Annotated in this window: 55 protein-coding genes and 1 tRNA gene (2 of these 56 only partly in view); 25 read left to right on the forward strand and 31 right to left on the reverse strand. The window is 70.6% G+C overall.

Translation table 11 applies throughout. The annotated features are described in order from the left end of the window. Positions 1-1,021: the 3' portion of an adenylate/guanylate cyclase domain-containing protein gene (locus ACLJQF_RS06515; RefSeq protein WP_410607279.1), read on the forward strand. 479 nt of this gene lie to the left of the window's left edge; the window shows 1,021 of its 1,500 coding nt (coding positions 480-1,500); its start codon lies beyond the left edge, outside the window; its stop codon occupies positions 1,019-1,021. Here ACLJQF_RS06515 and ACLJQF_RS06520 read toward each other — a convergent pair. Further along, complete coding sequence (locus ACLJQF_RS06520; RefSeq protein ID WP_410607280.1) at positions 1,009-1,998, reverse strand: beta-ketoacyl-ACP synthase III; 990 nt, start codon at positions 1,996-1,998, stop codon at positions 1,009-1,011. The two genes, ACLJQF_RS06515 and ACLJQF_RS06520, sit on opposite strands and share 13 nt — an antisense overlap. 201 nt (positions 1,999-2,199) lie before the next feature. Here ACLJQF_RS06520 and ACLJQF_RS06525 point away from each other — a divergent pair, with 201 nt between their 5' ends. The 3 genes from ACLJQF_RS06525 (at position 2,200) to ACLJQF_RS06535 (ending at position 4,524) form a co-directional block, all read left to right on the forward strand. Continuing rightward, on the forward strand, positions 2,200-2,673 hold the full coding sequence (locus tag ACLJQF_RS06525) for an Lrp/AsnC family transcriptional regulator (protein WP_410607281.1): 474 nt from the start codon (positions 2,200-2,202) through the stop codon (positions 2,671-2,673). 20 nt (positions 2,674-2,693) lie between these two features. Further along, positions 2,694-3,965, forward strand: coding sequence for an MFS transporter (locus ACLJQF_RS06530; RefSeq protein WP_410607282.1), 1,272 nt, complete (start codon positions 2,694-2,696; stop codon positions 3,963-3,965). A gap of 154 nt (positions 3,966-4,119) precedes the next feature. Further along, entirely contained in the window at positions 4,120-4,524 is a 405-nt protein-coding gene (locus ACLJQF_RS06535) for an SsgA family sporulation/cell division regulator (RefSeq protein ID WP_410607283.1), read from the forward strand. 97 nt (positions 4,525-4,621) lie between these two features. Here the strand turns inward: ACLJQF_RS06535 and ACLJQF_RS06540 are convergent, their stop codons facing one another. After that, entirely contained in the window at positions 4,622-5,725 is a 1,104-nt protein-coding gene (locus tag ACLJQF_RS06540; protein ID WP_410607284.1) for a S1 family peptidase, read from the reverse strand. Positions 5,726-6,230: 505 nt separating this feature from the next. On the opposite strand from ACLJQF_RS06540, the gene ACLJQF_RS06545 reads away from it, so the two are divergent. Continuing rightward, a complete protein-coding gene (locus ACLJQF_RS06545) occupies positions 6,231-9,140 on the forward strand; it encodes an ATP-binding protein (protein ID WP_410607285.1) in 2,910 nt (969 codons plus the stop codon). Between the two features lie 148 nt (positions 9,141-9,288). Next, a complete protein-coding gene (locus tag ACLJQF_RS06550) occupies positions 9,289-9,897 on the forward strand; it encodes a hypothetical protein (protein ID WP_410607462.1) in 609 nt (202 codons plus the stop codon). Position 9,898: 1 nt separating this feature from the next. Here ACLJQF_RS06550 and ACLJQF_RS06555 read toward each other — a convergent pair whose 3' ends face one another. The 4 genes from ACLJQF_RS06555 to ACLJQF_RS06570 form a co-directional block, all read right to left on the reverse strand. Beyond that, on the reverse strand, positions 9,899-10,606 hold the full coding sequence (locus ACLJQF_RS06555) for a G1 family glutamic endopeptidase (protein WP_410607286.1): 708 nt from the start codon (positions 10,604-10,606) through the stop codon (positions 9,899-9,901). Positions 10,607-10,793: 187 nt separating this feature from the next. Next, positions 10,794-11,849 carry an ABC transporter substrate-binding protein gene (locus ACLJQF_RS06560; RefSeq protein WP_410607287.1) on the reverse strand — a complete coding sequence of 352 codons (1,056 nt, stop codon included), beginning with the start codon at positions 11,847-11,849 and terminating at the stop codon, positions 10,794-10,796. Between the two features lies 1 nt (position 11,850). Further along, positions 11,851-12,738: an ABC transporter permease gene (locus ACLJQF_RS06565; RefSeq protein WP_410607288.1), complete on the reverse strand. Its 888-nt coding sequence runs from the start codon at positions 12,736-12,738 to the stop codon at positions 11,851-11,853. Next, positions 12,728-13,534 (reverse strand): ABC transporter ATP-binding protein, encoded by an 807-nt coding sequence (locus tag ACLJQF_RS06570; protein ID WP_410607289.1) that lies wholly within the window; start codon positions 13,532-13,534, stop codon positions 12,728-12,730. Before ACLJQF_RS06570 ends, ACLJQF_RS06565 begins: the two co-directional genes overlap by 11 nt. Positions 13,535-13,726: 192 nt before the next feature. Here ACLJQF_RS06570 and ACLJQF_RS06575 point away from each other — a divergent pair, with 192 nt between their 5' ends. Together ACLJQF_RS06575 and ACLJQF_RS06580 are read left to right on the forward strand one after the other, a co-directional pair. Beyond that, positions 13,727-15,304, forward strand: coding sequence for an ATP-binding protein (locus tag ACLJQF_RS06575; protein WP_410607463.1), 1,578 nt, complete (start codon positions 13,727-13,729; stop codon positions 15,302-15,304). Then, complete coding sequence (locus ACLJQF_RS06580) at positions 15,301-15,960, forward strand: response regulator (protein WP_410607290.1); 660 nt, start codon at positions 15,301-15,303, stop codon at positions 15,958-15,960. Before ACLJQF_RS06575 ends, ACLJQF_RS06580 begins: the two co-directional genes overlap by 4 nt. Positions 15,961-15,979: 19 nt before the next feature. Here the strand turns inward: ACLJQF_RS06580 and ACLJQF_RS06585 are convergent, their stop codons facing one another. Beyond that, positions 15,980-16,600 carry a hypothetical protein gene (locus tag ACLJQF_RS06585; RefSeq protein ID WP_410607291.1) on the reverse strand — a complete coding sequence of 207 codons (621 nt, stop codon included), beginning with the start codon at positions 16,598-16,600 and terminating at the stop codon, positions 15,980-15,982. Between the two features lie 120 nt (positions 16,601-16,720). Beyond that, on the reverse strand, positions 16,721-17,530 hold the full coding sequence (locus tag ACLJQF_RS06590) for an SDR family NAD(P)-dependent oxidoreductase (RefSeq protein WP_410607292.1): 810 nt from the start codon (positions 17,528-17,530) through the stop codon (positions 16,721-16,723). A 132-nt stretch (positions 17,531-17,662) separates the two neighbouring features. On the opposite strand from ACLJQF_RS06590, the gene ACLJQF_RS06595 reads away from it, so the two are divergent. Further along, the gene (locus ACLJQF_RS06595; protein ID WP_410607293.1) at positions 17,663-18,463 is read left to right on the forward strand and encodes a trypsin-like serine peptidase; all 801 of its coding nucleotides are present in this window, start codon (positions 17,663-17,665) and stop codon (positions 18,461-18,463) included. An 18-nt stretch (positions 18,464-18,481) separates the two neighbouring features. Continuing rightward, on the forward strand, positions 18,482-18,706 hold the full coding sequence (locus ACLJQF_RS06600) for an RNA-binding S4 domain-containing protein (protein WP_308671636.1): 225 nt from the start codon (positions 18,482-18,484) through the stop codon (positions 18,704-18,706). Positions 18,707-18,797: 91 nt separating this feature from the next. Here the strand turns inward: ACLJQF_RS06600 and ACLJQF_RS06605 are convergent, their stop codons facing one another. Continuing rightward, positions 18,798-19,739 (reverse strand): Ldh family oxidoreductase, encoded by a 942-nt coding sequence (locus ACLJQF_RS06605; RefSeq protein ID WP_410607294.1) that lies wholly within the window; start codon positions 19,737-19,739, stop codon positions 18,798-18,800. A gap of 101 nt (positions 19,740-19,840) precedes the next feature. On the opposite strand from ACLJQF_RS06605, the gene ACLJQF_RS06610 reads away from it, so the two are divergent. Together ACLJQF_RS06610 and ACLJQF_RS06615 are read left to right on the forward strand one after the other, a co-directional pair. Then, the gene (locus ACLJQF_RS06610) at positions 19,841-20,122 is read left to right on the forward strand and encodes a DUF2277 domain-containing protein (protein ID WP_410607295.1); all 282 of its coding nucleotides are present in this window, start codon (positions 19,841-19,843) and stop codon (positions 20,120-20,122) included. A gap of 53 nt (positions 20,123-20,175) precedes the next feature. Beyond that, on the forward strand, positions 20,176-21,015 hold the full coding sequence (locus ACLJQF_RS06615) for a patatin-like phospholipase family protein (RefSeq protein ID WP_410607296.1): 840 nt from the start codon (positions 20,176-20,178) through the stop codon (positions 21,013-21,015). Here the strand turns inward: ACLJQF_RS06615 and ACLJQF_RS06620 are convergent. Further along, positions 20,996-21,466: a hypothetical protein gene (locus tag ACLJQF_RS06620; protein WP_410607297.1), complete on the reverse strand. Its 471-nt coding sequence runs from the start codon at positions 21,464-21,466 to the stop codon at positions 20,996-20,998. The genes ACLJQF_RS06615 and ACLJQF_RS06620 overlap by 20 nt on opposite strands. Positions 21,467-21,530: 64 nt before the next feature. Between ACLJQF_RS06620 and ACLJQF_RS06625 the strand changes: the two genes are divergently transcribed. Beyond that, positions 21,531-21,617, forward strand: a tRNA-Ser gene (locus ACLJQF_RS06625). Between the two features lie 33 nt (positions 21,618-21,650). On the opposite strand, the gene ACLJQF_RS06630 is transcribed toward ACLJQF_RS06625, so the two are convergent. After that, positions 21,651-22,124 carry a MarR family winged helix-turn-helix transcriptional regulator gene (locus ACLJQF_RS06630; protein WP_410607298.1) on the reverse strand — a complete coding sequence of 158 codons (474 nt, stop codon included), beginning with the start codon at positions 22,122-22,124 and terminating at the stop codon, positions 21,651-21,653. Positions 22,125-22,630: 506 nt separating this feature from the next. Between ACLJQF_RS06630 and ACLJQF_RS06635 the strand changes: the two genes are divergently transcribed. Further along, the gene (locus ACLJQF_RS06635; protein ID WP_410607299.1) at positions 22,631-23,560 is read left to right on the forward strand and encodes a neutral zinc metallopeptidase; all 930 of its coding nucleotides are present in this window, start codon (positions 22,631-22,633) and stop codon (positions 23,558-23,560) included. Positions 23,561-23,628: 68 nt separating this feature from the next. Here the strand turns inward: ACLJQF_RS06635 and ACLJQF_RS06640 are convergent, their stop codons facing one another. Further along, complete coding sequence (locus ACLJQF_RS06640; RefSeq protein WP_410607300.1) at positions 23,629-25,170, reverse strand: M28 family metallopeptidase; 1,542 nt, start codon at positions 25,168-25,170, stop codon at positions 23,629-23,631. A gap of 81 nt (positions 25,171-25,251) precedes the next feature. Here ACLJQF_RS06640 and ACLJQF_RS06645 point away from each other — a divergent pair, with 81 nt between their 5' ends. Next, the gene (locus tag ACLJQF_RS06645; protein ID WP_410607301.1) at positions 25,252-26,229 is read left to right on the forward strand and encodes an NAD(P)H-quinone oxidoreductase; all 978 of its coding nucleotides are present in this window, start codon (positions 25,252-25,254) and stop codon (positions 26,227-26,229) included. Here ACLJQF_RS06645 and ACLJQF_RS06650 read toward each other — a convergent pair. Beyond that, the gene (locus ACLJQF_RS06650) at positions 26,226-27,425 is read right to left on the reverse strand and encodes a cysteine desulfurase-like protein (protein WP_410607302.1); all 1,200 of its coding nucleotides are present in this window, start codon (positions 27,423-27,425) and stop codon (positions 26,226-26,228) included. The two genes, ACLJQF_RS06645 and ACLJQF_RS06650, sit on opposite strands and share 4 nt — an antisense overlap. A gap of 134 nt (positions 27,426-27,559) precedes the next feature. Between ACLJQF_RS06650 and ACLJQF_RS06655 the strand changes: the two genes are divergently transcribed. Continuing rightward, a complete protein-coding gene (locus ACLJQF_RS06655) occupies positions 27,560-28,135 on the forward strand; it encodes a bacterial proteasome activator family protein (protein ID WP_410607303.1) in 576 nt (191 codons plus the stop codon). 193 nt (positions 28,136-28,328) lie between these two features. Here ACLJQF_RS06655 and ACLJQF_RS06660 read toward each other — a convergent pair whose 3' ends face one another. After that, a complete protein-coding gene (locus ACLJQF_RS06660) occupies positions 28,329-28,766 on the reverse strand; it encodes a hypothetical protein (RefSeq protein WP_410607304.1) in 438 nt (145 codons plus the stop codon). A 14-nt stretch (positions 28,767-28,780) separates the two neighbouring features. Continuing rightward, complete coding sequence (locus ACLJQF_RS06665; RefSeq protein ID WP_410607305.1) at positions 28,781-29,410, reverse strand: hypothetical protein; 630 nt, start codon at positions 29,408-29,410, stop codon at positions 28,781-28,783. A 164-nt stretch (positions 29,411-29,574) separates the two neighbouring features. Between ACLJQF_RS06665 and ACLJQF_RS06670 the strand changes: the two genes are divergently transcribed. Further along, positions 29,575-30,249, forward strand: a complete 675-nt coding sequence (locus ACLJQF_RS06670) for a cytidylyltransferase domain-containing protein (protein WP_410607306.1) — start codon at positions 29,575-29,577, stop codon at positions 30,247-30,249. On the opposite strand, the gene neuC is transcribed toward ACLJQF_RS06670, so the two are convergent. Together neuC and ACLJQF_RS06680 are read right to left on the reverse strand one after the other, a co-directional pair. Next, the gene (gene neuC / locus ACLJQF_RS06675; RefSeq protein WP_410607307.1) at positions 30,246-31,376 is read right to left on the reverse strand and encodes a UDP-N-acetylglucosamine 2-epimerase; all 1,131 of its coding nucleotides are present in this window, start codon (positions 31,374-31,376) and stop codon (positions 30,246-30,248) included. The genes ACLJQF_RS06670 and neuC overlap by 4 nt on opposite strands. Beyond that, positions 31,369-32,394, reverse strand: coding sequence for an N-acetylneuraminate synthase family protein (locus ACLJQF_RS06680; RefSeq protein ID WP_410607308.1), 1,026 nt, complete (start codon positions 32,392-32,394; stop codon positions 31,369-31,371). The genes neuC and ACLJQF_RS06680 overlap by 8 nt, the downstream gene beginning before the upstream one ends. Positions 32,395-32,522: 128 nt before the next feature. Between ACLJQF_RS06680 and ACLJQF_RS06685 the strand changes: the two genes are divergently transcribed. Genes ACLJQF_RS06685 through ACLJQF_RS06695 form a run of 3 tightly spaced genes read left to right on the forward strand, consistent with a single transcriptional unit; the run spans position 32,523 to position 35,206 of the window. Beyond that, positions 32,523-33,476 carry an ABC transporter permease gene (locus ACLJQF_RS06685; RefSeq protein ID WP_410607309.1) on the forward strand — a complete coding sequence of 318 codons (954 nt, stop codon included), beginning with the start codon at positions 32,523-32,525 and terminating at the stop codon, positions 33,474-33,476. 6 nt (positions 33,477-33,482) lie between these two features. Continuing rightward, positions 33,483-34,298: an ABC transporter ATP-binding protein gene (locus ACLJQF_RS06690; RefSeq protein ID WP_410607310.1), complete on the forward strand. Its 816-nt coding sequence runs from the start codon at positions 33,483-33,485 to the stop codon at positions 34,296-34,298. After that, entirely contained in the window at positions 34,298-35,206 is a 909-nt protein-coding gene (locus ACLJQF_RS06695; protein ID WP_410607311.1) for a glycosyltransferase, read from the forward strand. Before ACLJQF_RS06690 ends, ACLJQF_RS06695 begins: the two co-directional genes overlap by 1 nt. A gap of 37 nt (positions 35,207-35,243) precedes the next feature. On the opposite strand, the gene ACLJQF_RS06700 is transcribed toward ACLJQF_RS06695, so the two are convergent. From ACLJQF_RS06700 to ACLJQF_RS06715, 4 genes are all read right to left on the reverse strand, one after another. Continuing rightward, positions 35,244-36,734: a hypothetical protein gene (locus tag ACLJQF_RS06700; protein WP_410607312.1), complete on the reverse strand. Its 1,491-nt coding sequence runs from the start codon at positions 36,732-36,734 to the stop codon at positions 35,244-35,246. A gap of 9 nt (positions 36,735-36,743) precedes the next feature. Continuing rightward, complete coding sequence (locus tag ACLJQF_RS06705; protein WP_410607313.1) at positions 36,744-37,316, reverse strand: DUF3558 family protein; 573 nt, start codon at positions 37,314-37,316, stop codon at positions 36,744-36,746. 4 nt (positions 37,317-37,320) lie between these two features. Beyond that, positions 37,321-37,770, reverse strand: a complete 450-nt coding sequence (locus tag ACLJQF_RS06710) for a hypothetical protein (RefSeq protein ID WP_410607314.1) — start codon at positions 37,768-37,770, stop codon at positions 37,321-37,323. A 128-nt stretch (positions 37,771-37,898) separates the two neighbouring features. Then, a complete protein-coding gene (locus tag ACLJQF_RS06715) occupies positions 37,899-38,663 on the reverse strand; it encodes an ESX secretion-associated protein EspG (protein ID WP_410607315.1) in 765 nt (254 codons plus the stop codon). A 117-nt stretch (positions 38,664-38,780) separates the two neighbouring features. On the opposite strand from ACLJQF_RS06715, the gene ACLJQF_RS06720 reads away from it, so the two are divergent. Then, positions 38,781-39,026, forward strand: a complete 246-nt coding sequence (locus ACLJQF_RS06720; RefSeq protein ID WP_410607316.1) for a hypothetical protein — start codon at positions 38,781-38,783, stop codon at positions 39,024-39,026. A 51-nt stretch (positions 39,027-39,077) separates the two neighbouring features. Here ACLJQF_RS06720 and ACLJQF_RS06725 read toward each other — a convergent pair whose 3' ends face one another. Both ACLJQF_RS06725 and ACLJQF_RS06730 read right to left on the reverse strand, forming a co-directional pair. Continuing rightward, the gene (locus tag ACLJQF_RS06725; RefSeq protein ID WP_410607317.1) at positions 39,078-40,997 is read right to left on the reverse strand and encodes a glycosyltransferase; all 1,920 of its coding nucleotides are present in this window, start codon (positions 40,995-40,997) and stop codon (positions 39,078-39,080) included. Between the two features lie 6 nt (positions 40,998-41,003). Continuing rightward, a complete protein-coding gene (locus ACLJQF_RS06730; RefSeq protein WP_410607464.1) occupies positions 41,004-41,471 on the reverse strand; it encodes a GtrA family protein in 468 nt (155 codons plus the stop codon). A 160-nt stretch (positions 41,472-41,631) separates the two neighbouring features. On the opposite strand from ACLJQF_RS06730, the gene ACLJQF_RS06735 reads away from it, so the two are divergent. Then, on the forward strand, positions 41,632-42,966 hold the full coding sequence (locus tag ACLJQF_RS06735) for an FAD-binding protein (protein ID WP_410607465.1): 1,335 nt from the start codon (positions 41,632-41,634) through the stop codon (positions 42,964-42,966). Next, a complete protein-coding gene (locus ACLJQF_RS06740) occupies positions 42,963-43,718 on the forward strand; it encodes a decaprenylphospho-beta-D-erythro-pentofuranosid-2-ulose 2-reductase (protein ID WP_410607318.1) in 756 nt (251 codons plus the stop codon). Before ACLJQF_RS06735 ends, ACLJQF_RS06740 begins: the two co-directional genes overlap by 4 nt. A 7-nt stretch (positions 43,719-43,725) precedes the next feature. Here ACLJQF_RS06740 and ACLJQF_RS06745 read toward each other — a convergent pair whose 3' ends face one another. The 5 genes from ACLJQF_RS06745 to glf all read right to left on the reverse strand — a co-directional run bounded on the left by ACLJQF_RS06745 (position 43,726) and on the right by glf (position 48,813). Then, the gene (locus ACLJQF_RS06745; protein WP_410607319.1) at positions 43,726-45,246 is read right to left on the reverse strand and encodes a hypothetical protein; all 1,521 of its coding nucleotides are present in this window, start codon (positions 45,244-45,246) and stop codon (positions 43,726-43,728) included. A gap of 103 nt (positions 45,247-45,349) precedes the next feature. Then, entirely contained in the window at positions 45,350-46,012 is a 663-nt protein-coding gene (locus ACLJQF_RS06750) for a hypothetical protein (protein WP_410607320.1), read from the reverse strand. Between the two features lie 110 nt (positions 46,013-46,122). Then, positions 46,123-47,082 (reverse strand): decaprenyl-phosphate phosphoribosyltransferase, encoded by a 960-nt coding sequence (locus tag ACLJQF_RS06755; RefSeq protein WP_410607321.1) that lies wholly within the window; start codon positions 47,080-47,082, stop codon positions 46,123-46,125. Continuing rightward, positions 47,079-47,597 (reverse strand): phosphatase PAP2 family protein, encoded by a 519-nt coding sequence (locus tag ACLJQF_RS06760; protein ID WP_410607322.1) that lies wholly within the window; start codon positions 47,595-47,597, stop codon positions 47,079-47,081. Before ACLJQF_RS06760 ends, ACLJQF_RS06755 begins: the two co-directional genes overlap by 4 nt. Further along, positions 47,590-48,813: a UDP-galactopyranose mutase gene (gene glf, locus ACLJQF_RS06765; protein WP_410607323.1), complete on the reverse strand. Its 1,224-nt coding sequence runs from the start codon at positions 48,811-48,813 to the stop codon at positions 47,590-47,592. Before glf ends, ACLJQF_RS06760 begins: the two co-directional genes overlap by 8 nt. 79 nt (positions 48,814-48,892) lie before the next feature. On the opposite strand from glf, the gene ACLJQF_RS06770 reads away from it, so the two are divergent. Next, a complete protein-coding gene (locus tag ACLJQF_RS06770; RefSeq protein ID WP_410607324.1) occupies positions 48,893-50,902 on the forward strand; it encodes a DUF6541 family protein in 2,010 nt (669 codons plus the stop codon). A gap of 18 nt (positions 50,903-50,920) precedes the next feature. Here the strand turns inward: ACLJQF_RS06770 and ACLJQF_RS06775 are convergent, their stop codons facing one another. Beyond that, complete coding sequence (locus ACLJQF_RS06775) at positions 50,921-51,802, reverse strand: LLM class flavin-dependent oxidoreductase (protein WP_410607325.1); 882 nt, start codon at positions 51,800-51,802, stop codon at positions 50,921-50,923. Positions 51,803-51,898: 96 nt separating this feature from the next. Between ACLJQF_RS06775 and ACLJQF_RS06780 the strand changes: the two genes are divergently transcribed. Then, positions 51,899-52,696 (forward strand): HAD family hydrolase, encoded by a 798-nt coding sequence (locus ACLJQF_RS06780; protein WP_410607466.1) that lies wholly within the window; start codon positions 51,899-51,901, stop codon positions 52,694-52,696. Between the two features lie 14 nt (positions 52,697-52,710). Here the strand turns inward: ACLJQF_RS06780 and ACLJQF_RS06785 are convergent, their stop codons facing one another. Together ACLJQF_RS06785 and ACLJQF_RS06790 are read right to left on the reverse strand one after the other, a co-directional pair. Next, positions 52,711-53,439: a lysophospholipid acyltransferase family protein gene (locus ACLJQF_RS06785; protein ID WP_410607326.1), complete on the reverse strand. Its 729-nt coding sequence runs from the start codon at positions 53,437-53,439 to the stop codon at positions 52,711-52,713. Positions 53,440-53,448: 9 nt separating this feature from the next. Continuing rightward, positions 53,449-54,851, reverse strand: partial view of a hypothetical protein gene (locus tag ACLJQF_RS06790; protein ID WP_410607327.1) — the 3' portion only. Its footprint extends 37 nt past the window's final position; the window shows 1,403 of its 1,440 coding nt (coding positions 38-1,440); its start codon lies off the right edge, out of view — the gene reads right to left on this strand; its stop codon occupies positions 53,449-53,451.

Genomic DNA, 54,851 nt, shown 5'->3' on the forward strand with positions numbered 1-54,851 from the left:
GCCGGTGATGACGATCGCGCTGGAGGTCCTGCCGCCCCGCGGCTCATTGCCGGTCACCGTGCTGACGCGGCTGATCGTCACGTGGGCGCTGGCCAGCGGCGTCCCGTTCGTGGGTGTGCTGCTCATCGCGACGCCGCCGGACCTGGGTTCGGGCGACCACACCGCGAGCCTGATCATGCTTTCGGTGATCGGCCTCGGCGTCGGCGCGATCGGGACCGCGCTGCTGGCCAGGGCGGTCGCGGCGCCGCTGCACCGGCTGCGCGTGGCGCTCGACGAGATCGCGCGCGGCAACAACGACGTCACCGTGGACGTCGACGACGCCAGCGAGATCGGCCGGCTCCAGACGTCGGTGAACCAGCTCGCCGCCGGCCTGCGCGAGCAGGCACGGATGCGGGACCTGTTCGGCAGGCACGTCGGCGCCGACGTCGCCCGGCACGCCCTGGAGTACGGCGCGTCCCTCTCGGGCGACGTCCGCGAGGTCACGGCGTTGTTCGTCGACGTCGTCGACTCGACCGCGCTGGCCTACCGCACCCCGCCGGAAGAGCTGGTCGGGAAACTGAACCGGCTGTTCGCCGTCGTCGTTTCCGCGGTCAACGCGCGCGGCGGGCTGGTCAACAAGTTCCAGGGCGACGCCGCGCTGTGCATCTTCGGCGCGCCGACGCGGCTCGCGGACGCCCCGACGGCCGCGCTGGCCGCGGCGCGGGCGATCCGGGACGCGGTGCGCGAGGCCGGCGAGCTCGACCTCGGCATCGGCGTCTCGAGCGGCCCGGTGTTCGCCGGGCAGCTGGGCACCAGCAGCCGGCTCGAGTACACCGTGATCGGCGACGCCGTCAACGAGGCCGCGCGGCTCACCGAGCTCGCCAAGGCCGTCCCGTCTCGGGTCCTCGCCAGCGACGCCGTCGTCTCCGCGGCGCTACCCGGCGAAGCCGTGCACTGGGACAAGCACGGCGAGCTGGAGCTGCGCGGCCGCCAGGAGGCGACGCCGACCTGGACGACCGGCCCCGGACCTCAGGACGGCTGACCCAGATCCGGCCAGCGCAGCACCGTCGAACCCCAGGTCAGGCCCGCGCCGAACGCGCTGAGCAGGACGCGGTGGCCGGGGACGAGCGTGCCGTCGGCGCGGGCGTCGGCCAGCGCGAGCGGGATGGACGCGGCGCTGGTGTTGCCGACCCGGTCGATGTTGGCGACCACGGCGTCGATCGGCATGCCGAGCTGCTTCGCCGTCGCCTGGAGGATCCGGATGTTCGCCTGGTGCCCGACGAAGCGGTCGACGTCGCCGACCATCCAGCCCGCCCGCTCCAGGACGGTTCGCGACGACTCCGCCATGCGCGCGCAGGCGTGCCGGAACACGGCCGTGCCCTGCATGGCGAGGAAGCGGTCGCTCGGCCGGTCCGAAAGCCGCTTCCGGGCGCCGCCGGCTTCGACCCACAGCAGGTCGGCGTGTTCGCCCTCGCTGTGCAAGTCGAACGGGCCGAACGCGCCGGGCTCGTCGGCGTCGCCCGCCCGGAGGAGCACCGCACCGGCGCCGTCGCCGAAGATCGGCACGGTGGTGCGGTCGGCGGGGTCGATGAGCGTGGTGAAGGTGTCGGCGCCGATCACGAGGACGCGCTCGGCCAGCCCGCCCGCGATGAAGCCGGCCGCCGTGGCGAGGGCGTAGACGAAGCCGCTGCAGACGGCGTTGACGTCGAACGCCGCGGCCGTGCCGAGCCCGAGCCGGGCGGCGACCTGCGGCGCGCTGGCCGGGCAGGGCTGGTCGGGCGTGGAGGTGGCGAGGACGACGACGTCGGCGGACGCGCCCCCGAGCGCTTCGCGGCCCGCCCCGACCGCGAGATCCACAGTGGACTCACCGGGCCCGGCGACGCGGCGTTCACGGATCCCGGTACGGGTCCGGATCCACTCGTCCGAGGTGTCGAGCCGGGTCGCGATTTCGTGGTTGTCCAGGACTTTCGTCGGCAACCAGGAACCGAGACCGGTCAGCACGGCGGCAGGTGCGGGCACGGGAGAGCCTCCCCACGCCGGCGGGTTGGCGGAGCGACCGGCTGGTCTTCCACTTCTATGGGCTACCCCCTGGTAGACCGGTGAGTTGTGTTCCACCTCACTTAAAAAGTTGTTTCATCTTCGCCTCTGACGGAGTAGTGAGCGACGTCACGGAGGAGTGAACCCAGGCGGATTGTCGGGGGTGCCGGATAGCCTGCTGGGGTGCGGACACCCGACCTCGACCAGCTGGACATCGCCATCCTCGCCTGCCTTCAGGCGGACGCCCGCACGATCGCCGAAACGATCGGCGCGAAGGTCGGGCTCTCGGCCGCGGCCGTGCAGCGGCGGATCAAGCGGCTGCGCGAGGCGGGCGTCATCGAGCGCGAGGTGGCCGTGCTCTCGCCGGAGGCGCTCGGGCTGAGCATGACGTTCGTGGTGACGGTCGAGATGGAGCGGGAGAACCTCGCGGTCTTCGACGGCTTCCGCCGCCAGGTCCTTGCCGAGGACGCCGTCCAGCAGTGCTACTACGTCACCGGCACGGCGGACTACGTGCTGATCGTCACCTGCCCGGACATGGCGGGCTTCGAGGCGTTCACCCGGCGGATGTTCTTCGACAACCCGAACGTCCGGCACTTCACGACGAGCGTGGCGATGGATCGCGTGAAAGTGGGGCTCAGCCTGCCGCTCGACCCGTAAGCTGTCCCGCCGGGGGACACATGCTTCGGATCTTTCTGGCCGCGACACTGATCGACGCGCTGGGCAGCGGGCTGTGGGTCCCGTTCGCCCTGCTGTTCCTGGTGCACGGGCAGGGCATGGGCCTGGTCGACGCGGGTGCGTCGCTGACCACCGGCGCCCTGCTGGCGCTCGTGACCGGCCCGGCGACGGGGGCGGCGATGGACCGCTTCGGGCCGCGGGCGCTGCTCATCGCGGGCAACCTGGTGCGGCTCGCCGCCTTCGCGGCCTACCCGCTCGCGTACACGAGCTGGCAGGTGATCGTGGTGTCGGCGGTGGCCGGCTTCGGCGACCGGCTGTTCTGGACGTGCAACGCGCCAATGGTGGCCCGCCTCACCTCCGGCAGCGACACCGACCGGGTGCTGGCCACGCAGACCGTCGGCCGGTTCGCGGGAGCAGGCATCGGCGCGGCGGCGATGGCAGTGCTGCCGACGATCACCAGCCCGTGGGCGTTCCACCTGCTGGCGTACGCAAACGCGGCAAGCTTCGCCGTCGCCGCCCTCCTCATCCGCCTCCTCCCGCGGCCACCTGAAGGGAAGTTCGTGAAGGCCACCTTCAGGAAGTACAAGTTCCTCAAGGTGGCCTTCACGAACCGCGCGACGGAGGACGGGGCCGAAGGGGGGATTCGCCGCGGGAGCTGGCGGGCTGTGCTGGGGGACCGGGCGTTCACGGGGTTCTGCGTCACCCACATGGCGTTCACCCTCGCCAGCGCGAGCAAGTTCTCCGTGCTGCCGATCGTCGTGCGCGATCTGCTGCACGGTCCACAGTGGATCGCCGGGACTGCCATCACCCTCGGGACCGTGGTCGTCGTCACCGCGCAGCGGCCGATCGTCGGACTGCTTGCCGGGCGGAGCCGGACCGCCGGGCTCATCGGGGCCGCCGTTCTCTTCGCGATCTGCTTCGCGCTGCTGATTCCGCTGGAGGCCGTCTCGCTGCCGGTGGCCACCGCGCTGATCCTGCTCACCAGCCTCGGCTTCTCGATCGCCGAGGCACTCTTCGGCCCGACCGCCACCGCGGCGGCTGCCGAGGCCGCTCCGCCGGGGGCCGAAGGGCGGGCCAGCTCGATCTTCCAGCTCTCCTGGGGCCTGCCCATCGCGCTCGCGCCGGGCCTGCTGGCCGTCCTGCTCAGCGCGAGCAACGCACTGACCTGGTCGATCCTGGCGCTGACCTGCGCATCCGCCGTTCCCGCACTGCTCGTGCTGCGCAAGAAACTGCCGGTTGCCCTGCGCGAACCGTCACCACCCGTGGCCGCCTGAGCGCAAGGGGTATGTGCCCGGTGTTACACCACAATGGACGGATGCAACCGATCAAGTGAACGTGAGAGTTTCTCCGTCATGACCGTTGGCCCTGGTCATCTCCTTGCCGAAGAGTTCGCGCCGCGCGAACCACCGCGAGACTCCAGGAGGGGCCGTGCACACCGACGCCGTACACCAGAGCCAGTTCGTGCTGCTGAACGAGAGCACCACGCCCGTCCTGTCGCGCCTGTCCTACCACTCCCACGAGCCCTTCGCGGTGACCGTGGCCTTCCGGACCGAGCGCGGCCGGTGGATCGAGTGGACCTTCGCGCGTGACCTCCTCGTGGGCGGGCTCGACGAGCCGGCCGGCCTCGGCGACGTCCGGATCCGCCCGGACCTCTCCGACGACGAAGACTTCCTCACCCTGGAAATCGAGTCACCGGACGGCTATGCGTCGTTCGAACTCGAAGTCGAAGACGTCCGGACCTTCCTGGACGCGACCCTCGAACTGGTGCCGCTCGGCGAAGAGAGCGCGCACTTCGACGTCGACGGGCTGATCGAGGAGATCAGCAACGTCTGACCCCTGAACCTCCCATTCCCGCGGCGAGGAAGAAGGGCGGGTTTCGGGCGCGCTGGAGGCGCCCGAAACCCGCCCTTTCGCTGTACCTGCCGGGAAATCAGCTGGTCTTCAGCGTGGCGCCGGTGCCCGAAAGGGCGGCGCCGATCGGGTAGAAGTACGTCACGGACGTGTTGCCGCCGGACAGGATGCCCTGCGCGTTGTTGCCGGCGATGAAGCCGCCGCCCGAGTCACCCGCCGCCGAGCGGACGTTGCTCGCGGTCATGCCGGTGACAGTGCCCTCGGAGTAGCGGACGGTCTGGTTCTTGGCGCCGATGGTGCCGCAGGTCCAGCCGGTGGTCGAGCCGGCCTTGCAGACCGACGTGCCGGTCGCGGCGTTCGACTGGCCGCGCACCGCGGTCCCGTTGTTCATCGAGGCGACCGGAGTCCAGCCGCTGCTCGTGTTCACCCGCGCGTAGTCGGCGCCCGGGAACCGGTAGGTGCCCCACGAACCCAGCGCGGCGCCGTTGGAGCCGGTCAGCCGGCCGGCTCCGGTGAGCGCGGCGCAGTGGCCGGCGGTCACGAAGCCGGTGGTCGTCGAGAACCCGACCGAGCAGCGCGACGACCCGCCGATGTAGTAGGCGTCGCCACCGCGGACGTTGGCGTAGGTGGCCGGCTTCGACGCCGTCTCGCGGATCGCCACCGCGGAGGAGTCCACACCGGACTTGGCGAGGAACGCGTCCGCGGCGGCGCGCTGGCCCTGCAGCACGTCGAGGGTGACGCGGTTGGTGGCGTCGTCGACACCCCAGCCGGTGATCGCGGCGGGCGCCGCCTGGCCGGCGGCGTTCAGCGTGTCCACAGTGGAATTGAGCTGGCGGGCGCTGAACCGCACGACTTCCGCTTCCGCACCGGTCTCGCGGATCTTGCCGGCCAGCGCGGCGTTCGTCGTGGTGACGTGCGCCTTGCCCGTGACGGCGTTGTAGGTGGCGCCGCCGAACGCGTCGCCGAGCGCCGCGGTGAGCGACTCGGTGACCCGGTTCGCGACGTCTTCGCTCTTCAGCCGCGCGATCGCCTGGTCGTGGGTCAGGCCGAGGTCCCGCTGCATGGCGGGCACCATGTCCGGGTTCAGCAGGTCCTGGCCCGACGCGGGGACGGCGGTCGCGGCCAGCGCGCCCGTCGCCATCACCGCGGTGGCAGCGGCACCGAGAAGTCTCGCGATCTTCATGCTTCTCCCTAGATGGTTACGCGCGGCTCCGCACCGGCCACGCAGTGGTACTCCCCCGGGTGAGCGTCCCCGCAGTGGGCGTTACGGTGCAATCCGGGCGCCCGGCGAATGGGTATACGCATTCACCGCGGGCGAATCCCCTGCTCCAGCCGGACTCAAGCGCCCGGTGTCACCCGGTCGGACAGGTCCGTAAGTAGGGTTTCCGTGAACTACTTTCAGTAGTCGCCTACGGCACTCGAACGCATGAAGCGACGTTCGAACGTGCGATCGGCCCGGGTTTCGCACGTACGGTGACCCGATCCCGCCGGTTCCCGCGGCAAACCGGTGACGGTCGGTAGGCGGACGTGTGACAACAGCGCCGACCACGTATTCGGTGAAAGGTTTACGGACGGATCTGCGCTGCTTAGGCTCCCGCGCTGTGTCCTCTGGGGCCAAGCCCCAGACCCGGCCGGGGGCAAGCCCCCCTGGACCCCCGGGAGCAACGGTGTGCGTCGAGGAGGGTCATATGTGGCTGACCACCCCCCGCCCCACCTCGGTGTCCATCCGGTCCGGACCCGCCCGGCTGACCGGCCGCGACACCGAGCTCGACGCCATCGTCACCGTCCTCCGGAGGCGCCCGGCCGCCGTCCTCATCGAGGGCGAACCGGGCATGGGCCGCACCCGGCTGCTCGCGGAGATCGGGCGGCGCAAGGAGTTCGGCGGCGGCCGCGTGCTCACCGGGGCCTGCCAGCCGCTGCGGCAGCCGTTTCCCTACGGGCCCGTCCTGGAAGCGCTTCGCGCGGTCGGCGACACCCCGCTCGGGCCGCTCAGCCCGGTCGCCGGCGTACTGCGGCCGTTGCTGCCGGAACTCGCGGAAGCGCTTCCTCCCCGGCCCGAACCCCTCGCCGACCCGGTCGCCGAGCGCCACCGCGTGTTCCGCGCGGTCCGGGAACTCCTCCAGGCCTGCGGCCCCACGCTCGTGCTGATCGACGACCTCCACTGGGCCGACGAGGACACCCGTGACCTGCTGCGGTTCCTCGCCGGCACGATGCCGCCCGAGCTGGCGGTGGTCGCCACCTACCGGTCGGCGACCGACGCGGGGGCGGTGACACCGGGCGCCCCGTTCCGCGTCGACCCGGCGGTCCACTCCGCCCGCGTCACGCTCGGCGCGCTCGACGTCGCGGCCGTGCGCGCACTGGCCGCCGACATCCTCGAACTGCCCCGGGTGACCGACGACTTCGCGGCGAAGCTGCACGAGTGCACGGCCGGGATCCCGTTCGTGGCCGAGGAAACCCTGCGGGCGCTGAAGGAAACGGCCGACCGGCTCCCGGTCGGCGAGGTCCTCTCGGACCGCCTGCTCGAAAACCTCGAAGTCCCGGTGTTGCTGCGGGAAGCCGTCACCGAACGGCTCGCCGCGCTGCCGGGGACGGCGGTGCGGCTGGCCGGCGCGGCCGCGGTGCACGGCGTCGGTGCCGAAGCGGCCGTGCTCGGCGAACTGGCCGGGCTCTCCGGCGACGACCTCCGCACCGCGCTGCTCGACACCCTCTCCGGCGGGGTGCTAGGCGAAGCCGGCGACGGCAAGTACGGCTTCCGGCACCCGCTGGCGCGCAAGGCGGTCTACGACACGGTGAGCGGGCCCGAACGCGCTTTGCTGCACGCGCAGGCGATCCGCGTGCTCGCCGCGCAGCCGTCCCCGCCGCTCACGCTGCTGGCCCGCCACTCCCGCGCCGCCGGCCGCGTCGACCAGTGGCGGCACTACGCGGAAGCGGCCGCCGACGAGGCGATCACGCGCGGCGAGACGTCCCGCGCGATCGACCTCCTGCAGTCGGTGCTCGCCGAACCCGGCCCGTCGCAGGCCGACATCGGGCGCGTCGCGGGCAAACTGAGCCAGGTGGCCCTGCGGGGGTTCCGCCCCGAGGTGCTCGGCACGCTGGAGCGCGTCCTCGAGGAGGTGACGCTGCCGCCGTCGGTCCGCGGGTCGATCCGGCTGAGCCTCGGCATGCTGCTGGTCCGGACCATCGGCGGGCTCGGCCGAGGCCGGCTGGAAGTCGAGCGCGCGGTCGGCGAACTGACCGACCGGCCGGACCTCGCCGCCCGCGGGATCACCCTGCTCGCCCAGCCCATCGACGGGCTGACGCCGTTGTCCTGGCACGAATCCTGGCGCGCCCGCGCCGGCGAGGTGTACGAGCGGCTCGACGACCCCGAGCTGCGGCTGGCGCTGACCGCCGACCGCATCGCCGCGGCCTCGCACGTCGGCGACGGCTCGGCGTGGGCGGAGTTCGAAGCGCTGTCGGACACCGTCGGCACGGTCGCCGAGCGCGTCCAGCTGGCCCGGCTGTGGTGCAACCTGGCCGACGGGCAGTCCTGGGCCGGGCACCTCGACCGCGCCGAACGGCTGGTGACCGAGGGCGTCCGGCGCGCGACCGACGCCGGCGCCTTGTACGCGATCGGCCTGATCCAGGGCACCCGCGTCCGGCTGGACTGGGTGCGCGGACGCTGGACCGGCCTGGCCGAGGCCGCCGAGCAGCTGCGGGACAGCTACCCGGAGCTCGGCCCGATCGTCATGGAGTCCTCGCTGGTGCTCGGCGGGCTCGCGGCCGTGCGCGGGGAGTTCGCCGCCGCGCAACGGCACCTGAGCGCGGCGAGCGTGCACGCGCCGGACCGCGGCCCGATCCCGGTGGTGCTGTCGGCGGCCGGCGTGCTGATCTCGGTGCTGCTGGCGACCGACGACGTCGACGGCGCGTGCGCGGCGGCCGACACGGCGGTCGCCGCGGCCGGGCGCAAAGGCGTCTGGATCTGGGCGGCCGCCCTGGTCCCGGCGGCGGCGCAGGCGTACGCCCGGGCCGGGCGCTGGCCGGAGGCCGACAACGTGGTCGAGGCGTACGCGCGCGGCATCGAGGGCCGGGACGCGCCGTTGGCCGCGGCCGCGCTGGTGGCCGGCCGCGCGGTGCTGCTCGAAGCGCGCGGCAAGCACCTGGCCGCGGCGACGTTGTTCGACGAAGCCGCGTCCGGCTACGCGGCCCTGCCGATGCCCTACCCGGCGACGGCCATGCGCGAGCGCGCGTCGATGTGCCGTCTGGCGGCGGGCAACCTTTCGGCCGTCGACGAGCTGACCTCGGCGGCCGAGGCGTACGAGCAGCTCGGGGCGACCCGCGACGCCGGCCGCTGCCGGCACCAGCTGCGCGAGCACGGCGCTTGGGCACCTTCGCAGCGCGGGCGGCGGGGGTACGGGAGCGAGCTGTCGCCACGGGAGCGCGAGGTGGCGCGGATGCTCGCGGAGGGCCGGACGAACCGCGAGATCGCGGACGGCCTGTTCCTCTCGCCGCGGACGGTGGAACAGCACGTGGCGAAGGTGCTGCGCAAGCTCGGCGCCCGCTCGCGCACGGACGTGGCCCGCAAGCTCCCCGGCGAGGTGACGACCGCCCCCGCCGGCTGACCAAAGCGCCACTTTCACGTGAAAGCTACGCCTCGGAAGCGCCGCTTTCACGTGAAAGTGGCGGGGGTGGGCCTAACGTGAGCGCGTGAGTGAAGAGGCAGTTCCCGCGTGGCGGCGGCGGACATCCGGGGAGACCCGCTGGCCCGCGATGGGCGTCGTCGTCGCGACGCTCGTCCTGCAGGTCGTCCTGCCCGATGACATGGCGCTGCGGCCGTGGTGGCTGCTGCCCGCCGTCTCCGTGCTGCTCGTCGTCGCCCTGCTGCTGGTCAACCCGGGCCGGATGACGCAGTTCAGCGCCGTCGAGCGGGTCATCTCGCTGCTGCTCGTCGCCGCCGTCACCGCGGTGAACGCCGGGTCCGCGGTGACCCTCGTCTACAACATCGCGACCGGGACGATCGGTGACCACGCCGGTGCCGTGCTGGTCACCGGCGCGATCGTCTACTGGACGAACATCGTCGCCTTCTCCCTCTGGTACTGGGAGTTCGACCGCGGCGGCCCGGGCCGGCGGGCCGCGGGGCGGGCCGAGTACCCCGACCTGCAGTTCCCGCAGATGGCCGACCCGGGCCTGGCGCACCAGGACTGGGAACCGTCCTATCTGGACTACCTGTATTTCTCGTTCACCAACGCGGCGGCCTTCAGCCCCACCGACGTCATGCCCCTGCGGATCTGGGCGAAGATGACGATGATGCTGCAGGCCGTCGTGTCGCTGGTGCTGGCGGTGATGGTGGTCGCCTGGGCGATCAACAACCTGAAGTAGCTCAGTGGCGGGTCATCGTGAAGCTCTGGCCGTCCGAGCCCACCGCGCCGGGGCTCCAGGTGTAGCTGCCCTTGTCGTCGGCGTCCAGGCCGGACGGGCTCGTCGAGGCCAGGTTCGTGCCGTTGAACTTGACGCCGGTGAACTTGATGCCGCCGGAGATCGACGGGTACGAGTCGGTCGGTGACTCGATGATCGCCTCCGCCGACGCGTGCTTCGAGGTCAGCGACTTGGTGATCGTCTTCGACCAGCCCTTGGTCGTGTCGCTGATGTCGAGCCGGTAGGTGTTCGTGGCCGTCCGCGTCACCGTGGCGGTGATGTGGTCCCCGGCGCTGACCGAGTTCGAGTAGTACACCGGCGCCGCCGGGTACATCTCGTACCAGGCCTGGTAGACCGGGCGGCCACTGGAACAGTCGGTGGCCACGCCCGTCTGCTCCACAGTGGACGATCCGTCGCCGTCGATGCCGACCCACGGCGCGAACAGGTCGTCGGTGGACGTGCAGGTCACCGACGGCTCGGTCCAGCTCGCGGTGGCCGTGGTGAAGCTGCCGAAGCTGACGTACCCACCCCAGTTACCGCCGGAGAACTGGTGGCCGTGGCTCTGCACATCAAAAACATGCGCCCCGAAGACGGCAGCATGAGCGGTGCCCGAGACGGCCAGCGAAGCCGCCGCGGCGGCGACCACCGTGAGGACGCGGAGGGTTTTGGACATGCGGGAACTCCGTTCACCGAGGGGACCGGGAAAACCGTGACCTCAAGTGTTGGATCCGCACCGAAAAGAAGGTAGCTACTTTCGCATGGTCTTCAATTGTCCGAAAAGACCCGTAAAGGCCTCCGCAGGGGAAAGAGGCCTTTACGGGTCCATATCGCTCACCAACCGCCCGGTCAGGTGAGCGGGGCTACTGCTGCGCCTGTGCGTGCGCGGCGTCCACGAACTGGGTCGTGTACGTCTTCGACAGGTCGATTTTGTCCTTCTTCGGCTTGACGTTGCTCGACGACTCGCCGAGCACCTTGAGCACGTTCTGCGCGCCGGCCGGGTCCATCCGGCCGTCCTTGGTGAACATCGGCAGGCTGTCCCGCAGCGACTTCACGTACAGCGCCTTGTCCCCGCCGGCGAACGACGGCGGCATCATCGAGGCGACCTGGTCCGGCGTGTGCGAAGAAATCCACTTCAGGGTCTCGACGTACGCATTGGCCAGTTTCTGCACGATGTCCGGATAACGCTTCACGATTTCGCAGCCCATGTACAGCGAGCTCGCCGGGTACAACCCGCCCAACGCGGCTTTCGTGCCTTCGACCGTGCGCATGTCGTACAGCACCTTCGCCTGGCCCGTGTTCGTCAGCTGCGCGATCGTCGGGTCGGTCGTCATCCCGGCGTCGATCGAGCCCTGGTTCATCGCCGAGATGAACGTCTGCCCGGCGCCGACCTTCACCGGCGTGTACTCCTTCGACGTGACGCCGCCCCGCAGGGCCAGCGCCTTGGTCAGGAAGTCCGTCGACGAACCCAGCGACGTGACGCCGAGGTTGCGGCCCTTGAAGTCCGCACCCGACTTGACCTCCCCCGCTTTCTTGGTCGCGACCATTTCGGCCTCACCCGGCACGTTCGCGAACTGCACGACGCTCTCGATGCACTGCTCCTTGGCCTGCAGGTCGATCGTGTGGTCGTAGAACCCGACCACCGCCTGGACCTCGCCGGCCAGCAGCGACGTCTCGGCGTTCGCGCCGGAGGGCTGGTCGAAGAGCTCGACGTCCAGGCCCTGCTTCTGGTAGGCGCCGATCTGCTGGGCGAGCTGCCCGGGCAGGTAGATCACCTTCGACAGGCCGCCGACCATGATCTTGATGTGCGGCCGGCCGGTGGTGCCGAGCGAGATCTCCCGCGAGTCGCGGCAGGCGGTGAGCCCGGCCGCGACGACCGCGACCGCGGCCACCAGGCCGACTGTCCTTTTGAGACGCATGTCAGACCACTCCGTGCGCGGCGTCGGAGGCGGACGGCGGGCGCCACCGCAGCAGCCTGCCTTCCAGCGTGCCGATCCCCCACTCGGCCAGCAGCGCGACGACGGTGATGATCAGCATGCCGGCGTACACGCCCGCCGTGTCGAACGTGCCCTGCGCGTTGGCGATCAGGAAGCCCATCCCGGCCTTCGCGCCGGTGTACTCGCCGACCACCGCGCCGATCAGCGCGAAGCCGAACGCCACGTGCAGCGACGACAGGATCCACGACGTCGCGCTGGGCAGCACGATCGACTTCAGCACCTGGCCGCGGGTCGCGCCGAGGATGCGGGCGTTGTCGATCAGGTTGCGGTCGACCTCACGGGCGCCGGTGAAGGCGTTGAAGAAGACCGCGAAGAACACCAGCACGACGACGGTCGCGACCTTCGACGACAGCCCGAGCCCGAACCAGATGACGAACAGCGCGGCGAGCACGATGCGCGGCAACGCGTTGGCGGCCTTGATGAACGGCGCCAGCACCTGCGCGAGGTACGAGCTGCGGCCGAGGATCACGCCGAACACGACCCCGGCGATGGCGCCGATGACGAAGCCGATCGCGGCCTCCTCGACGGTCACCAGGATCTGGTACCAGATCGAGCCGAAGTCGGTGCCGGCGCTGAACCACTCGACCAGCCGTTCCCAGATCTTCGACGGCTTCGAGTAGAAGAACGGGTCGATCCAGTACGTGGCGGTCAGCTCCCAGCTGCCCAGCCAGACGACGACGATCGCCAGGCGCAGCAGCCAGATGTTGCGCTTGCGGCGCGAGGTGGCCTGCTTCGCGCGAGCGAGGATGTCCTGCTCGGTCTCCAGCACCGGCAAGGGAGCGGCCGGGGCCGCGGGGGTCTCAAGCGACATTGCTCGCTCCCTTCGCGCGGGCCTTGTCGACCTCGCTGCGCAGTGATTCCCAGATGTCGGCGTAGAGCTTGCGGAACTCCTCGGTCAGCCGCAGCTCCTCCACCTTCCGCGGTCGCTCGAGCGGGATCTCGAAGACGTCCTTGACGGTGGCCGGCGACGTCGTCAGCACGACGACCTTGTCCGCCAGCGCGATGGCTTCGTCGAGGTCGTGCGTCACGAAGATCACCGCGGCCCCTGATCCGGACCACAGCCGCAGCAGTTCGTCCTGCATCAGTGCCCGCGTCTGGACGTCCAGCGCCGAGAACGGCTCGTCCATCAGCAGGATCTTCGGCTTGGTGACGAGCGTCTGGGCCAGCGCGACCCGCTTGCGCATGCCGCCGGAGAGCTGGTGCGGGTAGTACTTCTCGAACCCGGCGAGCCCGACGCGGGCGATCCAGTCGACCGCCTGGGCCCGGGCCTCCGCCTTCGGCACCCCGCGGAACCGCGGGCCCGACGCGACGTTCTCCAGCACCGAGCGCCACGGCATCACGGCGTCGGTCTGGAACATGTACCCGACCCCGTCCGGGATGGACTTCACGTCCTCGCCGTTCACCCGCACCCGGCCGGCCGACGGCGGCTGCAGGCCGGAGACCAGCGAGAGCGTCGTCGACTTGCCGCAGCCGGTGGGGCCGACGACCGCGACGAACTCGCCGGGCTGGACGGTCATGGTCAGATCGCGGACGGCCGTGTGCACGGAACCGGACCCGCTCGGGAACCGTTTGGTGGCTCCGGTGAGTTCGATCAGTGGGGGAACCATGGGGGAGGTGACTCCTTCGTCACGTGGTGCCTGTCACGTTGGGAAGGGACGTTAAGTACGTGTGGCGCCGAGGTGAAGCTTGTCGACGTTCTCCGCGCGAGCTGTGCGTTCTGAATGTTTTGCTCATTTAGCGCACAGGCTTGACCTGGGGGTATGTTCCCAGCCATGCCAAAGTGGGCGCTCTTCCCGCGAATGCGGTTCAGCAGGCAGGTGCTGCTGCTGCAGATCGGCGTGGTCCTCCTCGTCGTCGGGATCGGCGTCGCGCTGGTCAGCGTGCTGCTGAGCCAGACCCTCACCGACCAGTACGGCCGCCGGGCGCTGGCCATCGCTAAGTCCGTCGCCGCGGACCCGGTCGTCGTCGCCAACGCGGCCGCGAAGATTCCCGGTGGGCCCCTCGAAGAGCGCGTCCTCGCGGTCACGAAAGCCAACGAGGCCCTGTTCGTCGTGATCACCGACGACAAGGGCATCCGGCTCGCCCATCCGACGGAGAGCCTGATCGGCCAGAAGGTGAGCACCTCCCCCGATGTGGCCCTCGCCGGATTCGACGAGGTCAGCGCGGTGCAGAGCGGCACGCTCGGGCTTTCGGTCCGCAGCAAGACGCCGATCAGGCAGGGCGCGCGGGTGGTCGGTGAGGTCAGCGTCGGGTTCGAGGTCGGCGACCCGACCGGCGATTTCAACCGCTTGCTGACGATCACGTTGCTGTTCGCGGGCGGCGCGCTGCTGCTCGGCGCGGGTGCGTCAGCGCTGCTGAACCGGCGGCTGCGGCGCGTCACGCACGGCCTCGAACCCCACGAGCTCACCGAACTGCTCTACGAACGCGAAGCCGTCCTGCACGGGATCGGCGAAGGCGTCCTCGCCGTCGACGAGGCCAACCGCGTCTCGGTGCGCAACGACGAGGCCGAACGCCTGCTCGGCACCGAACTCCCGATCGGCGCGGCGATGTCCGAACTGCCGCTGTCCCCCCGGGTGCACAAGGCCGTCGAAGAGGGACGGCCGGTCGACAACCTCCTCGCCGTGGCCGGGAACCGGGTGCTGGTGATCAACAGCCGGGCCGTGCGCCTGGACGACCGGCCGATCGGCACCGTGCTCACCTTCCGCGACCGCACCGACCTCGACACGCTCACCCGCGAGCTCGACGGCATCCGCGCGCTCTCCGACGGCCTACGCGCCCAGCGGCACGAGTTCGCGAACCGGCTGCACACGCTCTACGGGCTGCTCCAGCTCGGCCACCACACCGAGGCCGTCGAGTACCTGCAGACCCTGACGGACTCGTCGTCGGCGCGGCCGAGCGAGCTGGGCGACGCCGTCGCCGATCCGTACCTGCAGGCGTTGCTCGTCGCGAAAACCGAGCAGGCGCAGGAAAAGGGCCTCATCCTCAAGCTCGCCGAAGACACCTGGGTACCCACGACGGTGACCGACCCGATCGCCGCGAACACCTTGATCGGCAACCTTGTCGACAACGCCCTGCACGCCGCCCGGATGGGTCCGCGGCGGCCGGCGACCGTCGAAGTCGGGCTGCTCGCCGACGGCGGCACCCTGCACGTGTCCGTTGTGGACAGTGGGCCGGGCGTCCCGGCGGACCTGCGGCGGACGTTGTTCGACGAAGGCGTCTCGACGAAGATCGCGCCCGGGCACGGCCTCGGCCTGGCGCTCGCCCGGCAGGCCGCCCGCGCCCGCGGCGGCGACGTCTGGCTGGCCGATCCCGGCGAAGGCGAGACGGGTGCCCTGTTCGTCGCCAAACTGCCCGGAATGCTGACGGAGGACGGATGATCCGCACGCTCATCGTCGACGACGACTTCCGGGTCGCCGGGGTGCACGCCGGGTTCGTCGAGGAGGTCGAGGGCTTCGCGGTGGTCGGCACCGCGCACACCGCCGCCGAGGCGCGCGCCCGCGTCCGGGAACTCGCGCCGGACCTGATCCTGCTCGACGTCTACCTGCCCGACGAGTCCGGCCTCGCCGTGCTCTCGGAGCTGCAGACCGACACGATCGTGCTGTCCGCGGCGACCGACAGCGCCTCGGTGGCCGCGGCGATCCGGGCCGGCGCGCTGAACTACCTGATCAAGCCGTTCACCACCCGCCAGCTCGCGGAACGGCTGACGTCGTACGCGCGCTTCCGCGGCCTGCTCGCGACCGAGCGCCCGATGGCCCAGGACGACGTCGACCGCGCATACCGCGTGCTGCACGACCAGGACCGCACGACCACGCCGAAGGGCCAGTCGACGGCGACGTCCCGGCTCGTCTCGGAACAGCTGCGCCGCGCCGGGCGGCCACTGTCGGCCGCGGAGGTCGCGGGCGAGCTGGGCATGGCGCGGGCGACGGCGCAGCGGTACCTCACCGCGCTGGCGGAGTCGGGGACGGTCCAGATGCGCCTGCGCTACGGCGCGACCGGCCGCCCCGAGCACGAATACCGCTGGTCGGAAGCCTGACAGTGACAATGGAAGTGACTCAGCGGCCGCCGTAGCGCTGCGCCATGCGCTCGGCGACCTCGACCCAGGCCTGGATCGGGTTGGGGGTCGTCGGCGGCGGGGTGACCGACGACGGCAGGTCGGCCCGCACGTCGGCTTCCTCGCCCGGCACCGGCTTCTTCGGCTGCGGTTTCGCCTGGGCCTGCACCTGCTTCGGCGCCGGCTTCGCGGGCACCGCCACGTACACGGTCTTCGGCGCGGGCGTGACGACGGCGGGCGCCTGCGGAGCCGCCGGCTGGGGTTCCGGCGCGGGTGCCGCGGCGACCGCCGGGCGGGCGTCGAGCTGCGCGACGTCGCGCTCCGGCGCGAACAAGCCGCCGGTGAAGAGGCCACCGCCCAGCCAGCCGGCCGCCACGAGCAGCACCGCGGCGCCGCCGCCGAGCCACGTGCGGGCGCGCCGCCGGATCACCACCGACTTCGGCCGCAGGTCCTGGTCGCACACCGGCGGCCGGGTGTAGATGGGCTCGGCCACCAGCACTTCACCGTCGGTGCGGCGGCGCCGGGGCAGGCTCGCCGCAACGATGCCGGTGCGGTCCAGCAGCTCCCCCGCGGTGCGGTCGCTGGACGAACGGGTCGCACTGCGCGGTGCGGTGCGAAGCATCGGGGACCTCCGGGACGGGGGCTGGGGGACCCCACGCATTCTGGACCATTTCGGACGGTGCTGTCCGAAACGCAACTCCATTGGGTGACAACGGAGTGTGAAACCGATTCGGCTTTCTCGCTACGGCTTGAGCCCCAGTCGCGCGAGCGCCGCCAGCGGCCGCTGGTAGGCCGAGCCGAGCACGCGCGGAATCGCGTCGATCACGTAGGCGTCCGGTCCGATGAGGATCCGCGCCGACTTCCGTTCGATCCCACGCAGAATCGTCTGCGCCGCTTTCTCCGGTGTCGTCCGGGCGATCCGCTCGAAGCCCTGCGCGGCCTTCTCCTGGTCGTCGGCGGCGCTACGGGAGTTGCGCACGATGTTGGTCTTGATCCCGCCGGGGTGCACGCAGCTCACCGCGACCGGATGCCGCGCGATCAGCATTTCTTCGCGCAGCGCTTCGGTGAATCCGCGAACCGCGAACTTCGCCGCGTTGTAGGCGCTCTGCGTCGGCACGCCGACGAAGCCGAAGACGCTGGAAATGTTGACGACGTGCCCCTCGCCGGACGCGATCAGGTGCGGCAGGAACGCCTTCGTGCCGTTCACGACGCCGCCGAGGTTGATGCCCATCAGCCAGTCGTAGTCCTCGAACGTCATTTCCTCGACGGTCGCGCCGAGCGCCACACCCGCGTTGTTCACGACGACGTTGACCGCGCCGAACTCGTCGGCGACGTCTTCGGCGTGCGCGAGCACGGCACTGCGGTCGGCGACGTCCAACGTGTACGCGCGGGCGTTGTCGCCGGCGAGCTTGGCCGTCTCCTCGGCGTTCGCGGTGACGACGTCGGACAGCGCGACCCTGGCCCCGCGGCGGGCGAACTCGCACGCGAGCGCGCGGCCGATGCCCGAGCCCGCTCCGGTGATCACCACAACCTTGTCCGCGAACTGCTTCATCGGCCCTCCCGACCGTCGGTGCTACTCACGAGTAGCCGATGTTAGCGGCTGTGAGCTTGCTGTGGGTGTGCTGATTGTGTCGGTGCGTCGCCCTATGGTGGTGGCGTCGGCAGCACCGGACGAGGGGAGACGATGATCATGCGGCGGCCGTTCGTCCTGCTCACGCTGGCCGCGATCGTGCTGCTCGGGATCACCGTCGTCGTGGTCGTCGCCGCCCGGCCGGCGCAGCCGGCGGACGCGACCACATCGGACACCGCCACGGTCGAGGCGGCCCCAGTGGCCGCTCTGCCCGCGGTGTCGAGTCCCGCGGTCGGGGCGCTGTTCGCCGAGGGAGCGCACTACTGCACCGCCAGCGTCGTGCACAGCGAGCGGGGTGACGTCCTGCTGACCGCGGCCCACTGCATCCACAACGGCGAGGGCGGCGGCTACCTCAGCGACGTCACCTTCGCCCCCGGCTACCACGACGGGATCGCGCCGTTCGGCTACTGGACGGTGTCGGACGAGCTCGTCGCCCCGGGCTGGACGGCGGCGTCCGATCCGGACCTCGATGTCGGCTTCGCCACCGCGCACCAGGCGGGCACCACGAAGTCCCTGGAGAGCCTGGTCGGCGCGAACCTGCTGGCCACCGGCACCGCGTTCGAGCAGCCCATCACGCTCACCGGCTACCCGGACGACTCCGAGGTCCCCGCGGTCTGTCAGAACACCACCCGCAGGCAGGACACCTACCAGCTGCGGGTGGACTGCGCGGGCTTCCCGACCGGCACGAGCGGCGGCCCGTGGGTCACCGGCGAGAACCCGGGCACCCGGCTCGGCACGGTCATCGGCGTCATCGGCGGCTTCGAGTTCGGCGGCGACGACGCCGACACGTCGTACTCGAGCTACTTCGACACCGACGTGCTGGCGCTCTACCGGCAGACGACCGCCCGCACCTGAGGCGGCATGATGCGGGGCATGAGCGAGCCCGTCGACGTACCCATCACCGGAGAGCCGATCCGGCTCGGCCAGTTCCTCAAGCTGGCCGGCCTGGCCGAGGACGGCTCCCACGCCAAGGACCTGATCGACGCGGAAGAGGTCACGGTCAACGGCGAGGTCGAGACCCGCCGCGGCCGCCAGCTGACCGACGGCGACGTCGTGGCGGTGGGTCCCGCCCGCGGCAAGGTCATCCTGGTCCGCTGAAGCCGGCTCCCCCTGTCTTGAATGACTCATTCAGGACCTGCGGTGTCCTGAATGAGTCATTCAAGACACCGCGGGCCTCGGCGTTCGGGGGTCAGCCGACGCTGGTCAGCGGCGGCAGGCCGATCGACGCGGCGAGGGCGTCGAGTTCGCGGCGCACCGGCCCGGCCAGTGGCACGCCCAGCGCCCGGCACTGCTCGAGGTGCTGGGCCTCGCGCCAGCCGGGGTAGCGGATCGGCGCACCACCGTCCCAGCCGAGCATGCTGCCGAACAGCGCGCTCGCCGCGCGGTAGAAGCCGTCGGCGCTGCGCAGCGTCGTCGGCGCGATCGCCAGCACCAAGAGGCCGGTGTCGTGCTCGTGGTCGGCGACGCCGGAGAGCACCCCGGCGAGGACCTCCACCAGCAGCGTCAGCCCGGCCGCGTCCGAGCCGGGGCGGTCCATGTCGAAGACGAACTCGGGGTACGCGCCGCCCGGCGCCGCCATGCCCAGCGGGTTCATCGGCTGGCCGGGCTCCCCGCCCGCGGCCAGCACCAGCCCGATCATGGCGTGCGGCAGGGCGCGCGCGGCGTGGTGACCGGCCCGGCCGAACGGCCCGATGCCACGCAGCGAGACCAGCCCGACGCCGAAGCGGCCGGCCCGCGTCACCGCCCGGTCCATGGCGTCGCCGACGGCCCAGAGCCCGGGCCCGCGGCGGTAGTCGATCAGCGCGGCGGCCCCGCGGTCGGCGATCATCAGCGGCTCGGCGTGCGGCACGACGAGCCCGTTCTTGAGCAGTGGCAGGTGCACGCGGGTCAGCTCGGCGACCCCGGTCTCCGGCGAGCCGGTGAGATCGCCGTGGCAAAGCGCTTCGGCGGCGGTGCGGGCGCGCGGTTCGGGAAGACCGTGCGCGGCGAACACGTGTGCCACGAGGGTGACCAGTTCGTCGGCCCGCACACGGGGCCAGGCCTGTTCCGGGATCGGGGTTTCCGGGAGTTCTTCTTCGAGGATGCCGGGTTCGGGGCGAGTGGAGCGGAACGGGCGCGGTCTGAGAGGCACTTCCCCGAGCTTGCCCAGCGCCGGTTCGGGCGTCAACGACGACGGCCCCGGCCTACCCGACCGTGTGATCGAAGGGTCCGCGGCGACGTACCCTGGGCGGCATGTGCCGAAACATCACCACCCTGCGGGGGCTCGAGCCGGCCGCGACGGGCGAGGAGATCGAGGCCGCGGCCCGTCAGTACGTCCGCAAGGTCACCGGCGTGCAGTCGCTTTCGGACGCGACGCGCGAGCCGTTCGAGGCGGCGGTCGCCGAAATCACCGGGATCACCGCCCGGCTGCTGGAGCAGCTGCCCGAGCGCCGCCAGCCGCCGGCGACCGTGCCGCCGCTGCGCCGGCCCGAGGTGCAGGCGCGGATCGCCGCGAAGGCGTTGCGCCAGCCGTGAGAGTAGCCCCGGCGGCGCCGAAAATTGTCGGACCTCCTCGCTAGGCTGCCCCCATGGGCGGACAGGCTTTGGTTTTGGGTGGCGGCGGGGTAGCCGGGATCGCGTGGACGACGGGGCTGCTGCTGGGCTTGGCCGAACGCGGCCAAGACCTGACGGGCGCGGATCTGCTCGTCGGGACGTCGGCGGGGTCGGTGGTGGCCGCGCAGGTGACGAGCGGCCGCCCGCTGGCCGAGCTGTACGCGCGCCAGACGGACCCGGCGATCCAGGCACCGGAGATCCCGGCGGAGATCGACTTCGAGAAGTTCGCCGCCGACTTCGGCGGCGCGGTGACCGGCGCGACCGACCCGGCCGAGGTGCGGCGAGCGGTCGGGAAGCTGGCCCTGGCGGCCGAAACGGTGTCCGAGGCGCGCCGGCGCGCGGTGATCGAGGCGCGGCTGCCGGTGCACGACTGGCCATCGCGGCGCCTCGTGATCGTCGGGGTGGACGCGGAGACCGGCGAGCCCCGCCGCTTCGACCGCGAGTCCGGCGTCTCGCTGGTCGACGCGGTGGCGGCGAGCTGCGCGGTGCCGGGCGTCTGGCCGCCGGTGACGATCGACGGCCGCAAGTACGTCGACGGCGGCGTCCGCTCGGCCGAAAACGCCGACTACGCGACCGGCTACACGCGGGTGACGGTGGTTTCGCCGCTGGGCCCGGACGCTCCGCTGCCGATGGAGAAGCCGCTGCTCCAGGTGCTGGAGGACCTGCGCGCGGCGGGCGCGGAGGTCACGCTGATCACCCCGGACGAGGCGTCGAAGGCCGCGGTCGGCGACAACCCGCTGGACCCGGCCACCCGCACGCCGGCCGCCGAAGCGGGCCGCGCGCAGGGTGCCGCGCTCACCTTGACCTGGGCTTGAGCGGCCGGGCCGGCACCAGCAGGCCGGCGATCCCGAGCAGCAGCCCGCCGCCCGCGACGCCGAAGATCCAGTTGCCCGGCAGCCGGACTTCGCCGGCGGTGTCGGTCGCGTCCTCGGGCTTGCCGGGCCAGTAACGCACCTCGATACGGCTGCCCCGGACGTAGCCGCGACCGGTTCGGACCCGGGTGTGGCGGTTGGACTTCGTGGGGGTCCGCACGTCCATGAGCCGGCCGTCGACGCGCGCGACGACCCGGCCCACGTCGAGCACCCGCTCCACGGTGGCCGGAGCCACCACCGAGCCGGCCCGGTCCCGGAGGGTGGCCCCGAGGAAGATCAGGCCGCCGAAGGACACCAGCGCGATCGCCAGGCAAGCCATCGAGAACGCCGTCACCGGCGCGCCCGGGGCGTCCGGCTGCCACCCGGGGCCGTCCGGATCCCACCGCGTCTTCATGCCGTGAGCACGCCGGAGGCACGGCCCGGGTTGCCTCGGGCCGTCGGCTACGCTCGTGAAGCGAGGTAGCGTGTCCGAGCGGCCGAAGGAACATGTCTTGAAAACATGCGAGGGGGCAACCTCTCCGTGGGTTCGAATCCCACCGCTACCGCACTGAGGACCCGGGCGCGCCACGCGCCCGGGTTCAGTTTTCGGGCTCCAGCAGGTGCGCCTGCACGCGCTCGAACGCCGCGGCGATCGTCGCCTGCTCCTCGGGGCTCAAGAGGTCGATGAGGTGCTCCCGCACGCCTTCGACGTGCGTCGGCGCCGCCTTCTCCAACAGGGCCAGGCCCTCGTCGGTCAGCTCGGTGATCACGCCGCGCTTGTCCTCCGGGTCGCGCGCCCGCCGCACCAGGCCCGCCTCCTCCAGCTTGGCCACCTGGTGCGAAAGCCGGCTCTTCGTCGAGCCCATCCGGAACGCCAGCTCCGACATCCGCATCCGGCGGTCGGGCTGCATCTGCAGGCAGACGAGCACCTCGTAGTCGGTCAGCGACACTTCGTGACTGTCGGTCAGCTCGCGGTGCAGCCGCTGCCGCAACAGGAGGGTCGCCACGATGTAGGAGCGCCACGCCGCCATCTCGGCATCGTTCAACCACCGCACAGCCCGCTCCTCGGTCATAAGGCAGCGTAGAACGTTGATCAAGGGACCGCGCGGTCCGAGTCCGATCCGTCTGCCGGTGAAAATGCCGTTGCAACATCGCCCGAAGGTGGGGTTACGAAAAGGTTGAGACTCGGCCGGGAAAGGCGCATTCTGCTTGTGGCGGACGGTCGGCCAGGGTAAACGGCGCGACGACGGCGACGTGCCGGCCCGGCTCCACGCCAGGAGAGGTCAGGTGGTTGTGTGACGGGTGATTCTCGCGGTTGACCGCCAGCTGCGTCCCCACGACCGGCACGGAAACCTACCGGTTCGGTCGTGATTGTGAACAGCTATGAGCGGGCTTCCATGCGGTCACGCATACGGCGTCGGTCGGGCCTGGATCCGGTCACGGCCTCGGAAGCCGTGACGACAGTGCCTGAACGCCGGCCCCGGAAGCGGCCAACCGCTCGACCAAAGACATACCTCGGTACAAGCCTGGGTGCGCCCGTCAGCGCGACGGACGCACCCAGGCTCGTTAACATTTGCGGGTGAGATTCGACGACGACGCCGGCCTGGACGCCTCCGAGGTCCAGGACCTGCGCGGAAGCGGTGGAGGCGGCGGCGGCGGGATCGGCGGCCGCGTGGCGCTCGGCGGCGGCGGATTGGGCGTCGTCGGGCTGATCATCTACTTCGTGCTGTCCCAGCTGGGCGGGGTCACCACGGGCGGCAGCGGCCTGAGCGGCGGGCTCGGCAGCGTCGGGTCCGGCCAGCAGGTCGACAACTCGAAGCTCGCCAGTGAGTGCAAGACCGGCGCCGACGCCAACAAGAACCACGACTGCGCCATCGTCGCGGTCGTCAACTCCGTCCAGGACTACTGGACGCAGCAGTTTGCGCGCTCCGGCTCGACCTACCGGAAGGCACCGACCAAGTTCTTCAACGGCGGCGTGCGCACCGGCTGCGGCAGCGCGACCTCCGACACCGGCCCGTTCTACTGCCCGGCCGACTCCGACGTCTACATCGACCTTTCCTTCTTCGACGAGCTCAAGACTCGCTTCGGCGCGCAGGGCGGGCTCTTCACCGAGGCGTACGTGCTGGCCCACGAGTACGGCCACCACGTGCAGAACCTGCTCGGCACCTCGAAGAAGGGCACCGGTACCGGCCCGACCTCCGGTTCGGTGCGCCTCGAGCTGCAGGCCGACTGCTACGCCGGCGTCTGGGCCAACCACGCCTCGACGACGCCGACCGAGAGCGGCAAGCCGCTGATCACCGACGTCACCCAGGACGACATCAACTCGGCGCTGGACACCGCGTCCCGCATCGGCGACGACTACATCCAGGAGAACCTCGGCGGCGGCCAGGTCGACCGCTCGAAGTTCACCCACGGCACGTCCGCGCAGCGCAAGAAGTGGTTCACCACCGGCTTCCAGACCGGCGAACCCGCCCGCTGCGACACCTTCGGCACGAACAACCTGGGCTAGGTGGTCTGCCGCGGCCCGTCGTGAGTGGTAATTAGGGTTAGAACCCTAATTACCACTCACGAGCGGGGTCAGGCGGTCAGTGCGTGCGGGTCACCGGCCACGGCGCGCGCGGAGAAGTTCCGCTGGGCACCGCGTTCGGCGGCCTTCTGCTTGGCGGCCTTGGCCTTGCCGGGCTGCACACCGTTGATGCTCTCGGTGCTCGTCGCGTAGACGCCGAGGGCCCAGGCGACGCCGTCGACGTTGCGGTCGAGCGCGACCCGGTCGATGTTGCCCAGGTTGTCGCAGGCCTGGTGGTAGCACGGGTCGAACGCGACGCCGGCCTTGCCACCCCACTTCGCCGCCTGCGCCGGGGTCTTCAGCACCTCGGCACCGGTGTCGAGCCCGCCGGCCGGGATGCCGACGGCGATGAACTCGCCGTAGTCCGAACGCCCGGTGAAGTCGGTGCCCTCGACGGACACCCCGCGCGCGGCCTGCATGAAGTCGACGAAGGTCTTCTCGATCTGCGCCGAGCCGTACGGGCCGGCACCCGCGCCGACGCCGTCGGAGTTGTCACCGTCGTAGGCGAAGTAGCCGGCGTTCGGCGAGCCGATCATGTCGAAGTTGAGGTACAGCGCGATGTCGAGCTGCTGCTCGAAGGTCAGCTGGTCGACGTAGTAGGTCGAGCCGATCAGGCCGAACTCCTCCGCGCTCCAGAAGCCGAAGCGGACGGCGTTGTTGACCTTCGGCGTGCTCCCCAGCTGCAGCGCGGTCTCGAGCAGGGTCGCCGAGCCGGAACCGTTGTCGTTGATGCCCGGGCCGGCCGGGACGCTGTCGAGGTGCGACCCCAGCATCACGACGTTGTCCTTGCGACCGGTCTTGGTCTCGGCGATGACGTTGTAGCTGGTCCGCGCCTCCTGGAGGGCCCGCAGCTCCAGCGTGACGTTCTGCCCGCCGAGCGTGGCCAGCTGCGCCCCCGCGGCCGCCGTCACGCCCCCGGTCGGGATCGCCGCGTTCTCCGGGCCCCCGAGCGTCCCGTTCAGCGCGCCGTCGGTGTTGTTGTAGACGATGGCGCCGATCGCCCCCGCGGCCGCGGCCGTCTGCTGCTTCTGCGCGAACGAGCAGCCGCCGCGCTTGATCAGCGCGATCTTGCCCGCGACGTCCGCGGTGTAGTCGGTGGCCTCGCAGCCGCTGGTGGCGTCCACGGCGACCACGGCGAGCGGGGCGGTGATGCCGCCGACCGGCGTCGACTTCGTGTACTCCATGGCGATGATCGGGACGCTCGCGCCGCCCGCGGTCAGCTTCTCGGCGAGGGTCTCCGAGTAGGTGAACGGGAACTCCTGGCGGGTCACCTGGTAGCCGGCCGCTTCGAGCTTGGTGGCGATGTACTCGGCGGACTTCTTGTGCCCCTCGCTGCTCGCCGCCCGGGTGCCGCCGTTGGTGTCGGCGATGCGCTGGAGGGCGATCAGGTGCCGGTTGACGCCGTTGACGTCGACCTTCTTGACGAGCTGCTTCGCCAGGGCAGGACCGTCGGGGAGGGTGTTCGCGGCGGCGGCCGGGGTCAGGCCGAGCACCAGCGTCGCGCCGGCGGCTATTGCCACCGGCGGCAGGATTCTCGTTCTAAAGAGTGACATGGTTGCTCACCTTTGTTCCATATGCGAGGTCCGTCAATGCGCCTTTCGGCGGGAACTTTCGCCGCGGTATACAGTCGACACATGTACGCGATCACCATCAGTGAGCCAGGTGACCCGGACGTTCTCGAGTGGACGGAGGTCGCGGATCCGCGGCCCGGACCCGGCGAGGTGCTGCTGGAAGTCGCGGCGAGCGCGGTGAACCGCGCGGATCTGTTGCAGCGCCAGGGCCACTACCCGCCGCCGCCCGGCGCGAGCGAAATCCTCGGCCTGGAATGCTCCGGCACGATCGCGGAACTCGGCGAAGGTGTCGAAGGCTGGACCGTCGGCGACGAAGTCTGCGCCCTGCTCTCCGGCGGCGGCTACGCGGAGAAGGCCGTCGTCCCGGCCGGGCAGGTGCTGCCGGTGCCGGGTGAGGTGGACCTGCTCACCGCGGCCGCGCTGCCCGAGGTGGCCTGCACGGTGTGGGCGAACGTCGTGATGCACGCCAACCTCACCGAGGGCGAGGTGCTGCTGGTCCACGGCGGCGCGGGTGGCATCGGCACGCACGCCATCCAGGTCGGCAAGGCGCTCGGCGCCACCGTCGCCGTCACCGCGGGCTCGCCGGAGCGGCTCGAAAGCTGCCGCCAGCTCGGCGCCGACATCACGATCGACTACAAGCAGGCCGACTTCGTCGAGGTGCTCCGCGAGGAGACCGGCGGCGCGAACGTCATCCTCGACAACATGGGCGCGTCCTACCTGGGCCGCAACATCGACGCGCTGCAGCAGGACGGGCGACTGGTGATCATCGGCATGCAGGGCGGTGTGAAGGGCGAGCTGAACGTCGGCACGCTGCTCGGGAAGCGGGCGTCGGTGTTCGCCGCGGGCCTGCGCTTCCGGCCGCCGGCCCAGAAGGCGGCGATCGTCGCCGACGTCCGCGAGCGGCTCTGGCCGATGGTCGCCGACGGCCGGGTCAAGCCGATCGTCGGCCAGGTCGTGCCGATGGCCGAAGCCGCGACGGCGCACCGCGTGCTGGAAGAGGGCAGCGTGTTCGGCAAGGTCCTGCTGGCCGCGAAGTCTTAACGCAGCTCTTCCAGGACCCGCACCAGCTGGTTGATCTCGAAGACGTTGGAGTAGTGGGCAAGCCCGATCCGCACGGCGCCGCCCACTTCTCCGACGCCGAGTGACGCGAAGACGCCGCTCGTGCCGTCATCGGCGAAGGCGCACAACCCCTGCTTCGCCAGGTATTCGGCGACCTCGGGCGCCTTCTTGCCGGCGACGGCGAAGGCGAGCGCGGGGATCCGGCGCATGGCGTTGCCGATGACCATGATGTGCCGCAGCGAAAGCAGTTCCGTGGACAGCTGCGCGAGCAGCCCGGCGTGGTAGGACTTCGCCGACCCGAGCGAGGTGACCAGCCGCTCGCGGCGCGAGCCGGTGGCCGCGTCGTCGAGGCCGGAGAGGTAGTCGATCGACGCGATCAGCCCGGCGAGCAGCGGGTAGGCGTGCGGGCCGAGCTCGAGGCGCGCGGCGCCGCGCGCCATCGGGTCGAGCGAGGCCGGCTGGATCCGCTCGATCAGCTCGGGATCGCGGAACACCAGGGCGCCCACCGACGGGCCGCCCCAGGCCTGCGCGGACACGACCATGACGTCGGCACCGAGCGCGTTGATGTCCAGCGGCAGGAACGGCGCGGCGTAGGTGGCGTCGACGACGACGAGCGCGCCGACCCGCTTGGCGAACTCGATGATCGTCGGCACGTCCGGCCGGGTGCCGACGGAGCCGGACGCGAGCGTGACGGCGACGGCCTTCGTGCGCGCCGACACGAGCTGCTCGTACTGCCACGCGGGCAGCTCGCAGGTCTCGATGTCGATTTCACCCCAGCGCACGCTGGCGCCGACCCGCTTGGCCGCGCGCTGCCAGGGCGCCAGGTTCGCCTGCTCGTCGAGCCTCGACACGACGAGCTCGTCGCCGATGGTCCAGCGCTCGGCGAGCGCGTCGACGAGCCGACGCAGCATCACCGGCGCGCTCGGCCCGAGCACGACGCCGGCCGGGTCGGCACCGACCAGGTCGGCCAGGGCCCGGCGGGCCGCGGTCACGATGCTTTCCGCGCGTTGTGAGGCCGGAAACGCTCCGCCCGGCCCGGACACCGGGGCTCGCATCGCCGTGGAAACGGCCGAAGCGACCTGTTCCGGGACCAGCATTCCGGCGGCGCCGTCGAAGTGAATCCAGCCGTCACCCAGCGCGGGAAAGAGCCCACGGATACGAGCGACGTCGAACGCCATGGGGACACCGTACGGACGTGCGGTTTCGCCGTGCGTCCGGGGTTGGGTGGAGAGCCACCGGGAACCCCCGGAGCCGCTACGCTCGGAGACGGACACCCCGTGGGTGTCGCGGAGCGTGTCGAAGGCAAGCCAGGATGGAGCACATGACCGAGCCGAACTTCACAGCGGGTGACCCGGGCCAGGAATCTTCACCCCACGTGGTGGTCGTCGAACCGGACGGCACGCCGGTGGGAGCCACCCAGCTGCCCTCCCCCGACGCCGACCACGCCGAGTCGGTCGGTGACCTCGTCGAAGAGCCGGCGAAGGTGATGCGCATCGGCACGATGATCAAGCAGCTGCTGGAGGAGGTCCGCGCGGCCCCGCTGGACGACGCGTCCCGCACGCGGGTGCGCGAGATCCACCAGACGTCGATCCGCGAGCTCGAGAAGGCGCTGGCACCGGAGCTGCAGGACGAGCTGGAGCGGCTGGTCCGCCCGTTCACGAACGACTCGACGCCGTCGGACGCGGAGCTGCGGATCGCCCAGGCGCAGCTGGTGGGGTGGCTGGAGGGGTTGTTCAGCGGGATCCAGACGGCCCTGTTCGCCCAGCAGATGGCGGCCCGGGTCCAGCTGGAGCAGATGCGGCGTGGCCTGCCGGCGGGTCCCTCGGGGGCCGCTGGGCACGGGCTTGAGCACGGACCGGGCATCTCGGGAACGGGCCAGTACCTCTGACGGTGGTTGTCCACAGACCGGAGGGCCTGTGGACAACCCCTGTGGACAACTCGCTTCTGGCGGAATTTGTCCGGAGGCGCCGGTAGACTGGACTTGGGCACGCCCCCTTGGGAGGGCGGGGGAGATTTCCGGCCCCTGAGCTGGTCCGCAGCCGATCAGAGCCGTGGGCGGACTGCCGGTTCGTCGACGAGACTCAGCCCGTCACCTCGCGCCGTGCCGCGACATCCTCTTCCAGGCGGGCCAAGCGCTCTTCGTACTTCGAAATCGCGGCCAGCCGCGCCCGGATGCGGGCGTGCTCGGCGCGGACCTCTTCGGCCTCGTCCGGGGCGTACTCGAGCCGCTCCGCGAGGCGGGCCACCGAGCCCGGCCGCTCGAACGCGGCGATGCGCGTTTCCAGAGCGGCCAGGTGCGGCGCCAGCCGGCGCTGCTCGTCGTAGAGCCACTTCACGTGGCCGTCGAGATCCTGCGTGGCCTGTTCGACGTCCCGCCGCAGCTCGGCGACGTCCGCGTGCAGCCGGTCGAGTTCGGGCTGCATCCGGTCGGTCGCGATCTGCTCGATCCGGGGCCGCAGCCTCGCCATCACCGGCCGCCAGGCCATGCCGGCGAGCGCTTTCGCCCGTGGAACCACCACTCCGCGAATGTCACTCACTGTACGATCTCGATTCTTCCGGAGTCACGCCAAGTGCGCAGCAGCTTCGATTCCGCGTGCAGCCGGTGTTCCGCCGTCACCCCGACCTTGCTGCCCCAGGCGTGCTCGAAGTCGGTCTGGTCCGGCCGTTCGATGATCGAGACCCCAGTGAGGCGCACCAGCGCCTTGGGGAAGAGCTGGCGGCACAGGTAGGTCACCAGAGTGCCGGTCGTGGCCCAGACGTGCTCGTCCGCCGAAAGCCCCAGGAGCTTCGACAGCGGCAGCACGAACTGCCGGTTCGAAACCGGCACGAACCCCAGGTCGGCAGGCCACCAGTCGGGCAGCGTCTCGGGTTCCCAGAACAGCCGACCCGGCTCGGCGAGCAGGTAGAGGCGGGAGGTGTAGTCGGCGAACGTGTACGGCGAGACGACGACCCCGCGGTGGATCACCACGACGTCGGTGCGGCGGCCGTAGGCCGGCTCGGCCTCCGGCTCGTCCAGCGCGAAGGTCGTCATGCGGAAGACGAGGTCGCTGCCGTCGATCAGTGCGGCGCGCTCGGCGCTGGGCGCCATCGGCGCGTTCCCCACCACCGCGATCGTCTCGACACGCTGCCCGCGGGCGTAGGCGGTCAGGAGGTCACGGAGCATGCGGCCGATGCCACCTTCGTCGAGTTGCACGGACGCTTCGCCCGCCAACTGAGTCCGATTCATCGCTCCCCCATGGCAACGGTGTCCGGGGCCGCCGTCAGCGGGCAGCCGAGCAGACGGACAATAGCCGACAGACCACTGTCGTTACCCGGAAGGGGTGCTCTGTGACCGCGCTGGCCATCGTCCCGGCGAGGGGTGGCTCAGTCGGGCTGCCGGGCAAGAACCTGGCGCCTTTCCGAGGCCGTCCGCTGGTCGCGCACACCGTGTACACCGCCGTCGCGGCCGGGATCGCCGACGTCGTCGTCACCACCGACGACGCCGCCATCGCCGCCGCGGCCGAGGCGGAGGGGGCCCGGACCGTCCGGCGGCCCGCCCACCTCGCGGAGGCGACCAGCCGGACCCTGCCCGCGGTCACGCACGCGATCGACACGCTCGGCGTTCCCGATTCGACGCTCGTCCTCCTGCTTCAGCCCACGTCGCCGCTGCGGACGGCCGAGGACATCGCCGAGTGCCTCGAGATCCACGCGGACCGGCCCACCGGCTCGGTCGTGCAGATGTGCCGCTCGACCGACCACCACCCGCTGAAGGTGTGCTTGGAGACGCCGGACGGCGGGATCGCCCCGGTCCGGGACTGGGCCGACCTCGAAGCGCCCCGGCAGACGCTGCCCGTCGTGCTGCGCCCCACCGGTGGCATCTACCTCGTCCGGGCCGGCGACCTCCGCCGGTACGAGCGGTTCTTCATCCCCGAGGTGCGGCCCCAGTTCGTGCCGGCCGAGCGGGCGATCGACATCGACTCCGCCGCCGATCTCGTGCTGGCCGAGCAGCACGCAGGCGGCTAACGGTCCACGAAGGCCTTGTACAGCGAAGGGCGCCAGATTTCCTCGCCTTCGAGGAGGTCGATGATCCGGCGGTGCGCGCCCGGCTCGCCGAACTCGGTGTGCGGCTCGCACCGGCCCATGGCGCGGGCCTTCCCGATCCCCGCCGTGACGGCTTCGGCGGTGGGTTCGACCGACAGCACGCTGGGCGCCATCGCCCGGTTGCGCTGCCGGGTACCGACGGTGACCGACGGGGTGCCCAGCACGGGCGCCTCCCGCACCCCGGCGCTCGAGTTGCCCAGCACGACGGCCGCGTTCTTCATCAAGGTGACGAAGTACTCGAACCGCATCGACGGCAGCCGCACGAACCGCGGACCTTCGAGCCGGTCGAGCTCACTCCTGATCTCGCGGCAGCCTTCGTCGTTGTTCGGGTCGATGACCACCCAATTGCCCTCGGTGCGCACGGCGTCGACCACGGCCGCCGCGTTGCGCCGGTTGAGGTCGCGCTCGGTCGTCACGGGGTGCAGGGCGAGCAGGCCGTAGTCGGTGAACGGGATCTCGTAGTGGCGCCGGACCTCGTCGAGGTCGGGCAGCCGTGCCGACGTCAGGACGTCGACCTCGGGACTCCCGACGACGAAGATCCGGTCTTCCTCCTCGCCGAGCTGCAGGAGCCGGCGCCGGGCCGTCTCGTTGGCGACCAGGTGCACGTGGGCGTGCTTCGACAACGAGTGCCGGATGACGTCGTCGATCGTGCCGCTGACCTCGCCACCTTCGATGTGCACGACCCGCACGTTCGCCAGCGACCCGACGATCGCGCCCGCGAGGGCTTCGACGCGGTCGCCGTGCACGACGATCGCGGCGGGCTGCTCCTCGTGCACCAGCCTGGCCAGCGCCTGGACGGTGTTGGCCAGCACGAGCGCCATCGGCTCGTCTTCGATCTGGTTCGGGATCAGGTGCAGCCGTTCCAGTCCGGCCAGTTCGATCTCCCGCACCGTGTAGCCGTAGCTGCGCAGCATGTGCATGCCGGTGACCACGATGCGGGCGGACAGCACCGAGCTCTTCTGCACGGCGAGCATGACGTCCCGCAGCTTCCCGAAGTCGGCGCGGGTCCCGGTGAGGAAGAGGACCTCACGCCGCCCGGCCTCAGCCAAGGTCCGCCCAGCTCACCTGCGTGTTCGCGGGCAGCGCCCGCGTGACGGCCCGGCCGAGAAGGCTGTCGAAGTCCTTGGCCTTGATCTCGCCGGTGCCCGGGCGCTTGACCCAGATGTTGTCCGTGGTCAGCGCCTCACCCTCGGCGACGTCCTTGGTGGTGACGACGCAGGCGTAGGCGAAGTCGATCGTCGGCTGTTCCTCGGCCAGGATCTGCTTCGAGCCGCCCCGGGACGCGTGGATCAGGCGCGAACCCTCGACGAGCTGCTTGAACTCGGCGGGCGTCGACGAGACCGGGATGTCCGGACCCGGCCAGCTCATGTCCGAGGTGAAGTGCCGCTCGAGCACCGAAGCGCCGAGCGCGACCGCGCCCAGGCACGGGTAGATCGTGGTGGTGTGGTCGGAAAGTCCGAGTTCGGCGTCCGGGAAGGCGGCGTGCAGCTCGGCGATCGCGCCGAGCCGCACCTGCTCCGGCGGCGTCGGGTACAGCGACGTGCAGTGCAGCAGCGCGAAGCCGACGCCCGCGGCCCGCAGGATCTCGACGGCCGGGGTGATGGACGCGATGTCGTTCATCCCGGTCGAGAGGATGACCGGCTTGCCGAACGAGGCCACGTGGCGGATCAGCGGGTAGTTGTTGCACTCCCCCGAGCCGATCTTGAAGCCCTCGACCCCCAGCTCCGCCAGCCTGTCCGCGGCCGCGCGGGAGAACGGCGTCGACAGGAAGACGAGCCCGCGCTCCTCGGCGTGCGCCTTGATCTCGCGCTCGTCCTCGGCGGTGAGCGCGACGCGGTTCATCATGTCCCAGATCGGCTCGTCGGCGTTGCCGGGCACGACGTCGTTCGGGATCATCTCGTCGTCGACCACGTGGGTCTGGATCTTGACGACCTGGACGCCGGCGTCCGCGGCGTCGTCGACCATCTTGTGCGCCTTCTTGGGGTCGCCTTCGTGGTTGATCCCGATCTCGGCGATCACGAGAGGGGGGTGGTCGGCACCGACCGGGTGCTCGCCGAGCATGAACATGGAAACCTCCGGGTCGCTGCGTGGCTGCGGTCCGTCCCCGACCCTATCCCGTGGGCCGACCGGCCTGGTCCCGCCCGACGCCAGTGCCCTGTCAAGGGCGCCGCGACTCCATCGGTACCCTCGTCCACGTGCATGCCACCAGCACGGTTCAGGCCGCGGACTCACCCGTAGCGACGTCGGCGCCCCCGACGTCGGACAGCAAGACGTTCGCGCGTGCCTTCGCCGACATCAAGGCCGGTTTCCGCGCCCGCGCGCTCTGGGGTCACCTCGGCTGGCAGGACATCAAGCAGCGCTACCGCCGCTCGGTGATCGGGCCCTTCTGGATCACCATCAGCCAGGCCGTCATCGCGCTGGGGCTCGGGCTGCTGTACTCGCAGCTGTTCAACTCGCCGATCGAGGTGTTCCTGCCCTACCTGTCCACCGGCTTCATCCTGTGGGGCTTCATCAGCGGCTGCCTCGCCGAGGGCATGGAGACGTTCATCTCCAACGAGGGGCTGATCAAGCAGCTCCCGGCGCCATTGAGCGTGTACATGCTGCGCACGGTGTGGCGCCAGACGCTGCTGCTGGCGCACAACATGATCGTCTACGTCGTGATCCTGGTGATCTTCTTCTCGGCGCTGGACAACAAGTATTCGCTGGGCTCCCCGGATGGCCTGTGCCACGCGGACCTGTACTGCCACCCTGGCCTGAGCTGGAACATCCTGCTCGCGATCCCCGGCTTCTTCCTGCTCGCGCTGAACGCCGGCTGGGTGACGCTGCTGCTGGGCATCATCTCCACCCGGTTCCGCGACATCCCGCAGGTCATCAACTCGCTGATCCAGCTGTTGTTCTACGGCACGCCCATCGTGTGGCCGGTCGACCAGCTGCTGTCCGGCGGGACGCGCGCGAGCATCTCGTGGGTGCTGCCGATCATCCAGGCGAACCCGCTGTACCACTTCATGCAGGTGGTCCGGGCGCCGCTGATCGGCCAGTCGTTCACACCGGGCAACTGGATCGTGGTCGGCTCCATCACCGTCGTCGGCTGGGCGCTCGCGCTCGTCGCGATGCGCAACTACCGTGCCCGCGTCTCCTACTGGGTGTGACACAAAATGGTCAGCATTGACGTCCAGAACGCCTTCGTCGACTTCCCGATCTTCGACGCGAAGACCCGGTCGATGAAGAAGAAGGTCCTCGGCAAGGTCGGCGGCAAGATCGGCACGGACACCAAGGTGCCGATCATCGAGGCCCTGCACGACGTGACCCTGAGCCTCCGCGAAGGCGACCGGGTCGGCCTGGTCGGGCACAACGGCGCCGGCAAGTCCACGCTGCTGCGGCTGCTGGCCGGCATCTACGAGCCCACCCGCGGCTCGTCGCGGATCCAGGGCAAGATCGCCCCCGTCTTCGACCTCGGCGTCGGCATGGACCCGGAGATCTCCGGCGAAGAGAACATCATCATCCGCGGCCTCTTCCTCGGCATGACCGCCAAGGAGATGGAGAAGCGGGTCGACGACATCGCGGAGTTCACCGAGCTCGGCGACTACCTCCAGATGCCGCTGCGGACGTACTCGACCGGTATGCGCGTGCGGCTGGCGCTGGGCGTCGTCACCTCGATCGACCCCGAGATCCTCATCCTCGACGAGGGCATCGGCGCGGTCGACGCGGCGTTCCTCAACAAGGCGCGCGACCGGCTCAAGGACCTCGTCAAGCGGTCCGGCATCCTGGTGTTCGCCAGCCACTCCGACGAGTTCCTGTTCGAGCTCTGCGACTCGGCCATCTGGATGGACGAAGGGCACCTCAAGCAACAGGGCTCGCTGCGGGACGTCCTCACGTCGTACAAGGGCCGCGACCCCTTCGAGAACATGAGCCAGGAGACCTTGGCGCGTTTCGGCGTCGAGCCGGTGGCGACGACGAACGGCGGGGAATGATGGCGAGCGAGACCCGGCAGCTGCCCGACGGCGCGGTCGTCGGCGTGGTCGTCACGCGGCACCGGCGCGAGCTGCTCGCGGACTCGCTGAAGGTCATCGCGGCCCAGACCCGGCCGGTCGACCACCTGGTCGTGGTCGACAACGGGCCGGACGACTCCGCGCGCGAAGTCGTCGAGAACTACCCGCTGCCGCACACGTACCTGCCGTCGCACCGGAACCTCGGTGGCGCGGGCGGGTTCGCGCTGGGCATGCTGCACGCGCTGTCGCTGGGCGCGGACTGGGTCTGGCTGGCCGACGACGACGGCCGCCCGGCCGACGAGAACGTGCTCGCCATCCTGCTGGCGGAAGCGGAAAAGCGGGACCTGGCCGAGATTTCGCCGGTGGTGTCGAACATCGACGCGCCGGACAAGCTGGCGTTCCCGCTGCGCCGCGGCCTGACCTGGAAGCGTTCGCAGTCCGAGCTGGGCACGGACTTTCTGCCCGGCATCGCGTCCCTGATGAACGGTGCCCTCTTCCGGGCGTCCACTTTGGACGTCGTCGGCGTGCCGGACCTGCGCCTGTTCTTCCGCGGCGACGAGGTCGAGCTGCACCGGCGGCTGGTCCGCTCGGGGCTGCCGTTCGGCACGTCGCTGAAGACGAAGTACCTGCACCCGGACGGCTCGGACGAGTTCAAGCCGATGCTGGGCGGCAAGTTCCACGCGCAGGACCCGGAAAACGAGGTCAAGCGGTACTACACGTACCGCAACCGCGGGTATCTGCTGTCGCAGCCGGGCATGCGGAAGATCGGCGCACTGGAGATCGTCCGGTTCGGACTGTACTTCGTGGGCGTGAAGCGGGACCCGAAGGCGTTCCTGCAGTGGCTGAAGCTGGTGCGGCAAGGTCGCGCCGAGAAGTTCTACCGCTACTGAGAAGGGGCCCCCGCCGGGGGCCCCTTCTTCGTTCGTCCTATTCGCCGATGACCGGCGGCGCGGTGCGCATGTCGGTGCCGAAGACCTCGTCGGGATCACCCTCGACCAGGTACGTCGGACGCGAGTGCTCGGTGTCCTCGTCACCCTCGCCCTTCTGGCCACGACCCAGACCGCCACCGGGCCCCATGCCCCCGCCGCGACCGGCGGCACCGGCGCCGAGACCGCCCATCCCGCGTCCCGCCGCCGCTTCGGCGGCACCGATCCCGCCCGGCCGGGCCGCACCCGACGCGGCGCCCGCGCCGGTCGCGTTGCCGGCACCCGAGCCGCCGGGGCCGAACCCGCCGCCACCGCCGCGCCCGCCACCGCCGCCGACCTTGGAGTTGTAGGCCTCGTCGCCGCCGAAGTTCATCCCGCCGCCCATCGGCATCGGGCTCATCGGCGGCATCCCGCCGAACTGCTGGTTCGGGTTCTGCGTCGAGGCCGCCGGGAGCGAGCCGGGCGTGAAACCGGACGGCGTGGTGGTGCCCGCGGGCAGGAGCCCCGCTCCGGTGGTCGAGCCGGGGCCGGAGACGTGCGCAGCCGACCCGCCCAGGCCGGGGACCGGCCCGGACACGAAGCCCTGGGAGGTGCCACCGGGCGTGGTCCCCGAGTTGCCGCCGGGCATGTTCACGCTGGAGGGGGTGTTGATGCCGTTCTTGTCGCCGGTGCCGTTGGGGTCATCGCTGCCCCCACCGGTGCTGAAGCTGGGCGGCGGCGCGAAGGCGGGCTGCTTGGAGGCGGCTTCGTAGAGGTTCTTGTCGTACGTCGCCATGACACCCGCGGCCTCGTCGTGCGCGGCCTGGCTGTCTTTCTGCTTCTGGATCGACTTGTCGACGTTGTCCGGCAGGCTGAAGGGGTTCGACGTGGCCCAGCCCGTGAACTCGTCCTTCCAGCTGAACGGGATCGGGGCGGGCATGGAGTTCTTCGCCGTGGCGGCGGCCTGCCCCTGGTCGTAGATGGTTTCCGAGGCCAGCTTGGCGTTCTGGGAGTTGGCGTCGGACCACTTGCCGAGGCTGGTGAAGTACTGCTGCGCGTTCTCGGCGGCGGAGCCTTCCCAGGTGCCCTTGGAGGCGTTGACCGCGGTGTTCATCGACTGGGCGAACTTGTCGAAGACCTGGTGGACCTGGTGGTAGGCGGTCGAGACCTCGGACACCTGGTCGACGTTGAGGTTGCTCTGGAGGAACGCCTGCAGCTGGGTGTGGTCCGTGCCCTTGTAGTCCGCATTGGGCGCGTTCAGCCCCGAGACGTACTCGACATCACGGCCCTTGGTGGCGTCGGCGACGTTCTTGTCGCCCATCTGCTGCGACTGGTTCTTGGCCTGCGCCTGGGCGATCCACTGCTGAACCGGGCCGAACAGCCAGCTACCGGGGTCGACGCCCTCTTCGGCCTTCTGCTGCAGGTAGGCATCCCGCTCGGCGGGCGCCATGTTCTGGACCTCTTGGGGCGTCTTGTCCTCGGTCTTCGGCGTCGAGCCCTGTCGCGCGCTCATCTGGGTCCCCTATCCCTTCGGCAGCCGCGGTTCGACAGCGGCCTTCGCGACCGCCTCGGCGATCTGACAGGCCTCGTCCGACGATGCGACCGCCGTCACTGCCACGTCCACGCGAGACGAATCACCGACGGCCAGCCCCAGCGTGCACCCGGGAGCGACGCCATCGGGCGATTCCTTCGCCTTCCGGCCGTTGATCTCCTTGTCGACGACCCCGCGGCCGGTATCTCTGACCTGATCGATCGAAGCGTCGTCGCGGACGTTCGCACCGATCACCATGGACTTGTCGCTCGCTGAGGCGATCTGCTTCTGGTAACTGCACGACCGGGCCGTCCCGATCTTGCCGTTCTCCGGCGCGTCGAACTGGCCGTAGGTGCTCAGATCGCTCATTTCGAGTAGCGAGCAGGGGTCAGTGATCGACTGCGTTCCGCCGCCGCCCGAGGACGAACTCTCCGGCGTCTTCGACTCGCTGGCCGACGGTGGCTGCGCCGGTGAGGGCGTGCCACCTTGGGTAGTGGTGCACCCGGTCAGCAGAGCCCCGCCGGCGACGAGCGGGAGAACGACACGAATGAGAAGTTTCGTCATTACCTCAGGCCTGCTTGGTCTGGAGAGCGGAGAAGGCTTGGTCTTCGGTTTGCGTGTACAGGCCCGAGGCCCTGGCCAAGGCTTGGTCGGCCTGCGTAGCAACTTCCCGAAGCTGCTCCAGCACTGCCCGCGCCGAACCTTCGGCTTCGGTGGCGCTCTTCTGGTCATGTGAGGCGACGGTCTGCCCGTACGGGTGATTGCCCAGCTGAGGGGCCTGGTCGAGCGCATACGTCTTGAAGCCGAGGCGATCAAGGTCCTTGATCAGGCCGGTCAACGCGTCCCGGATCGGCTTCACGCCCTCCGGGGTGATCTTGAAGCCACCGCTCGCAGCCGCGGCGACCAGCTTGTCGGTTTCCGCCTTGACGGACAGCACCGCAGCCGCCATACCCGCCGAAGAAAGCGGGTTGACGATGTTCGTGACCGAGCCGCCACCCCCGCCGTCAGCCATCTGCATCGCTGTTCCACCCCGAATCGCTTCGCCGTGCGTGTGCACCCGGAAGTCTACTAGCCGGGCACCCTCCGCCACGGCCGTTCACCGATCTTCACCTTCGACGCAGCCGCGCGGCGAGCGGTTCCGAACCGTCAGAACTGCCCTTCGAGCTGGGCGTACAGCTGCTGGGCCAGGCGGGCGTTGTCGGCCGGGGCGTAGGTGATCCAGCGCTGGCCGTCCGCCGCCGCCCGGGAGGACATCAGCCAGCGGCCGCTCGGGGTGTCGAACCAGGCGAGCGGGGGGAACGTGCCGGTGCGGGTCTGGGCGGTGAACTGGCCCACGCGCTTCTTCGGCTCCTGGAAGACGCGCTCGATCATGCGGAGCTGCGGGCCGCCGCCACTGCTCTGCGAGCGCGGGCCGGTGACGCCGGCGAACGGGTCGTACGCCTCGTCGCGGCGCTGGTGGCGGGGCTGCGGGGCCGGCCGCGAGATCGTCACCGACTGACCGGGCGCCGCCGGGGTCAGCGGGAGCAGGTCGACGATCGCCGGGACGATGCCCGTCGGGCGGACCTCCTCGAAGACGATGAGGTTCTCATCCTGGCGGGCGAGCACCGCGAACTGGCCGTCGGTCGCCACCCGCGCGAACAGGTGGCGGTCGCCCAGCTCGGCGGCCGCGCTGATGGTCACGCTGCCGCGGACGAACGTGGCCAGGGCCAGCTCGGCGTCCGGGTCGAGGCGGCCGCGGCTCCACAGCCCGCGACCGGTCAGGTCGCGGACGACGGCGTCGCGGATCATCGCGCGCTGCTCGACCGTCGTGCCGACGTGCGGGACATCGAACGGCGTCGGCGCGCGGCCGAGCCCGAGCTGTTCCAGCAGGATGTCCACCGCTGCCAGCGACAACGAGAACGAGTGCGGCATTCGCTTCCAACCCCCCGGGGTGCTTACGGCCTTTCGCCGAAAACGGTAGTCCACCCGACAGCTCCGCCCTCAGCGAACCCACTTGCCGGGCAAGATCGCCGCTGGTCCGATGGACGCATGGCTGACCCGAAACCCGCCCTCGTCCTGCACCTCGCCACCGGCGGCGAACCCCTGCTGTTCGCGCTGACCACCGAAGAATCCGGGAGGCTGGCGGGCAAGCTCACCCAGCTCGTCAAGGACGGCGCCGTCGAGACGGTGACCACCAAGGACCACTCGCCGGTCGCGATCAACTTCGCCCACGTCGCCGCCGCGTACGTCGACGACCTCGCCCGGAAGAGCACCGTGTTCGGCATGCACGGCTAGCACGGCGAAGGCCGCCTCACGACGTACGTGAGACGGCCTTCGCGAAGAACGTCAGAGCTTGTACAGGCGCTTCCAGTTCTCGCGCGAGGTGAGCTCGGGCATGGCCCGCTTGTACTGCTCCTGCACCGCCGCGCCTTCCTTGCGCAGCCGCTGGATGGTCCGCGCGCCCTGCTTGGCCAGCGCGAACATCTTCACCCGGTCGTAGGACCGGACGCGGACGCCTTCCTGGCTCGCGTCGGTGACGACCGCCGTGTCGAACAGCGCGATGTGCCACCAGTTCGCCTCGTCGATCGGCACCGCGCCGAGGCCGAAGCGGCTGCGGCCGAGGACCCGGTCGAGCACGCGCTTGATCAGCACCAGGCGCTGCATGCTGGGCCGCGGCGCGCTGTTGATGATGCCGATGTCGTTGGACGCGATGCCCGGGACGTCGGTCGCCTTGTGGCGCTTGGTCTCCGGGTACTGGTCGCGGATGCGGCGGATCTCCTTCATCGCCTCGACACCGCCGTCACGCAGGACCTCCGGGCCCTCGAGGAAGTCCTCGACGGCCTTGATCAGCGTCGCCGACAGGCCGTACTGCATGCCCAGCAGGTAGCGCACCAGCTGCGCGATCAGCACCCGCGAGAGCAGGTTCAGGTTGAACGGCGAGTGCAGCGCCGCGGTGATGATCGAGTTGCGCAGGTTGAAGTACCGGTGCCACTCGTCCCAGTCCTTCATGTGGAAGTCCGCGTGCCACACGCCCGCACCCGGCAACGTCACCGTCGGGAAGCCGTGCGCGCGGGCCCGGTAGGAATACTCGGCGTCGTCCCACTGGAAGAAGAACGGCAGCGGGTAGCCGGTGGCCTGGACGACCTCGTAGGGGATCAGGCACGACCACCAGCCGTTGTAGCCGGCGTCGAGACGGCGCTCCTGGCGGTTCGGCTTCAGCGTCTCCTCGTCCACGCCGAGCAGGTCGGCGGTGGACAGCGAGTGCTCGACCGGCTGGCCGGGCTCGAGGGTGTTGAGCCGGGCGTACTCGGCGCCGACGTGCAGCTGGTTCGGGTGGAACAGGTTGAGCATCTGGCCGCCGACGATGATCGGGTTGGCGGCGCGGTTGGAGAACGCCGTCATCCGGATCACCAGGTCCGGCTCGAGCAGGACGTCGTCGTCCATGAACAGGACGTTCGCGTGCTCGGTCGCGGTGTGCCCGGCCACCTCGAAGAGGCCGCGGGTGAAACCGCCGGCGCCGCCGAGGTTCGGCTGCTTGATGTAGTGCAGCTTGTCGCCGAGGTCCTTGGCGGCCTGCTCGAAGCCGTCACGCGACTCGACGAGGTCGGTGCCCTGGTCGGCGACGTAGATCGCGTCCAGCGTCTCCAGCGAGGAGACGTCCGCGGCGAGGGCCTGCAGGTTCTTCAGGCAGTCGTCGGCGCGGTTCATCGTGCAGATGGTCACCGCGGTCGGGCGGATCTTCTCCGGAGCGTCGACCGTCCAGCGGACCTGCTCGACGCGCAGCGTCTGGCCGCCCTCGGTCTCGAGGTCGAGCCAGAGCGCGCCGCCGTCGTAGAACTTGTCCAGCTTGCCGGTCAGCGACACCTTGGTCTGCTTGGCGTCCTTGACCTGCTCGGCGGCCACCACGCGGGGCTCGCCTTCGACGTCGGAAGCGCCCATCGACAGCAGGCCGGTGCCGGTGACGACGGCCTCGACCGAGACCTCGGTCACCGTCGTCCAGCGCTGCCAGTAGCTGGCCGGGAACCGGCCGAAGTACGTGTTGCCCGACACCTTGGAGGCGGGCTCGAGGGTGATCGTCGCACGTTCCCGCACGGCCGAGCCCCACTCGAGCTCGGCGTACAGGTCCTTGCTGACGATCGGGGCGGGGCCGGCGTAGAGCCCGCGCTGCGCCGTCAGGCGGCCCTGCGGAGTGTGCTCGGTGAACCGCGTCTCGGCGGCCGCGCCGGCTTCGGTGGTCGGCGCCGGGGTGGCTGTTTTACCGGGCATGGTTCCTCAGTTCTCCTTGGTCGACGGCTCGCGGAAAACGACCCACTTGAGCATCACGAAATTGATCACGGTGGCCGTGGCCTGCGACACGGCCCAGCACAGCGTGTGCTGCCACGCGGACTCCGGCAGCACCTGCAGCATGAGCTGGTTCACCCCGACCGCGACGAAGAACGTCACGGTGTAGAGCATGACGAACGAGCCGACCTGCGCCTTCCCGTCGCGGCGCCCGCCGGCGAAGGTGAACTTCCGGTTCAGGAAGAACGCCGTGGTCGTGCCCACGATGAAAGAGATAGCGCGGGCGACGTCGACCCACGGTGAGGTGGCCATCCCGGCCACCTGCGTCAGCAACGTGTAGGTGCCCAGGTCGACGAGGGCGCAGAAGCCCCCGATCAGGGCGAAGCGGATGAGCTGGCCCAACAGTCCGGGAGAGGACTGCGCAGCCGTCATGTCGGCTTGCGGATCGGTCGCCACCACTGCATTACCTCGATACTGAGTCACGGTCACCCGCGCGGGCGCTTGTGCCTTGATGCGCAAAGTGTAGAGATGAGCACTTCAGGGTCACGTTCCGGGCGTGGTTGGGCGTGGCTACCCTGGTCGGGTGACCCACGTACCCAATACACAGCGTCGCACGCTCATGGGCTGGGCGCGGACCGCACCGACCACGGCCGACGTGCTGACCACCGCCGACGTGGAAGAGATCGCGCGCGCCGTCGCCCAGGCGGGTGCACGCGGCGTGATCGCCCGTGGCCTCGGCCGGTCCTACGGTGACCCGGCGCAGAACGCCGGCGGCCTGGTCGTCGACATGACGGCGCTGAACCGGATCCACTCGATCGACCCGGACACCGCGCTCGTCGACCTCGACGCCGGTGTCAGCCTCGACCAGCTGATGCGCGAGGCCCTGCCGTACGGCCTGTGGGTCCCGGTGCTGCCGGGCACGCGCCAGGTGACCATCGGCGGCGCGATCGCCAACGACATCCACGGCAAGAACCACCACAGCGCGGGCAGCTTCGGCAACCACGTCGTGTCGATGGACCTGATCACCGCCGACGGGCAGCTCCGCACGCTGACCCCGGAGGGCCCGGACGCCGAGCTGTTCTGGGCGACCGTGGCCGGCATCGGCCTGACCGGCATCATCGTCCGGGCCAAGATCCGGATGACCAAGACCGAGACCGCGTACTTCCTCGCGGACAACGAGCGCACGAACAACCTCGACGAGACCCTCGAGCTGGTCACCGACGGCTCCGACGACAACTACACGTACTCGTCGGCGTGGTTCGACACGATCTCCACCGGCTCGAAGCTCGGCCGCGCCGCCTTCGGCCGCGGCTCGCTGGCCAAGCTGGACGAACTGCCGCCGAAGCTGCGCGCGAACCCGCTGAAGTTCGACGCCCCGCAGCTGGCGACGCTGCCGGACGCCTTCCCGAACGGCCTGGCGAACAAGCTGACCTTCGGCGCCATCGGCGAGCTGTACTACCGCAAGACGCCGAAGGCGGCCCGCGGCGTCATCCAGAACCTGACGGCCTTCTACCACCCGCTCGACATGTTCGGCGAGTGGAACCGGGCCTACGGCTCGAAGGGCTTCCTGCAGTACCAGTTCTCGACGCCGCTGAACGCGCACGAGCCGCTGCGAAACATCGTCCGGAAGATCGCCGAGTCGGGGCACGTGTCCTTCCTCAACGTCTTCAAGCGGATGGGCGAGGGCAACGCGGCGCCGCTGTCGTTCCCGCACCCGGGCTGGATGGTCTGCGTCGACTTCCCGATCAAGGCCGGCCTGAGCCGGTTCTGCCAGGAACTCGACGACGACGTCCTGGAGCTCGGCGGCCGGCTGTACACCGCGAAGGACTCGCGCACCTCGCCCGAGACGTTCGCGAAGATGTACCCGCGCCTCGAAGAATGGCGCAAGGTACGCGCTTCCATCGACCCCGAAGGCGTTTTCGCCTCTGACATGAGCCGGAGGCTCGAACTGTGATCGACGCGGTGGGCAACCCCCAGTCCCTTCTTCTGCTCGGCGGCACGTCCGACATCGCGCTGGCGATCGCCGAGAAGTACCTGGCCGAGAAGCCGCTGCGGGTGGTGCTGGCCGCGCGGCCGTCGCCCCGGCTGGAGGCGGCCGCCCAGCGCCTGAAGGACCGCGGCGCCGAGGTGTCCACTGTGGACTTCGACGCGAAGGACACGGCGTCCCACCCGGACGTGCTGGCCAAGGCCTTCGAGGGCGGCGACATCGACGTGGCGGTCGTGGCGTTCGGCCTGCTCGGCGACCCGGAAGAGGTCTGGCAGGACCACGCGAAGGCCGTCGAGCTGGCGACCGTGAACTACACGGCCGCGGTGTCGGCCGGCGTCGCGCTGTCGGAGAAGCTGAAGGCCCAGGGCCACGGCACGGTGATCGCGCTGTCGTCGGTGGCCGGCGAGCGGGTCCGGCGGTCCAACTTCCTCTACGGCTCGACGAAGGCCGGTTTCGACGGCTTCTACCTGGGCCTGGGCGAGGCTTTGGCGCCGTTCGGGGTGAAGGTGACGGTCGTCCGTCCGGGGCACGTCAAGACCAAGATGACCGAGGGACTCAAGGACGCCCCGCTGGCGCAGACGGCCGAGCAGGTGGCGGAGATCGCCGTCGGTGCGGCGCGCGCGGGCAAGGACCTGGTGTGGGCGCCGGCCCAGTTCCGGCTGGTGATGTCGGCGCTGCGGCACGTGCCGCGGCCGATCTTCCGCAAGCTCCCGATCTGACGGCCGCTCAGCGTCCCCCCACGGCGTGGGCGGGTACCAGGTAGAGGTTCTGGCTGCCCACCCACGGTGAGTCGATGTGCCAGCTCGCCAGGGCCGTCCGGGGCGGGGTACGGCGGGTGGTCGCCAGGACCAGGTCCGGGCTGATCGGGGCCACGCTGTGGTCGAAGTTGTGGAAGTTCGCTTCGAGCAACGCCCGGCCCAGGTCGTCGCTGCGGCGCTTCGTCTCGGTGATCGCCGGGTCGACCGCGCCGCGGTCGGAGAACTCGTCGACCAGCTCGCAGTCGCACGCGTACGCCAGTGCGCCGACCTCGCCCGCCGTCTCGACCTTGCGGCCGTGGGCGATCGCGGCCAGCTCGTGGCCGATCTCGCGGTACTCCGTCGTCGAAGCGTGGTTGCTCGTGATCGGCGCGAACTGGCGGGGCAGGCCGGGCAGCGCGTACACCGCGACGCTCGCCGCGAGGGCCGCTCCGGCCAGCGTCCACGTCGCGCGCCGGACCCGCTCCGGGACCGCCGCGGCGCAGGCGGTGAGGAAGATCGTCGCGCCGATGATGCTCGGCGCGTAGTACCAGTGGTAGGGCGGCACGCCCAGCCGGCTGTACGCCAGGTAGTGCAGGGCGCCGGCGACGGCGAGCGCCGCGAACGGCGTCAGGCGGCGGGCCGTCTCGGAGCCGCGGCGGTACTGGACGAGCCAGGCCGCTCCGGCCAGGGCCGCGAGCAGCAGCGGCAGGAACGAGAGCGTGGCCGCGGCCGGGAAGTTGCGCCAGTACAGCAGCGGACCGTTGGTGAAGCTGAACGGTCCCCACGACTGCTGGCTGATCTTGATGACGAGCGTGTCCGGCACGGCCGAGCCGAGCACCACCCAGCTGAACCCGAACCACGGCAGCGTGACGGCGAGGGCCGCGAAGACCGTCCGCCAGATGCCGGTCCAGAACTCGCGGCGGGCGGCGAACAGCACCGCGGCGATCAGCAGCAGGTCGATCCGGACGAGCGCGAGCAGCCCGACCACCACGCCCAGGCGGCCCGCCCGCCGCTCCCCCGCGTAGACCAGCGTCCACACGACGCCGGTGGCGCCGAGCGCCACCTCCAGCCCGATCGAGGACAGCAGCAGTGGGTTGACCAGCAGCAACGCGAACGTCAGCGGCGCGAACGCCGGCGGCAGGCCGGTGCGCTCGCCGAGGCGGCGCAGGCCCAGCACCAGCAGCACCTGGGTGGCGACGAACACGACCCCCGCGGCGAGAACGGCGTCGCGCACGACGAACGTGACCGCGCCGAGGGCCAGGACGTTCAGCGGGGAGGTCGCGGTGTTCGCCGTCCCCTGTTCGATCAGGCCCCAGTGGCCGTGGAAGGCGAGGTTCTTCGCGTAGGACAGCGTGATGTAGGTGTCATCGATGAGATGGCTGCTGACCAGGGCGAACACGAGGGCGGAAGCGGCCGCGGCGCCCGCCGGCAGGGCCCACGAACGGGCGGCGGGGATGGCCGCCGGCAGCGCGCGGACGGCTTGGGGAGCTTCTGCGGAGGCGCTTCGCATCCCGGACACCGTACCTCGCTCGTGATGCTTCTGTGATCTGAGCGAGGTACGGGTGGCCGAGGCCACAGTCGGGAGTCAACAGTCGGGACTCGACAGTCGAGGATCAGATGCCGTCGCCGGAGCCGTTCCCGGCACCGGGGCCGGCGTTGCCGCGGCCGCCGAAGCCGGGACCACGGCCGTCGAAGCCCTGGTTGGGGCCGTCGTACTGGCGGTGGATGCCGGGCCGGCCGTCGCGGGGGCTGTGGTGGCTCGCGGCCGCGGCAATCCCGCCGACGATGCCCGCGCCGAGCAGCATGCCGAGCACGCCGACACCGACGAGCTGGGTGGCCCGGTGGCCGGCGAACCGCCGGAACCCGCCGGGCGGCCGCTGAGCGCCTTGGGGCGGGCCCCAGGGGGCGTAGGCCTGGCCGGGGCCGGGCTGCGCGAACTGCGGACCGGGCGGCGGCTGCTGCCCGTGGACAGCGGTCTGGTCGGCAGGGGTGGTGCCGGACGCCTGGTCGGCCGAGGTGCCGGACGCCTGGTCAGCCGCGGGCTGCCCGGACGCCGCAGGCGCCGCGGGCGCCGCGGGCGCCGCGGGCGCCGCGGGCGCCGCGGGCGCCGCGGGCGCCGCGGGCGCCGCGGGCTCGGACGCGTCGCTTTCACGTGAAAGTGACGCGTCGGGGGTGGTTTCGGGTGCCGCAGTGGGCTGGGTGGCCTCTGTCGAGTGCTCGACAGTCGGCTGCTCGGCTCCGTCCGGGGCCTTCTGCTCGCGCGGCTCGTCTTTCATCGTCGCTCCTGTGGTCACGGGGACGGGCGCAGTGCCCGCCCCCACCACCTCAGGGTGCGCCGCTCAGCTGTGCGTCACCTGAAACGAACCTGTCGATCCGCCATGAGAGCTCACAGGTAGAACGCCAGGAACAACGTGATCACCCAGCTCGCGCCCAGGACCTGCAGGATGCGGTCCTTGAGCGCGATCTCCTCGGGCTCGCCCGCGATACCGCCGTCGACGTCGACCGCGTAGCGCAGCACCGCCACCAGGAACGGCACCATCGAGATCAGCGCCCACACCGAATTGTGCTCGGTCTGGCGGATCTCGAACGCCCACAGGCAGTACGACATGATCAGGATCGCCGCCGAGGTCGCCCAGACGAACCGCAGGTAGCTGGCCGAATACTTCTTCAGCGACGAGCGGATCTTCGCACCCGTTCGTTCGAACAGCATGATCTCCGCGTAGCGCTTGCCCGCCACCATGAACAGCGAGCCGAACGCCGTGACCAGCAGGAACCACTGGGAAAGCGCGATGCCGCCCGCGACGCCGCCGGCGATGGAGCGCATCAGGAAGCCCGAGCCGACGATGGCCAGGTCGACCACCGGCTGGTGCTTGAGGCCGAAGCAGTAGCCGAGCTGGACGGCTTCGTAGACGCCCAGCACGACCGCCAGCTGCCAGCTGGCGAGGAACGACACGCCGAGGCCGGCCAGGAAGAACACGACCGCGGCCCCGTACGCGACGGGGACCGGCACGAGCCCGGCCGCGATCGGCCGGTTGCGCTTGGTCGGGTGGGCGCGGTCGGCCTCGACGTCGATGGCGTCGTTGATGAGGTAGACCGAGCTCGCCACCAGCGAAAAGGCCACGAAGGCGATGATCGCGTCGATCAGGAGACCGGTGCGGTCGGTCGACTTCGAGAACGCGAAGAACGGGGCCGCGAAGACCAGGACGTTCTTCACCCACTGCCGCGGCCGCGCCGTCTTGATGACGCCGCCGACCAGGCCCAACGGGCCACGTGACGCCGTCGGCTCGACAGCCTCCGGAGTCACGGCAGGTTCGTCGCTGCTGCGCTGCTCGGTCGTCTCGCTCATGGGTTCTTCTTCAGCTTCCGTCGTATGAGACCACCGACGAGCCCCCCGAGAGCTGCACCGGCCAGAACGTCTGTCGGATAGTGGACGCCGAGCACGAGCCTCGAGGCCAGCATCGGCGGTACCAGGGCGGGCACCAGGTTACGCCCGGTCAATCCGGAGTAGAGCACCGCCGCCGCCGTGGTGGACGTCGCGTGCGACGACGGGAAGCTCAGCTTGCTCGGCGTGCCGACCAGGACCTCCACGCTCGGGTGGTCCGGCCGGGCCCGCCTGACCACGCGTTTCACCGCGATCGAGGCGGCGTGCGCGCCGACGACACCCACCGAGGCGACCAGCCAGTCCTTGCGCCGCTCCTTGTCGACCGCGGCGCCGAGCAGGCCGAGGGCGAACCACCCGGCACTGTGCTCGCCGAAGTGCGAAAGGCCGCGCGCAGCCTTGACCGAAGCTTCACTCTTCAGAAAGCCCTGCGCCTTCGCCAGGACCGCCACCTCTCCGGTGGCCTGCCCCTTCTCAAGCATCGAGGGACCCGTCGAGCGGCGCGCCGTCGGTCAGGTGCGGGGCGATCTTGTTGTCGAACGCCGACAGCGCCGAGCCGATGGCCATGTGCATGTCGAGGTACTTGTACGTCCCCAGCCGGCCGCCGAACAGGACGTTCTTCTCGCGCGCCTCGACCTTGGCCAGCTCGCGGTAGGCCTCGAGCTTCTCGCGGTTGTCCGGCGTGTTGATCGGGTAGTACGGCTCGTCCTCCTCGCCCGCGAAGCGGGAGTACTCGCGGAAGATGACCGTCTTGTCCTTGGGGTAGTCCCGCTCCGGGTGGAAGTGCCGGAACTCGATGATCCGGGTGTACGGGACTTCCTGGTCGTTGTAGTTGACGACCGACGTGCCCTGGAAGTCGCCGGTCTCCGCGACCTCGGACTCGAAGTCGACGGTGCGCCAGGTGAACCGGCCCGCCGAGTAGCCGAAGTAGCGGTCCAGCGGCCCGGTGTAGACGGTCGGGGTGCCCGCCGGGATGTGCTCGCGGACGTCGAAGTAGTCGACGTTCAGCCGGATGTCGATGTTCTCGTGCTCGGCCATCTTCTCGAGCCACGCGGTGTACCCGTTGACGGGCAGGCCCTCGTAGGTGTCGTTGAAGTACCGGTTGTCGAAGTTGTACCGGACCGGCAGGCGCGTGATGATGTTCTCGCCCAGGTTCTTGGGGTCGTTCTCCCACTGCTTCGCGGTGTACCCGCGGATGAACGCCTCGTAGAGGGGCCGGCCGACCAGCGAGATCGCCTTCTCCTCGAGGTTCTGCGCGGCGCTCGTCTCGAACTCCGAGGACTGCTTCGCGATGAGCTCGCGGGCCTCGTCCGGGGTGTGCGACTTGCCGAAGAACTGGTTGATCAGGGCCAGGTTCATCGGGAACGAGTAGACCTGGTCCTTGACCCGTGCGAAGACGCGGTGCTGGTAGTTCGTGAACTCGGTGAACCGGTTCACGTACTCCCACACGCGCTTGTTCGACGTGTGGAACAGGTGCGCCCCGTACTTGTGCACCTCGATCCCGGTCTCCGGGTCAGGCTCCGAGTACGCGTTGCCGCCGAGATGGCTGCGCCGCTCGAGGATGAGGACCTTCTTGCCCAGCTCGGCCGCGGCCCGTTCGGCGACGGTCAGGCCGAAGAAACCGGACCCGACGACGACGAGGTCGTAACCTGCGAAATCGTCTTCAGTAATCTGTGCGGGGTTCGTGTGCGCGCTCACGGGCGTCGAGGGTACGCAGGTCGCTGACCCGGCCCGCACCCGACTATCACATTTCGGCCTACGACACACCTGGAAAGCAGTGCCTGCACCCGAGGACTTCTGGAGCTACTTCGCCGCGGTAGCGACCTACCTGGCCGTACTGGCGGTCCCCGGCGGGGTCGTCGGGTGGGCCGCCGGCCTGCGCGGCTGGGCCCTCGCCGGGCTCGCGCCGCTGCTCAGCTACGCCATCACCGGCCTGGCCGGCCCGTGGCTGGCCATCGCGCACATCCCGTACGGCTCGCTCAGTGTGGCCGCGGTCACTCTGCTGCTCGCCGCCGTCCTGTACGGCCTCCGCCGGCTCGCCACGGCACGCGGCCGGCTCACGCCGGGTGCGGAGGAACCGTCCCTGCCGTGGACGCGCCGGGCGCACCTGGCCGTCGGAGCCTGCGTCACGATCGCCGTCGCCGTGTCGATCGCCGTGGTCGTCTCCGGCCGCGGCGGGACGACGGCGGTGTTCCAGCGCTGGGACACCGTGTTCCACGCGAACGGCATCCGCTACATCGCCGAGACCGGCGACGGCTCCCTGACCGGCATGGGCACCATCAACTGGTACCCCGGCGGCTCCTTCTACCCGAACGCCTACCACCTGGTCGGCGCCCTGGTCTACGAGCTGTCCGGGACGTCGATCCCGGTCACGCTCAACGCCGTCACGATGCCGATCGCCGGGCTGTTCGCGCTGGCCATGGCCGCCTTGGTACGCCAGCTCGGCGGCCGCGCGGTGTTCGCCGGCAGTGCCGCGCTGGTCGCCGGCGGCGCCACGACCGGGGCGTACGAGTCGGTGTCGAGCGGGCTGCTGCCGTTCGCGCTCGGCATCGTGCTGACGCCGCTGGCGGTGATCGCGCTGCACCGGTTCCTCGCGCGGCCGGGCGTGGACACCGGCGCGGTGCTCGCGCTGAGCGCGACCGGCCTGCTCGCCGCGCACTCGAGCGCGCTGTTCGGGGCGATCCTGTTCGCGTTCCCGCTGGTGGTGCAGCGCTGGTACCGGGCGCTGCGCGGCCGCCGCGTCGACGGCGTCCCCGAGGGCAGGCCCGCCTGGCGGGTCGTCGGCGGCGACGTCCTGCGGATGCTGCCGGCGATGGTGGTGGCCGGGCTGCTGTCCGCGCCGATGATCCTCGGCGCGATCGGCTTCACGTCCGGCTCCTACCCGTACCACGCCTGGGGCTCGCACATGCCCGTGTGGAAAGCCCTGGCCATGCTGGCGACGTTCAAGCAGGTGCTGCCGGTCCCGCAGATCTGGCTGACGGTGTTCCTCGCGATCGGCGTGCTGACGCTGGTGGCGCTGCGGCGGATGCGCTGGCTGGTGCTCTCGGCGCTCGGGCTGTCGGCGCTGTTCGTGGTCGTCGCGTGCTTCGGCAGCGAAGACTGGGTGATCAGCTTGTCACGCCCCTGGTGGAACGACCGGTTCCGGCTGATGGCGCTCGCCTCGATCCCGCTTTGCCTGATCGCCGCGCACGGGATGAGCGAGGCCCAGCGATGGCTGGCGAAGCTCGCGAGCGGACGCGCGTGGGTGCGCGCGCGACCGTGGCTGACCGGCCGGGTCGGGCTGGCGACGGCGGCGCTGCTGGTCGTCGCGATGGGCGTGCTGACCGGCGGGTTCTACCGCGCGGCCAACGCCAAGACGGTGTCGCTGCTCTACTACAACGGCCTGCCCGGCGAGGTGGTCCCGCCGGTCAGCCAGGACGAGATCGACGCGATGGACCGCCTCGGCACGCTCGGCATCCCCGCCGACCAGAAGGTGCTCAACGACCGGCTCGACGGCACGGCCTGGATGTACGCCCTGACCGGCGTGCACCCGGTGGCGGGCCACTACGACGCCGGCGTGGCCCCTCCCGATGCGCTCTACCTGGCCCAGCACTTCGCCGACTTCGACAGCGACCCCGAGGTGCGCGCGGCCGTTCACCGGCTGAACATCCACTACGTGCTGGTGGGCAGCGGCACCATCCGCCGGGACACGCCCATCGCGAACGGCCTGCAGCACCTGGACGGGCGCCACTTCCTGCAGGTCGTGTACCGGAACCCGGGTGCCGTCATCTACCGGATCGTGAAGTAGCGCGCAGCGGGGTTCGGGCTAGCGCAGTTCTGGGAGGACGTCGCTCGCGACCTGCTCCAGCACGGCTTCCCGGCCCTCGTAGGGCGACGACGACCGCGGCCAGTGCGAGATGACGTCGGTGAAGCCGAGCTCCCGCGCCCGGCCCACGGCGTCGCGGAACGCCTCCACGCTGCTCAGCGAGAACACCGGCGACGCGTCCAGGCTGAGGAACCGCTGGATGCTCGGCCGTTCGCGGCCCACCGCGTCCAGCCGCCGGTCGAAGACCTCGGTGAGCTGCTTGACGCCGGCCCACCACTCGTCGGCGGTCTCGCCGCCCTTGCCCGTCGTCACCCAGCCCGCGCCGAAGCGCGCGGCGAGGGTCATCGTGCGCGGGCCGTTCGCCGCGACGACGAACGGCAGCCGCGGCCGCTGGACCGGACCGGGCAGGTTGCGGGCCTCGCGGGCCCGGTAGTACTCGCCGTCGAAGTCGAACTTGTCGGTCATGAGTAGCCCGTCGAGCGCCTCGACGAACTCGGTGAAGCGGTCCGCGCGCTGCTTGGGCGTCAGCTCGGGGGCATCGAGCACCGCGCCGTCGTAACGGGTGTGGTCGACGCCCGCGCCGACGCCGAGGACGAACCGGCCGTCCGAGATGTCGTCGAGGGTGTTCAGCTCGCGCATGAACGGCACGGGGTGCCGGGCGACCGGGGACGCCACGAAGGTGCCCAGCCGGATGCGGGACGTCACCATCGCCGCCGCGGTCAGGGTCGGGACGGCGGAGAACCACGGGCCGTCGACCAGGTTTCTCCAACCCAGGTGGTCGTACGTCCACGCGTGGTCGAAGCCGTACTCCTCGGCGGCGCGCCACTTCGGCTCGGCGGCCCACCAACGATCTTCCGGAAGAATCACGATGCCTGCTCGCACAGTGCCGGACGTTATCGGCTACCACCGGCAGTCGCACGGACGGGGAAGCGTTCGCCCGAACGAGTCAGGGACAATGGCGGGGTGGAGAGACCTCTGTTGATCGCGTCCGACGTCGACGGCACCCTGCTCGGCCCCTCCGAATCCCTGACCGGCCGCACGATCGCCGCCGTCCGCCGGGCGATCGACGCGGGGGTGCCGTTCGTGCTCGCCACCGGACGGCCGCCGCGCTGGATCGCGCCCGTGGCCCGGCCCCTCGAGCTGACCGGGTACGCGGTGTGCGCGAACGGCGCCGTCCTGTACGACTGCGGCCGCGAGGAGGTCGTCGCGGTGCACGGCCTGCTGCGGCCCGAGCTGCTCCACGACATCGCGCACGCGCTGGACAAGGCCCTGCCCGGCTGCCGGCTGGCCACCGAGCGCGTCAGCGCCGGCGCCGACCACGAGATGCGCAACTTCGTGATCGAGCCGGACTACCACAACCCGTGGGGCGACGGCGAGGGCCGCACCGCGCCGCGCGCCGAAGTGCTCGGGCACCCGGCGATCAAACTGCTGGTCAGCCACCGCGGAATGACGTCGGAAGAGATGGCGAACGCGGTGAACGCGCTGTTCGACCGGGACGTCGACGTGACGTACTCGTCGTCAGGTGGCCTGGTCGAGCTGTCCGCGCACGGCATCACCAAGGCGACCGGCCTCGCCGACGTCGCCGAGCGGCTCGGCGTCGAGCCCGAGCGGGTGATCGCCTTCGGGGACATGCCCAACGACGTCGAGATGCTCCGCTGGGCCGGCCACGGTGTCGCGATGAAGAACGGGCACCCGCAGGCCCTGGGGGCGGCCGACGAAGTCACCGGCCCGGCCGGCGAGGACGGCGTCGCGCAGGTCCTCGAGCGCTGGTTCTAGCGCGAGCTGAAGGGCTAGCGGCGGTCGAGCTCGGCCGCTTCGGCCGGGGTCGGTGCCGTGCCGCCGAGGTGGGCGGGCAACCACCAGCGTTCCTCGTCGGACGAGGGCTGGGCGGGGTACTCGGCCTGGGCGCGGTCGAGCAGCGCGCTCATCCGGGTGCGCAGCTCCTTCGTGACGACGTCCCAGTCGTCGCCCTTGGCCGGGTGCATCGGCTCGCCGATCAGGATCGAGACGGGCACGTGCCGGCGGGTCAGGTCCTTCGGGCGGCCCTTCGTCCAGAGCCGCTGGGTGCCCCACAGCGCCATCGGCACCACCGGGACGTTGGCCGCGGCGGCCATCCGGACGGCGCCCGACTTGATCTCCTTGACGGTGAACGACCGGCTGATGGTGGCTTCGGGGAAGACGCCGACGACGTCGCCGGCCTGCAGCTTTTCGAGCGCCTCGCGGTAGGAGGCCAGGCCGGCGGAGCGGTCGACGGAGATGTGGTGCATCCCGCGCATCAGCGGCCCGGCGATCTTGTTGTCGAAGATCTCCTTCTTCGCCATGAACCGCGTCAGCCGCTTGGCCGGGCGCGCGCCGAGGCCGCAGAAGATGAAGTCGAGGTAGCTGATGTGGTTGCACGCGATGACCGCGCCGCCGCGACGCGGGATGTTTTCCGCGCCCTCGATCCGGATGCGGTTGTCGAGTACCCGGAACATCGTCCGGGCCGCCGCGATCACGGGCGGGTAAACCAGGTCAGCCATCCAGCCAGGTTACGGGACCGTAGGTTCGGAACGCCGGTTCAGCGGGGAAGAACACAAAACGAGGGCCACCAGGAGCGTGAACAGCGCGACGGACTGGTGCTTGATGCCCTCGATCCCGTCGCCCAGCGCCGCGGTGCCGAACTGCGTCACCGAGACGGCGAACAGGAAGGCCAGCGCGACGCCGAGCGCGGTCCGTCGCCGAAACCAGGCCCTGACCAGTACGAACAGCCACAGCGGCACCAGCGCGAACAGCCCGAGCGGGGCGAGCAGGCCGGTCAGCCACGACACCACCGGCACCCGGTACTCCTGTGCGTGCGGCGGGAATCCGGCTTCCTGGTCGAAGCTGCCCAGGTAGTCCGGCCGGGCGGTGAGCTGGTCGGTGGCAGCCCGGTCGAGCACTTCGAGGGTCCGGGCCGGGTGGGTTGCGAAGTACGTCACGACGTTCCGGCGGCTGATCTTGGCGCGGTACTGCGGGTACTGCGGGTCCATCGTCGCCGGGTGCGGGTGCCACCAGCCGTTGCCCGCGTACTGCGCGAACGACGGCGGCAGCCCGAGCTCGGCCAGGTCGGCCCGGGTGTCGTGCTTCCCGTCGACGATGTTGAGGAAGATCGAGTTGAAGACGTTGATCTCGCGGGAGTCGTCGCCCGGGAACTCGGTGTACGTGCCGTCGGGCGCCCGCGCGGGCTCGACGCTCTGCTGCGCGTAGAGCGTGACGGCGCCGATCGCGCCGATGACCAGGGCCGCCGACGCCCAGCGCTTGGCCCCGCGCAGCGTGCCCGGGCGGACCAGGAGGATCGCCGGCGCGAGGAGCGGCAGGATGGTGAGCGTCTGGACCTTGGCGTTGACCGCCAGGACGCCGCCCACGACCGTCACGGCCATTCCCGCGTAGCTCCACGGGCCCTCGCGCGCGGTCAGGAGCAGGCCGCCGACCGCGAGCAGCAGGCCGAGGAAGGCCGTGCCTTCGCCCAGGATCGCGGCGAAGTACCCGAAGAACGCCGAGTCCGCGACGACCAGCAGCAGCCCCGCCGCCACGAACAGCCGGGTCCGGCGCGGGTGCGGCAGGCCGAGCACGATCGCGGTGATCGCCGCCGCGGCGACCACGCTGCTCAGCAGGCCCAGGATGACGAGGCTCAGCGTGCCGTGGAGGCCGATCAGCCGGCCGATCCGGACGGCCAGGTCGGCGAGCCAGCTCTGCGTCAGCAGGTACGTCGGCCGGCACGGCGGGGTGCCGGGCGCGGGTGTGTAGGCGAGGTGGACGAACGGCTCGGGCAGGCCTTTCCAGGTGATCCCAGCGCCGCACAGCACGCGGCCGCCGTCGCCGTTGTTGGACATCGCGATCGGCCGCGGCACCAGGAACCGCAGCACGAACAGGGCGAGCGACGCGCCGAACACCCCGAGCCCGAGCCGCGCCT

The organism is Amycolatopsis sp. lyj-109 (assembly GCF_046548995.1).
Taxonomy (GTDB): Bacteria; Actinomycetota; Actinomycetes; order Mycobacteriales; family Pseudonocardiaceae; genus Amycolatopsis.

Excerpts from the sequence above, each read along its gene's own strand:
- ACLJQF_RS06715 (WP_410607315.1), bottom strand. The coding sequence starts at position 38,663 with ATGCCGCACTCGTTCTCGTTGTCGCTGGCAGCGGTGGACATCCTGCTG.
- ACLJQF_RS06645 (WP_410607301.1), top strand. The coding sequence starts at position 25,252 with ATGTACGCGATCACCATCAGTGAGCCAGGTGACCCGGACGTTCTCGAG.
- ACLJQF_RS06570 (WP_410607289.1), bottom strand. The coding sequence starts at position 13,534 with ATGGTTCCCCCACTGATCGAACTCACCGGAGCCACCAAACGGTTCCCG.
- ACLJQF_RS06760 (WP_410607322.1), bottom strand. The coding sequence starts at position 47,597 with ATGCTTGAGAAGGGGCAGGCCACCGGAGAGGTGGCGGTCCTGGCGAAG.
- ACLJQF_RS06545 (WP_410607285.1), top strand. The coding sequence starts at position 6,231 with ATGTGGCTGACCACCCCCCGCCCCACCTCGGTGTCCATCCGGTCCGGA.
- ACLJQF_RS06680 (WP_410607308.1), bottom strand. The coding sequence starts at position 32,394 with ATGTTCATGCTCGGCGAGCACCCGGTCGGTGCCGACCACCCCCCTCTC.
- ACLJQF_RS06735 (WP_410607465.1), top strand. The coding sequence starts at position 41,632 with ATGGGCTGGGCGCGGACCGCACCGACCACGGCCGACGTGCTGACCACC.
- ACLJQF_RS06555 (WP_410607286.1), bottom strand. The coding sequence starts at position 10,606 with ATGTCCAAAACCCTCCGCGTCCTCACGGTGGTCGCCGCCGCGGCGGCT.
- ACLJQF_RS06705 (WP_410607313.1), bottom strand. The coding sequence starts at position 37,316 with ATGACGAAACTTCTCATTCGTGTCGTTCTCCCGCTCGTCGCCGGCGGG.
- ACLJQF_RS06750 (WP_410607320.1), bottom strand. The coding sequence starts at position 46,012 with ATGAAAGACGAGCCGCGCGAGCAGAAGGCCCCGGACGGAGCCGAGCAG.
- ACLJQF_RS06610 (WP_410607295.1), top strand. The coding sequence starts at position 19,841 with ATGTGCCGAAACATCACCACCCTGCGGGGGCTCGAGCCGGCCGCGACG.
- ACLJQF_RS06725 (WP_410607317.1), bottom strand. The coding sequence starts at position 40,997 with ATGCCCGGTAAAACAGCCACCCCGGCGCCGACCACCGAAGCCGGCGCG.
- ACLJQF_RS06540 (WP_410607284.1), bottom strand. The coding sequence starts at position 5,725 with ATGAAGATCGCGAGACTTCTCGGTGCCGCTGCCACCGCGGTGATGGCG.
- ACLJQF_RS06665 (WP_410607305.1), bottom strand. The coding sequence starts at position 29,410 with ATGCTCCGTGACCTCCTGACCGCCTACGCCCGCGGGCAGCGTGTCGAG.
- ACLJQF_RS06695 (WP_410607311.1), top strand. The coding sequence starts at position 34,298 with ATGGCGAGCGAGACCCGGCAGCTGCCCGACGGCGCGGTCGTCGGCGTG.
- ACLJQF_RS06710 (WP_410607314.1), bottom strand. The coding sequence starts at position 37,770 with ATGCAGATGGCTGACGGCGGGGGTGGCGGCTCGGTCACGAACATCGTC.
- ACLJQF_RS06575 (WP_410607463.1), top strand. The coding sequence starts at position 13,727 with ATGCGGTTCAGCAGGCAGGTGCTGCTGCTGCAGATCGGCGTGGTCCTC.
- ACLJQF_RS06615 (WP_410607296.1), top strand. The coding sequence starts at position 20,176 with ATGGGCGGACAGGCTTTGGTTTTGGGTGGCGGCGGGGTAGCCGGGATC.
- ACLJQF_RS06600 (WP_308671636.1), top strand. The coding sequence starts at position 18,482 with ATGAGCGAGCCCGTCGACGTACCCATCACCGGAGAGCCGATCCGGCTC.
- ACLJQF_RS06565 (WP_410607288.1), bottom strand. The coding sequence starts at position 12,738 with ATGTCGCTTGAGACCCCCGCGGCCCCGGCCGCTCCCTTGCCGGTGCTG.
- ACLJQF_RS06590 (WP_410607292.1), bottom strand. The coding sequence starts at position 17,530 with ATGAAGCAGTTCGCGGACAAGGTTGTGGTGATCACCGGAGCGGGCTCG.
- ACLJQF_RS06585 (WP_410607291.1), bottom strand. The coding sequence starts at position 16,600 with ATGCTTCGCACCGCACCGCGCAGTGCGACCCGTTCGTCCAGCGACCGC.
- ACLJQF_RS06755 (WP_410607321.1), bottom strand. The coding sequence starts at position 47,082 with ATGAGCGAGACGACCGAGCAGCGCAGCAGCGACGAACCTGCCGTGACT.
- ACLJQF_RS06700 (WP_410607312.1), bottom strand. The coding sequence starts at position 36,734 with ATGAGCGCGCGACAGGGCTCGACGCCGAAGACCGAGGACAAGACGCCC.
- ACLJQF_RS06690 (WP_410607310.1), top strand. The coding sequence starts at position 33,483 with ATGGTCAGCATTGACGTCCAGAACGCCTTCGTCGACTTCCCGATCTTC.
- ACLJQF_RS06785 (WP_410607326.1), bottom strand. The coding sequence starts at position 53,439 with ATGGCTGACCTGGTTTACCCGCCCGTGATCGCGGCGGCCCGGACGATG.
- ACLJQF_RS06620 (WP_410607297.1), bottom strand. The coding sequence starts at position 21,466 with ATGAAGACGCGGTGGGATCCGGACGGCCCCGGGTGGCAGCCGGACGCC.
- ACLJQF_RS06650 (WP_410607302.1), bottom strand. The coding sequence starts at position 27,425 with ATGGCGTTCGACGTCGCTCGTATCCGTGGGCTCTTTCCCGCGCTGGGT.
- ACLJQF_RS06630 (WP_410607298.1), bottom strand. The coding sequence starts at position 22,124 with ATGACCGAGGAGCGGGCTGTGCGGTGGTTGAACGATGCCGAGATGGCG.
- ACLJQF_RS06595 (WP_410607293.1), top strand. The coding sequence starts at position 17,663 with ATGATCATGCGGCGGCCGTTCGTCCTGCTCACGCTGGCCGCGATCGTG.
- ACLJQF_RS06655 (WP_410607303.1), top strand. The coding sequence starts at position 27,560 with ATGGAGCACATGACCGAGCCGAACTTCACAGCGGGTGACCCGGGCCAG.
- ACLJQF_RS06745 (WP_410607319.1), bottom strand. The coding sequence starts at position 45,246 with ATGCGAAGCGCCTCCGCAGAAGCTCCCCAAGCCGTCCGCGCGCTGCCG.
- ACLJQF_RS06550 (WP_410607462.1), top strand. The coding sequence starts at position 9,289 with ATGGGCGTCGTCGTCGCGACGCTCGTCCTGCAGGTCGTCCTGCCCGAT.
- ACLJQF_RS06640 (WP_410607300.1), bottom strand. The coding sequence starts at position 25,170 with ATGTCACTCTTTAGAACGAGAATCCTGCCGCCGGTGGCAATAGCCGCC.
- ACLJQF_RS06560 (WP_410607287.1), bottom strand. The coding sequence starts at position 11,849 with ATGCGTCTCAAAAGGACAGTCGGCCTGGTGGCCGCGGTCGCGGTCGTC.
- ACLJQF_RS06580 (WP_410607290.1), top strand. The coding sequence starts at position 15,301 with ATGATCCGCACGCTCATCGTCGACGACGACTTCCGGGTCGCCGGGGTG.
- ACLJQF_RS06530 (WP_410607282.1), top strand. The coding sequence starts at position 2,694 with ATGCTTCGGATCTTTCTGGCCGCGACACTGATCGACGCGCTGGGCAGC.
- ACLJQF_RS06720 (WP_410607316.1), top strand. The coding sequence starts at position 38,781 with ATGGCTGACCCGAAACCCGCCCTCGTCCTGCACCTCGCCACCGGCGGC.